Origin of the sequence: [Mycoplasma] gypis, assembly GCF_016924775.1 — a bacterium.
GTDB lineage: Bacteria > Bacillota_I > Bacilli_A > Mycoplasmatales > Metamycoplasmataceae > Metamycoplasma > Metamycoplasma gypis.
In genome coordinates, this window is record NZ_JAFFTD010000001.1 from 180,001 (window position 1) to 237,671 (window position 57,671).

General features: G+C 30.4%; 56 protein-coding genes, 2 tRNA genes, 1 rRNA gene and 1 other RNA gene (2 of these 60 only partly in view). 52 read left to right on the forward strand and 8 right to left on the reverse strand.

What is annotated here, in order from left to right; genetic code table 4:
* The 36 genes from JV175_RS00840 to JV175_RS01015 all read left to right on the forward strand — a co-directional run.
* Positions 1-1,940: ribosomal RNA gene (locus JV175_RS00840) — 23S ribosomal RNA — on the forward strand (it extends 955 nt beyond the left edge of the window).
* 615 nt (positions 1,941-2,555) lie between these two features.
* Positions 2,556-2,864, forward strand: coding sequence for a 30S ribosomal protein S10 (gene rpsJ, locus JV175_RS00845; RefSeq protein WP_205498382.1), 309 nt, complete (start codon positions 2,556-2,558; stop codon positions 2,862-2,864).
* A gap of 49 nt (positions 2,865-2,913) precedes the next feature.
* Positions 2,914-3,729: a 50S ribosomal protein L3 gene (gene rplC / locus JV175_RS00850; RefSeq protein ID WP_205498384.1), complete on the forward strand. Its 816-nt coding sequence runs from the start codon at positions 2,914-2,916 to the stop codon at positions 3,727-3,729.
* Positions 3,729-4,400, forward strand: coding sequence for a 50S ribosomal protein L4 (rplD, locus tag JV175_RS00855; protein ID WP_205498386.1), 672 nt, complete (start codon positions 3,729-3,731; stop codon positions 4,398-4,400). Before rplC ends, rplD begins: the two co-directional genes overlap by 1 nt.
* Positions 4,400-4,807, forward strand: a complete 408-nt coding sequence (gene rplW / locus JV175_RS00860; RefSeq protein ID WP_240337559.1) for a 50S ribosomal protein L23 — start codon at positions 4,400-4,402, stop codon at positions 4,805-4,807. Before rplD ends, rplW begins: the two co-directional genes overlap by 1 nt.
* A 105-nt stretch (positions 4,808-4,912) precedes the next feature.
* Complete coding sequence (gene rplB, locus JV175_RS00865) at positions 4,913-5,758, forward strand: 50S ribosomal protein L2 (RefSeq protein ID WP_205498388.1); 846 nt, start codon at positions 4,913-4,915, stop codon at positions 5,756-5,758.
* Positions 5,758-6,036 (forward strand): 30S ribosomal protein S19, encoded by a 279-nt coding sequence (gene rpsS, locus JV175_RS00870; protein WP_205498390.1) that lies wholly within the window; start codon positions 5,758-5,760, stop codon positions 6,034-6,036. The genes rplB and rpsS overlap by 1 nt, the downstream gene beginning before the upstream one ends.
* Positions 6,036-6,374, forward strand: coding sequence for a 50S ribosomal protein L22 (rplV, locus tag JV175_RS00875; RefSeq protein ID WP_205498392.1), 339 nt, complete (start codon positions 6,036-6,038; stop codon positions 6,372-6,374). Before rpsS ends, rplV begins: the two co-directional genes overlap by 1 nt.
* An 11-nt stretch (positions 6,375-6,385) precedes the next feature.
* Positions 6,386-7,060: a 30S ribosomal protein S3 gene (gene rpsC / locus JV175_RS00880; protein ID WP_205498394.1), complete on the forward strand. Its 675-nt coding sequence runs from the start codon at positions 6,386-6,388 to the stop codon at positions 7,058-7,060.
* A complete protein-coding gene (rplP, locus tag JV175_RS00885) occupies positions 7,038-7,460 on the forward strand; it encodes a 50S ribosomal protein L16 (RefSeq protein WP_205498396.1) in 423 nt (140 codons plus the stop codon). The genes rpsC and rplP overlap by 23 nt, the downstream gene beginning before the upstream one ends.
* Positions 7,460-7,660: a 50S ribosomal protein L29 gene (gene rpmC, locus JV175_RS00890; protein WP_205498398.1), complete on the forward strand. Its 201-nt coding sequence runs from the start codon at positions 7,460-7,462 to the stop codon at positions 7,658-7,660. Before rplP ends, rpmC begins: the two co-directional genes overlap by 1 nt.
* A complete protein-coding gene (gene rpsQ / locus JV175_RS00895) occupies positions 7,660-7,929 on the forward strand; it encodes a 30S ribosomal protein S17 (protein WP_205498400.1) in 270 nt (89 codons plus the stop codon). The genes rpmC and rpsQ overlap by 1 nt, the downstream gene beginning before the upstream one ends.
* Before the next feature lies 1 nt (position 7,930).
* Positions 7,931-8,299, forward strand: a complete 369-nt coding sequence (gene rplN, locus JV175_RS00900; RefSeq protein ID WP_205498402.1) for a 50S ribosomal protein L14 — start codon at positions 7,931-7,933, stop codon at positions 8,297-8,299.
* Positions 8,299-8,631 (forward strand): 50S ribosomal protein L24, encoded by a 333-nt coding sequence (gene rplX, locus JV175_RS00905; protein WP_205498404.1) that lies wholly within the window; start codon positions 8,299-8,301, stop codon positions 8,629-8,631. The genes rplN and rplX overlap by 1 nt, the downstream gene beginning before the upstream one ends.
* Before the next feature lie 14 nt (positions 8,632-8,645).
* A complete protein-coding gene (rplE, locus tag JV175_RS00910) occupies positions 8,646-9,191 on the forward strand; it encodes a 50S ribosomal protein L5 (RefSeq protein ID WP_205498406.1) in 546 nt (181 codons plus the stop codon).
* A gap of 11 nt (positions 9,192-9,202) precedes the next feature.
* Positions 9,203-9,388, forward strand: coding sequence for a type Z 30S ribosomal protein S14 (locus JV175_RS00915; protein ID WP_205498408.1), 186 nt, complete (start codon positions 9,203-9,205; stop codon positions 9,386-9,388).
* A gap of 2 nt (positions 9,389-9,390) precedes the next feature.
* Positions 9,391-9,798 carry a 30S ribosomal protein S8 gene (gene rpsH / locus JV175_RS00920; protein WP_205498410.1) on the forward strand — a complete coding sequence of 136 codons (408 nt, stop codon included), beginning with the start codon at positions 9,391-9,393 and terminating at the stop codon, positions 9,796-9,798.
* A gap of 8 nt (positions 9,799-9,806) precedes the next feature.
* Positions 9,807-10,346, forward strand: a complete 540-nt coding sequence (gene rplF / locus JV175_RS00925; protein ID WP_205498412.1) for a 50S ribosomal protein L6 — start codon at positions 9,807-9,809, stop codon at positions 10,344-10,346.
* A 20-nt stretch (positions 10,347-10,366) separates the two neighbouring features.
* Positions 10,367-10,714, forward strand: a complete 348-nt coding sequence (gene rplR / locus JV175_RS00930; protein WP_205498413.1) for a 50S ribosomal protein L18 — start codon at positions 10,367-10,369, stop codon at positions 10,712-10,714.
* Positions 10,714-11,361 (forward strand): 30S ribosomal protein S5, encoded by a 648-nt coding sequence (gene rpsE / locus JV175_RS00935; protein WP_205498415.1) that lies wholly within the window; start codon positions 10,714-10,716, stop codon positions 11,359-11,361. The genes rplR and rpsE overlap by 1 nt, the downstream gene beginning before the upstream one ends.
* A gap of 15 nt (positions 11,362-11,376) precedes the next feature.
* A complete protein-coding gene (gene rplO, locus JV175_RS00940) occupies positions 11,377-11,823 on the forward strand; it encodes a 50S ribosomal protein L15 (RefSeq protein ID WP_205498418.1) in 447 nt (148 codons plus the stop codon).
* On the forward strand, positions 11,823-13,259 hold the full coding sequence (gene secY, locus JV175_RS00945) for a preprotein translocase subunit SecY (protein WP_308699413.1): 1,437 nt from the start codon (positions 11,823-11,825) through the stop codon (positions 13,257-13,259). The genes rplO and secY overlap by 1 nt, the downstream gene beginning before the upstream one ends.
* The gene (locus JV175_RS00950) at positions 13,253-13,918 is read left to right on the forward strand and encodes an adenylate kinase family protein (protein WP_205498420.1); all 666 of its coding nucleotides are present in this window, start codon (positions 13,253-13,255) and stop codon (positions 13,916-13,918) included. The genes secY and JV175_RS00950 overlap by 7 nt, the downstream gene beginning before the upstream one ends.
* Positions 13,918-14,673: a type I methionyl aminopeptidase gene (gene map / locus JV175_RS00955; RefSeq protein WP_205498422.1), complete on the forward strand. Its 756-nt coding sequence runs from the start codon at positions 13,918-13,920 to the stop codon at positions 14,671-14,673. Before JV175_RS00950 ends, map begins: the two co-directional genes overlap by 1 nt.
* Positions 14,674-14,889, forward strand: a complete 216-nt coding sequence (infA, locus tag JV175_RS00960) for a translation initiation factor IF-1 (protein WP_205498424.1) — start codon at positions 14,674-14,676, stop codon at positions 14,887-14,889.
* 14 nt (positions 14,890-14,903) lie between these two features.
* Positions 14,904-15,017, forward strand: coding sequence for a 50S ribosomal protein L36 (gene rpmJ, locus JV175_RS00965; protein WP_169605176.1), 114 nt, complete (start codon positions 14,904-14,906; stop codon positions 15,015-15,017).
* A gap of 6 nt (positions 15,018-15,023) precedes the next feature.
* Positions 15,024-15,392 carry a 30S ribosomal protein S13 gene (rpsM, locus tag JV175_RS00970; RefSeq protein ID WP_205498426.1) on the forward strand — a complete coding sequence of 123 codons (369 nt, stop codon included), beginning with the start codon at positions 15,024-15,026 and terminating at the stop codon, positions 15,390-15,392.
* A gap of 2 nt (positions 15,393-15,394) precedes the next feature.
* Entirely contained in the window at positions 15,395-15,769 is a 375-nt protein-coding gene (gene rpsK / locus JV175_RS00975; RefSeq protein ID WP_205498428.1) for a 30S ribosomal protein S11, read from the forward strand.
* 14 nt (positions 15,770-15,783) lie between these two features.
* Positions 15,784-16,782 (forward strand): DNA-directed RNA polymerase subunit alpha, encoded by a 999-nt coding sequence (locus tag JV175_RS00980; protein WP_205498430.1) that lies wholly within the window; start codon positions 15,784-15,786, stop codon positions 16,780-16,782.
* Positions 16,782-17,144, forward strand: a complete 363-nt coding sequence (gene rplQ / locus JV175_RS00985; protein ID WP_205498432.1) for a 50S ribosomal protein L17 — start codon at positions 16,782-16,784, stop codon at positions 17,142-17,144. Before JV175_RS00980 ends, rplQ begins: the two co-directional genes overlap by 1 nt.
* Before the next feature lie 52 nt (positions 17,145-17,196).
* Entirely contained in the window at positions 17,197-17,391 is a 195-nt protein-coding gene (rpmF, locus tag JV175_RS00990; protein WP_205498434.1) for a 50S ribosomal protein L32, read from the forward strand.
* Positions 17,392-17,555: 164 nt separating this feature from the next.
* A complete protein-coding gene (locus JV175_RS00995) occupies positions 17,556-17,996 on the forward strand; it encodes a division/cell wall cluster transcriptional repressor MraZ (RefSeq protein ID WP_205498436.1) in 441 nt (146 codons plus the stop codon).
* The gene (rsmH, locus tag JV175_RS01000) at positions 17,993-18,889 is read left to right on the forward strand and encodes a 16S rRNA (cytosine(1402)-N(4))-methyltransferase RsmH (RefSeq protein WP_205498683.1); all 897 of its coding nucleotides are present in this window, start codon (positions 17,993-17,995) and stop codon (positions 18,887-18,889) included. Before JV175_RS00995 ends, rsmH begins: the two co-directional genes overlap by 4 nt.
* A gap of 1 nt (position 18,890) precedes the next feature.
* The gene (locus tag JV175_RS01005) at positions 18,891-20,063 is read left to right on the forward strand and encodes a hypothetical protein (protein WP_205498438.1); all 1,173 of its coding nucleotides are present in this window, start codon (positions 18,891-18,893) and stop codon (positions 20,061-20,063) included.
* A gap of 13 nt (positions 20,064-20,076) precedes the next feature.
* Positions 20,077-21,228: a cell division protein FtsZ gene (gene ftsZ, locus JV175_RS01010; RefSeq protein ID WP_205498440.1), complete on the forward strand. Its 1,152-nt coding sequence runs from the start codon at positions 20,077-20,079 to the stop codon at positions 21,226-21,228.
* A 268-nt stretch (positions 21,229-21,496) separates the two neighbouring features.
* Positions 21,497-21,571 (forward strand) — tRNA-Trp (locus tag JV175_RS01015).
* A 103-nt stretch (positions 21,572-21,674) separates the two neighbouring features.
* Here the strand turns inward: JV175_RS01015 and JV175_RS01020 are convergent.
* A tRNA-Thr gene (locus tag JV175_RS01020) sits at positions 21,675-21,749 on the reverse strand.
* 139 nt (positions 21,750-21,888) lie between these two features.
* On the opposite strand from JV175_RS01020, the gene JV175_RS01025 reads away from it, so the two are divergent.
* A complete protein-coding gene (locus JV175_RS01025) occupies positions 21,889-22,620 on the forward strand; it encodes a pseudouridine synthase (RefSeq protein ID WP_205498442.1) in 732 nt (243 codons plus the stop codon).
* 46 nt (positions 22,621-22,666) lie between these two features.
* Here the strand turns inward: JV175_RS01025 and msrA are convergent, their stop codons facing one another.
* Together msrA and JV175_RS01035 are read right to left on the reverse strand one after the other, a co-directional pair.
* Complete coding sequence (gene msrA, locus JV175_RS01030; RefSeq protein WP_205498444.1) at positions 22,667-23,137, reverse strand: peptide-methionine (S)-S-oxide reductase MsrA; 471 nt, start codon at positions 23,135-23,137, stop codon at positions 22,667-22,669.
* A gap of 81 nt (positions 23,138-23,218) precedes the next feature.
* Entirely contained in the window at positions 23,219-24,592 is a 1,374-nt protein-coding gene (locus tag JV175_RS01035) for an FAD-dependent oxidoreductase (RefSeq protein WP_205498446.1), read from the reverse strand.
* Between the two features lie 315 nt (positions 24,593-24,907).
* Here JV175_RS01035 and JV175_RS01040 point away from each other — a divergent pair, with 315 nt between their 5' ends.
* Positions 24,908-33,931 carry a hypothetical protein gene (locus tag JV175_RS01040; protein ID WP_205498448.1) on the forward strand — a complete coding sequence of 3,008 codons (9,024 nt, stop codon included), beginning with the start codon at positions 24,908-24,910 and terminating at the stop codon, positions 33,929-33,931.
* Positions 33,932-34,022: 91 nt separating this feature from the next.
* Here JV175_RS01040 and JV175_RS01045 read toward each other — a convergent pair whose 3' ends face one another.
* Positions 34,023-34,160 (reverse strand): hypothetical protein, encoded by a 138-nt coding sequence (locus JV175_RS01045; RefSeq protein WP_205498450.1) that lies wholly within the window; start codon positions 34,158-34,160, stop codon positions 34,023-34,025.
* A gap of 126 nt (positions 34,161-34,286) precedes the next feature.
* Here JV175_RS01045 and prfA point away from each other — a divergent pair, with 126 nt between their 5' ends.
* Together prfA and JV175_RS01055 are read left to right on the forward strand one after the other, a co-directional pair.
* On the forward strand, positions 34,287-35,360 hold the full coding sequence (gene prfA / locus JV175_RS01050) for a peptide chain release factor 1 (protein ID WP_205498452.1): 1,074 nt from the start codon (positions 34,287-34,289) through the stop codon (positions 35,358-35,360).
* A gap of 10 nt (positions 35,361-35,370) precedes the next feature.
* On the forward strand, positions 35,371-36,093 hold the full coding sequence (locus JV175_RS01055; protein WP_205498454.1) for a peptide chain release factor N(5)-glutamine methyltransferase: 723 nt from the start codon (positions 35,371-35,373) through the stop codon (positions 36,091-36,093).
* 6 nt (positions 36,094-36,099) lie between these two features.
* Here the strand turns inward: JV175_RS01055 and pgsA are convergent, their stop codons facing one another.
* The 4 genes from pgsA to JV175_RS01075 are packed head-to-tail and all read right to left on the reverse strand — an operon-like array spanning position 36,100 to position 39,058.
* Positions 36,100-36,669, reverse strand: coding sequence for a CDP-diacylglycerol--glycerol-3-phosphate 3-phosphatidyltransferase (gene pgsA, locus JV175_RS01060; protein WP_205498456.1), 570 nt, complete (start codon positions 36,667-36,669; stop codon positions 36,100-36,102).
* Positions 36,659-37,225, reverse strand: a complete 567-nt coding sequence (locus JV175_RS01065) for an MHJ_0274 family protein (protein WP_205498458.1) — start codon at positions 37,223-37,225, stop codon at positions 36,659-36,661. The genes pgsA and JV175_RS01065 overlap by 11 nt, the downstream gene beginning before the upstream one ends.
* A 52-nt stretch (positions 37,226-37,277) precedes the next feature.
* Positions 37,278-38,642: an MAG0480 family ComEC-like protein gene (locus JV175_RS04480; RefSeq protein ID WP_373422484.1), complete on the reverse strand. Its 1,365-nt coding sequence runs from the start codon at positions 38,640-38,642 to the stop codon at positions 37,278-37,280.
* Complete coding sequence (locus tag JV175_RS01075) at positions 38,552-39,058, reverse strand: MAG0490 family ComEA-like DNA-binding protein (protein WP_205498462.1); 507 nt, start codon at positions 39,056-39,058, stop codon at positions 38,552-38,554. Before JV175_RS01075 ends, JV175_RS04480 begins: the two co-directional genes overlap by 91 nt.
* Before the next feature lie 54 nt (positions 39,059-39,112).
* On the opposite strand from JV175_RS01075, the gene rnpB reads away from it, so the two are divergent.
* The 12 genes from rnpB to JV175_RS04300 all read left to right on the forward strand — a co-directional run.
* Positions 39,113-39,424: RNase P RNA component class B (rnpB, locus tag JV175_RS01080), an RNA gene on the forward strand.
* A 79-nt stretch (positions 39,425-39,503) separates the two neighbouring features.
* Entirely contained in the window at positions 39,504-40,451 is a 948-nt protein-coding gene (gene holA, locus JV175_RS01085) for a DNA polymerase III subunit delta (RefSeq protein ID WP_205498464.1), read from the forward strand.
* A 9-nt stretch (positions 40,452-40,460) separates the two neighbouring features.
* Complete coding sequence (locus tag JV175_RS01090; protein ID WP_205498466.1) at positions 40,461-42,017, forward strand: alpha-amylase family glycosyl hydrolase; 1,557 nt, start codon at positions 40,461-40,463, stop codon at positions 42,015-42,017.
* Between the two features lie 291 nt (positions 42,018-42,308).
* Complete coding sequence (locus JV175_RS01095; protein ID WP_205498468.1) at positions 42,309-43,625, forward strand: substrate-binding domain-containing protein; 1,317 nt, start codon at positions 42,309-42,311, stop codon at positions 43,623-43,625.
* A 5-nt stretch (positions 43,626-43,630) separates the two neighbouring features.
* On the forward strand, positions 43,631-44,515 hold the full coding sequence (gene phnC / locus JV175_RS01100) for a phosphonate ABC transporter ATP-binding protein (protein ID WP_308699414.1): 885 nt from the start codon (positions 43,631-43,633) through the stop codon (positions 44,513-44,515).
* Positions 44,502-46,640 (forward strand): PhnE/PtxC family ABC transporter permease, encoded by a 2,139-nt coding sequence (locus JV175_RS04285; protein ID WP_205498470.1) that lies wholly within the window; start codon positions 44,502-44,504, stop codon positions 46,638-46,640. Before phnC ends, JV175_RS04285 begins: the two co-directional genes overlap by 14 nt.
* Entirely contained in the window at positions 46,633-47,550 is a 918-nt protein-coding gene (locus JV175_RS04290) for a DHH family phosphoesterase (protein WP_205498472.1), read from the forward strand. The genes JV175_RS04285 and JV175_RS04290 overlap by 8 nt, the downstream gene beginning before the upstream one ends.
* Positions 47,551-47,741: 191 nt before the next feature.
* The gene (gene rplJ, locus JV175_RS01115) at positions 47,742-48,239 is read left to right on the forward strand and encodes a 50S ribosomal protein L10 (RefSeq protein ID WP_205498474.1); all 498 of its coding nucleotides are present in this window, start codon (positions 47,742-47,744) and stop codon (positions 48,237-48,239) included.
* A gap of 9 nt (positions 48,240-48,248) precedes the next feature.
* Positions 48,249-48,620: a 50S ribosomal protein L7/L12 gene (gene rplL, locus JV175_RS01120; RefSeq protein WP_205498476.1), complete on the forward strand. Its 372-nt coding sequence runs from the start codon at positions 48,249-48,251 to the stop codon at positions 48,618-48,620.
* A 204-nt stretch (positions 48,621-48,824) separates the two neighbouring features.
* Positions 48,825-52,424 (forward strand): DNA-directed RNA polymerase subunit beta, encoded by a 3,600-nt coding sequence (rpoB, locus tag JV175_RS01125; RefSeq protein WP_205498478.1) that lies wholly within the window; start codon positions 48,825-48,827, stop codon positions 52,422-52,424.
* Complete coding sequence (locus JV175_RS04295; protein WP_205498479.1) at positions 52,424-56,785, forward strand: DNA-directed RNA polymerase subunit beta'; 4,362 nt, start codon at positions 52,424-52,426, stop codon at positions 56,783-56,785. The genes rpoB and JV175_RS04295 overlap by 1 nt, the downstream gene beginning before the upstream one ends.
* Positions 56,786-56,976: 191 nt before the next feature.
* Positions 56,977-57,671, forward strand: the beginning of a protein-coding gene (locus tag JV175_RS04300; protein WP_205498481.1) for a type I restriction-modification system subunit M. Its footprint extends 1,903 nt past the window's final position; the window shows 695 of its 2,598 coding nt (coding positions 1-695); it begins with the start codon at positions 56,977-56,979; its stop codon lies off the right edge, out of view.

The window sequence follows — 57,671 nt, forward strand, 5'->3', positions numbered from 1 at the left end:
CCGAATACCAATGTGAATTACCATGCAGTCGGAACATCGGTGATAACGTCGATGCTCGCGAGGGAAACAACCCAGATCGTCAGCTAAGGTCCCAAAATTGTGTTAAGTGAGAAAGGTTGTGGGGTTTCTTAAACAGCTAGGATGTTGGCTTAGAAGCAGCCATCGTTTAAAGAGTGCGTAATAGCTCACTAGTCGAGAGACCCTGTGCCAATAATTTAACGGGACTAAAACACAATACCGAAGCTACGGGCAAATATTTTGCGTTAGGAGAGCGTTCTAAGGGCATTGAAGCTAGACTGTGAAGACTAGTGGAGCGCTTAGAAGTGAGAATGCCGGTATGAGTAACGATTCAGTGTGAGAATCACTGACGCCTATTGGGGAAGGTTTCCTGGGCAAGGTTCGTCCACCCAGGGTTAGTCGGGACCTAAGACGAGGCCGAAAGGCGTAGCCGATGGACAACAGGTTAATATTCCTGTACTTCCTTAAAATGTGATGGAGTGACGGAGGAGGATAGCATTACCACTTATCGGATTGTGGGGTAAGCATTAAGAAGGTTGCTGGAGGCAAATCCCTAGCGACTTAACTTCGAGATGTGATGCATAGCGAAATGGCAACAAAGTAGCGAATTATGTGATTTCATACTTCTTAAAAAAGCTTCTAACTTAAGTTTTAAGGGACCCGTACCGAGAACGGACACACGTCCCCAAGATGAGTATTCTAAGGCGAGCGAGAAAACCAATGTTAAGGAACTCTGCAAAATTATCCCGTAAGTTCGCAAGAAGGGATGCCTATAGAAATATAGGCCGCAGTAAAATGCGAGGGGGAACTGTTTATCAAAAACACAGCTCTATGCTAAGTCGCAAGACGATGTATATGGGGTGACGCCTGCCCAGTGCCCGAAGGTTAAGATGATACGTTAGCATTAGCGAAGCGTTGATTTGAAGCCCGGGTGAACGGCGGCCGTAACTATAACGGTCCTAAGGTAGCGAAATTCCTTGTCGGCTAAATACTGACCTGCACGAAAGGCGCAATCATCTCTTGACTGTCTCAACATTGGACTCGGTGAAATTATGGTCCCAGTGAAAACGCTGGGTTCCCGCATCAAGACGAAAAGACCCCGTGGAGCTTTACTATAACTTCGTATTGAATTTTGGCTTAACATGTGTAGGATAGGTGGGAGACTTTGAAGTGCAGACGCTAGTTTGCATGGAGTCATCCTTGAAATACCACCCTTGTTAATTTGAAATTCTAACCTGTCACCGTGATCCGGTGAGGGGACAGTGCGTGGTGGGTAGTTTGACTGGGGCGGTCGCCTCCCAAAGGGTAACGGAGGCGTTCAAAGTTACACTCAATACAGTCAGAAACTGTATGTAGAGCATAAAGGTAAAAGTGTGATTGACTGTGAGACCTACAAGTCGAGCAGGTGCGAAAGCAGGACTTAGTGATCCGGCGGTACATCGTGGAATGGCCGTCGCTCAACGGATAAAAGCTACCCCGGGGATAACAGGCTTATCTTCCCCAAGAGATCACATCGACGGGAAGGTTTGGCACCTCGATGTCGGCTCATCGCATCCTGGAGCTGGAGTCGGTTCCAAGGGTTTGGCTGTTCGCCAATTAAAGCGGTACGCGAGCTGGGTTCAGAACGTCGTGAGACAGTTCGGTTCCTATCTGATGTGGGCGTTGGAATATTGATGAGAGCTGCTCTTAGTACGAGAGGACCGGAGTGGACGTACCGATGGTGCTCCAGTTGTTTCGCCAGAAGCATAGCTGGGTAGCCAAGTACGGAAAGAATAACCGCTGAAAGCATCTAAGCGGGAAGTCTCCTCAAAGATGAATATTCCCTTGAAATTCCTTGTAGACTACGAGGTTGATAGGCTGGAGGTGTAAGTGTAGTAATACATTCAGCTGACCAGTACTAATAAATTGAATGGTTTAATAGTTAATTCTATATGTTGATCAGTCTTTTATATTCAGTTTTCAAAGAATTAATTGTAGCCAAAAGGCTACTTTTTTTTATATTTTTTTATTAAGCTTTTGAACAAAAACTATAAAATAATTATTATGAAACAAATTGTTAAAAAAGAAATAAAAACAAATTTTAAAAAAAATGCATTACGTTATTTAACTATTTTTTTAAAATATTTTTTAATTTGTTTTTGCTTTTCAATCATTTTAGTAGCTGCAAAAATATTCCAATCTGATAAAAAGATATTTTATTTACAAAATACATTTTTTTGACTATATTGAATTAATTCGATATCGTTGGTATCTATAATATGCTTTGCCATTGACATAATTCACTATAAAAAAGGAAGAATTTTTTATAAATTTTTGATTATTTTTATCATTACTTTATTCATTATTTCTGCAATTTTATTTGTTTTTTTATTCTAAGATTTTAATGATTAAAAAATTGAAAAAAAAACGTTTTTTGTTATAATTTAAAAGCAACTACGACATTGAAACATAAGGTTGTGAAACACCGAGCTTAGTTGTTCGTCTCGGTTTTCAGTTTTTTATGTGGAGTCGGTTCAAAAAAAGAACAAGGAGAACAAATGCAAAAATTACAAATTAAAATAAAATCTTTTGATCACACATTAGTTGACCAAGCTTCTGTTAAAGTTGTTAACTTAGCAAAAGAAGAAAAAGCTAATGTAAGTGGGCCAATTCCACTACCAACAAAAAAAGAAATTATTACAATTTTACGTTCTGTTCACGTTAACAAAAAATCTCGTGAACAATTCGAATCAAGAACTCACAAACGTTTAATCATTGTTGAAAACGTTAATGACAAACTAGTTGATAAATTCAAACATTTAGAATTGCCAGCTGGTGTAGAATTAAGCATTAAGACTGTTAAATAAAAACAGCTTTAATTTTTTTATTTTTTAAGAAAAATTTTTAAGGAGAATTATGAAAGGAATCTTAGGAAAAAAAGTTGGAATGACTCAACTTTTTACAGCAGATGGTATGACAATACCTGTAACTGTCGTTGAAGTTAAACCAAATGTTGTTACTAAAGTTCTTTCAGCAGATAAAGATGGCTATGTGGCTACTCAATTAGCTGTTGGAGATAAAAAACAATCAAGAATTAAAAAACCTGAAATCAACAGATTCGCTCAAGCAAACACAACACCTAAGCGCTTCGTTAAAGAAATTCGTAACATGTCAGGTTATGAATTAGGACAAGTTGTTGAAGCAAATATTTTCGAAGCTGGAGATATCGTTGATGTTCAAGGTACTTCAAAAGGAAAAGGTTTTGCCGGAACAATTAAACGTCATAACCAAAAAATCGGTCCTAAATCACACGGTGGTGGTGGAGGATCAAAACCTGTTCGTCAAACAGGATCAATCGGGGACATTTCTGGAAATAGAGTTGTTAAAGGTATGACAATGCCTGGACATCTAGGAAATGTTAAAACAACTGTTCAAAACTTAGAAGTTGTTGCAACAGATGTTGAAAACAATTACATTCTAATTAGAGGATCAATTCCTGGAGCAAACCAAAGTTTTGTGGTTATTAAAGAAAATGCAAAACATATTGCTAAAAAACCAGCAATTGAATTAGTTGACTTAAAAGTTGCTATGGCTAAAAACGAACTATTTGAATACGCTAAAAAATTCGGTGTTGAATTAGATTCAAAAATGTCAGTAGAAGAAATGAAACAAATAATTTCAGAAGCTGAAAGTAAAGCAAATGAAACAAAAACAGAAGGAGAGGAAATCTAATGGCTGAAACAAAAACTAAAAAAACAGTTACTAAAGATTCAAAACCAAATGTTGATGTTGTTAAATCAGAATCAAAAAGTTTAACATTTTCTGCAAAAGCTTTACCAGAAAGATTATTCGGATTAGAAGAAGTTCATACACAAGCAATTTTTGACACAATACTAAGTGACAGAGCATCAAAAAGATTCTCAACACACAAAGTAAAAAATCGTGGTGAAGTATCAGGAACTGGTAAAAAACCATGAAGACAAAAAAGAACAGGACGTGCTAGAGCAGGTTCAATGCGTTCACCAATTTTCGTGGGTGGGGGAAGAGCTTTTGGTCCTACAACAGCTAAAAACTACTCACTAAAAGTTAATAAAAAAGTAAGAGCATTAGCAGTTAAAAGTGCATTAAGCCAATTAGCTAAAGCTCAACAAGTTTTCCTTCATGAATTTAAATTAAATGAAGTATCAACTAAAGAATTAGCAAGACAATTAAATGAAGCTAATTTAAGCGATTCAAAAGTATTAATCGTTTCAAGCGATTTAAATGTATTCTTATCAGCAAGAAACTTACAAAATGTAGAAACAGTTAAAGTAACATCATTATCAGTAGAAAAATTATTAGCAACAGATGTTTTAGTAATTAGTAATGATGATGTTCAAAGATTAGAAGGGTTGGTTAAATAATGAATGTTAATGATGTAATTAAATTTCCAGTTTTAACCGAAAAATCATACCTAGACATGTCAAATAATGTTTATACATTTGCCGTTGATAAAAGAACAAACAAAGTTGAAGTTAAAAAAGCTGTTGAATTTATTTTTGATGTTAAAGTTGAAAGAGTTAACATTCTAACAGTTGAAGCTAAAACAAGAAGAGTTGGACGTTTCGTAGGAAAAACCAACAAATATAAAAAAGCTTTAGTACTTCTAAAAGATGGTTATTCAATTAACTTCTTCCCAGAAGAACAAGAAAGCAAAAAAGAAGAAACTTCAAATACTGAATCAGAAGCAAATTTAAGTGAAAAAGATTCAAAATCAGTTGAAGAAAAAGTTGCTAAAAAATTAGCATCTAAAGCAAACAAAACAGAATAATATAATGTGTTTACAATTTACTTTGCTTCAATATAAAGTAAATTATTTATATAAAGATATAACAAACACTTAAAAGAATTAAATATTTTTAAGTAAGGAGAAAAAATGGCTATTAAACACTATAAGCCAACCTCCAATGGTCGTAGACACATGACAACATTAGATTACAAAAAAAATCTAACAGGTCATGCACCAGAAAAATCTCTACTAGTTACATTAAAAAAACATGCTGGTAGAAATAATCGGGGAGTTATTACTACTCGTCACCATGGTGGAGGAGTTAAACGTAAATATCGTATTATCGATTTTAAACGTAATAAAGATGGTATCGAAGCAGTTGTTAAAACAATTGAATACGATCCAAACCGTAGTGCAAACATATCATTAGTTGTTTACCGTGATGGAGAAAAACGTTACATTCTTCATCCAAAAGGATTATCAGTAGGAAGCAAAATTGTTTCAGGTGATAATGTTGATATTAAAGTTGGAAACACTCTAGCTTTAAAAAACATTCCAGAAGGTACTTTTATTCACAACATTGAATTACAACCAAAACAAGGTGGAATAATTGCAAGAAGTGCTGGAACAAGTGCACAAATCTTAGGTAAAGACGAAGACGGAAAATACGTAATTTTAAGACTAAAATCTGGAGAAGTTAGAAAAGTTCTTGCAGAATGTCGTGCAACAATTGGTGTTGTAGGAAATGAAGAACATTTATTAGTTAATATCGGGAAAGCTGGAAGAAACCGTCACTTAGGAATTAGACCAACAGTGCGTGGATCAGCTATGAACCCTAATGATCACCCACATGGGGGAGGGGAAGGACGTCAACCTATTGGACGTAAAGCTCCACTTACACCATGAGGTAAAAAAGCTCTTGGGGTTAAAACTCGTTCAACTAAGAAATCTTCAAACAAGTTGATTATAAGAAGAAGAAAGGTAAGTAAATAATGGCAAGATCACTTAAAAAAGGTCCATTTGTTGATGATCATTTAATGAAAAAAGTTGTTGCTATTTTAGAAAACAATGCTCCAAAACGTCCAATTAAAACTTGAAGTCGTCGTTCAACAATATTCCCAGAATTTGTTGGACTAACATTCCAAGTTCACAACGGAAAAGTTTTTAACGATGTTTTTGTTACAGCTGACATGGTAGGGCACAAATTAGGAGAATTTTCACCAACCAGAACATACACTGGACACGGTGCAGATAAAGGGAAGAAAAAATAATGCATAAAACAGCTCAAGCAAGTGTTAAAACACAAAGAATCTCAGCACGTAAAGCTCGTTTAGTAGCTGACTTAATTCGTTATAAATCAACTCAAGAAGCAATTTCAATTCTTAAAACAACTAATAAAAAAGCGACATACATTATCTTAAAATTACTAAAAAGTGCAATTGCAAATGCAACAAATAATCACGGTCTTGATGGAAACAAATTATATGTTTCAAAAATTGTTGTAAATGAAGGTCCAACATTAAAACGTTACCAACCTCATTCACAAGGTAGAGCATATCCAATTCTAAAAAGAACAAGTCACTTCTTAATTGAAGTTTCAGAAATGTAAGGGAGAAAATTATGGGACAAAAAGTTAATCCAAATGGTTTTAGATACGGGATTTCAAAAGAACATAATTCTAACTGATTTGCTGATAAAGATAAATATGCTTTAAACTTACTTCAAGATCAACAAATTTATAAATTTTTCGATAAATTAGTTCGTCAATATCAAATTGGACACGTTCAAATTAAACGTGATCAAAAAGGACATGTTTCAGTATTACTTCACACTGCAAAACCAGGAGTTGTATTAGGTACAAATGGTGACAACATTAAACAATTAACAACTGATTTAAAGAAAGCATTACGTAATAAAAACTTAAATGTAAATATTGAAGTTTTAGAACTTAAAAAACCAGATTTAAATGCAAGATTATTAGCGGAACAAATTGCAGTTAAATTAGAAAATCGTGGTAGCTTCAGACTAGCTCAAAAACAAGCTATTAGAGCAGCAATGAAAGCTGGAGCAAAAGGAATCAAAACTGCTGTTTCAGGACGTTTAAATGGTGTTGATATGGCGCGTAAAGAAGGATACAACGAAGGAGAAATGAAATTACATACTCTTCGTCAAGATGTTGATTACGCAACAGCAACAGCAAGAACAACATATGGAGCATTAGGAATTAAAGTTTGAGTATCATTGGGAGAAATTTTAGACAAAGGAGCAAACAATGTTACAACCAAAAAGAACTAAACACCGTAAAATGTTTAGAATTCGTCACGACAAAATCAAAGCACACCGTGGAAACACAGTAGCTTTCGGAGAATTTGGACTACAAGCTAAAACAAGTGCTTGAATTAGTGCAAGACAAATCGAAGCTGCCCGTATTGCTATTACTCGTAAGATGGGTCGTGAAGGACAAGTTTGAATTAGAATTTTCCCACATATGTCAAAAACATCTAAACCTATTGGGGTTCGTATGGGATCAGGAAAAGGTTCACCTGATCAATGACTAGCAGTTGTTAAAGAAGATACAATGATGTTTGAAGTTAAAGGTGTTAAAAGAGAAATTGCTCTTGAGGCACTACGTCTAGGTGGACACAAGTTACCTGTTAAAGTAAAAATCGTTGAACGTCAAGAAGGAGAAAATTAATGAAATACACTGAATTTTCAGCAAAAAGTATTGAAGAATTAGAAAAATTAGTTGCTGATTACAAAGCTAATTTATTCACTTTACGTTTCAAATCAAGAACAGGTCAATTAGATCAAAGTCACAAAATTCAAGAAGTTAAAAAAGATATCGCAAGAGCATTAACAGCATTAAACGAAAAAAAATCAAAGGAAGTTAAATAATGGAAAGAACAAACAACCGTAAAGTTTTAACTGGTAAAGTTGTTTCTAACAAAAACGATAAAACTGTTATTGTTTTAGTTGAAACATACGTAAAACACCCAATTTATCAAAAACGTTACAAAAAATCAAAACGTTTTGCAGTTCACGATGAATTAAACCAAGCAAATTTAAATGATATTGTTATCATTCAAGAAACACGTCCATTATCAAAAACTAAACATTTCCGTTTAGTATCTATTAAAGAAAAAGCTTTAGTAGGAGAAAACTAGTATGTTACAAGAATTATCAAGAGCAGTTGTAGCTGATAACTCAGGTGCAAAAGAAGTCGGAATTATTCGTAACTTAGGTGGAAGTGTTAAGAAATTTGCAAACATCGGAGACGTTGTTGTGTGTTCAGTTAAAAAAGCAATCCCTGGTGGAATTGTTAAAGAAGGACAAATTGTTAAAGCTGTCGTTGTTAGATCAAGATACGGATTAGAACGTGAAAACGGTTCATACATTCGTTTCGATGATAATGCTGTTGTTATTATTAAAGAAGACAAAAACCCACGTGGAACTCGTGTGTTTGGTCCAGTAGCTCGTGAATTACGTGAAAAAGGGTATGCTAAAATCGTTTCTTTAGCACCAGAGGTATTATAATGGCAAGTCAAAAAATTAGAAAAAATGATACAGTTGTTGTTATTGCTGGAAAACAAAAAGGTAAAGTTTCTTCAGTATTAAGTATCGACCCTGTTAAACAAACTGTTTTACTAAAAGACGTTAACAAAAAAACCAAACATAATAAACCTAGTCAAACCAACCAAGATGGTGGAATTGAAATCAAAGAATTCCCAATCCATATTTCAAACGTTGCTATTTTAGTTAAAAAAGGAACAGCAACAACACCTGCAACTTATTCAAGAGTAAGATTCCAAGCTGATAAAAACGGTTCAAAACAAAGAGTTGTAGTTAAAACTCAAAAAACACTTTAATTTAAGGAGAAGCAATGAATAAATTACAAGAACAATACAATAACGTAACAAAAGCTGAACTTAAAAAACAATTTAACTACAAATCAGCAATGGAAATTCCAAGAATTGAAAAAATCGTTTTAAACATGACAGCAGGTAACAAAGTTTCAGATTCAAAAGCTATCGAAGACGTTATGAATGAACTAGCTTTAATTGCTGGTCAAAAACCATATCAAACAACCGCTAAAAAATCATTGGCTTCATGAAAACTTCGTGAAGGTATGCCAATGGGTGGAAAAGTAACTTTAAGACGTGAAAAAATGTGATCATTTTTAACAAAATTAATTGAAGTTGCTTTACCACGTGTACGTGATTTCCGTGGAGTTAATCCAAAAAGTTTCGATGGACGTGGAAATTACGCAATCGGTATTAAAGAAGAATTTATTTTCCCAGAAATTAGTTTCGATAAAATTCGTCAATTAAAAGGGCTAGACGTTATTATTATTACTTCAGCTAAAACTGACGAAGAAGCACGTGCTTTATTAAAAAGTTTAGGAATGCCTTTCGGTAAGGCTGAATAAGAGGTAGTTAAATGGCAAAAAAATCATTAAAAGTTAAAGCTAAAAAGACCCCTAAATTCTCAACACGTTTCTATACACGTTGTGAATTATGTGGACGTCCTCATGCAGTTTTAAGAAAATACAAAATTTGTAGAATTTGTTTCCGTAATTTAGCACACGAAGGTAAATTACCAGGAATTAAGAAAGCGAGCTGATAATTATGGCAATTATTATTGATCCAATTGCAGATATGTTTGTAAGAATTAAAAACGCTAATGCACGTAAACACCGTGAAGTGTTAATTCCTTACTCAAACAAAAAAGTGAAAATTTTAGAAATTTTCAAAAGAGAAGGATACATTAGTGATTTTAAAGAAGCAACATTAGATAATCACAAAGCAATCAATGTTACTTTAAAATACAAAGGATTTACTGGTTCACAAAGTGTTATTAACGGACTTAAAAAAGTTTCAAAACCAGGACTAAAAGTTTATGCATCATCAAAAAACTTACCAAAAGTTTTAAGCGGATACGGAACAGCTATCATTTCAACCTCACAAGGGTTAATGACAGATAAAGAAGCAAGAAAGGCAAATGTTGGTGGTGAAGTTATCGCCTTCATTTGATAGGATTTAAAATGTCTCGTGTTGGAAAAAGAGTTTTAAATATTCCTGCTGGAGTTGAAGTAAAAATTGATGGTTCAAATGTTGAAGTTAAAGGTCCTAAAGGAACACTAAGTTACGCATTCTCAAATTTAATTGTTATTAAAAACGAAAATAACCAAATTACTACAGATCGTTTAAACGAAGAAAAAAGCACAAAACAATTACACGGAACAACTAACTCATTAATCGCTTCAATGATTAAAGGAGTAAGTGAAGGTTTCGTTAAAGAAATCGAAATTAAAGGGGTTGGGTATAAAGCAACTCAAAAAGGAAATCAATTAGAAGTTATTGCCGGTTATTCACACCCAGTTTATGTTGATATTCCTTCAAATTTAGAAGTATCATTACCAAAACCAACAAATATTGTTATCAAAGGAATTGATAAACAAGCTGTTGGACAATTCGCTGCTGTTGTAAGAGACATTCGTCGTCCAAGTGTATACTCAGGAAAAGGAATTATGTATAAAGATGAAGTTATCCGTCGTAAAGAAGGAAAAACAGCTTCTAAATAGAAGTTAGAAAGGATTTAAAGATGCAAAAATCAAGAAATCAAAAACGTCAAGTTAAACACTTAAAAATTAGACAACATTTAAGTGGAAGCGCAAGCGTTCCTCGTGTATCAATTTACAAATCACTTCACAATTTTTATGCACAATTAATTAATGATGAAACTCACACAACAATCGCAGCAGCCTCAACAAAAGATTTAGCACAACACGCTAACAACGTTGAAGCAGTTAAAGAAGTAGCAAAAATCTTTGCTGCAAAATTAAAAGAAAAAAACGTTTCTAAAGTTGTTTACGATCGTTCTGGATATTTATATCATGGTAAAGTAGCAGCTTTCGCTGATTCATTAAGAGAAGAAGGGATTAAATTCTAATGTCTAATAACGAAAATTTACAAAATAAAGAAGAACTTCAAGTACAAGAATCAGCAACAAAAGTTGTAAACAAATCAAGCAATCCAGAAGAAAAACGTCAAAGAGCACCAAGAAACAATCAAAAAGACGAAAAACGTCGTCCAAATCGTTCATCTCGTCGTGAATTCCAAGCTCAAGAATTCGAAGAAAAAGTTATTGACATCGCCAGAGTTACTGTCGTTGTTAAAGGGGGAAGAAGATTTAGCTTCTCAGCCCATGTCGTAGTTGGAAATCGTAAAGGTAAAGTTGGATTTGGACACGGGAAAGCTAACGAAGTTCAAGATGCAATTAAAAAAGCAGTTAAAGATGCTCACAAAAACATCTTTGAAGTTCCTATCGTTAACGGAACCGTTCCACATGAAGTAGAAACAAAATTCTTAGCTTCAAAAGTTCAACTTCGTCCTGCTCCTAAAGGAGTTGGATTCAAAGCTTCAAATACAGTACGTAGTGTTATGGAATTAGCAGGATACACCGATGTGTCAACAAAATCACTAGGTTCAAGAACAAAACAAAACGTTGCTCACGCAGTAGTTAAAGCTTTAAAACAATTAAGAACAGCACAACAAATTGCTGATCTAAGAGATATTAAAGTAGAAGATTTACAATAATATTAAGGAGAAATAATGAAACAAACATTAGCAAACTTATCATATACTCCTGGAAGTCGTAAAGACAAACACCGTGTGGGACGTGGACATGCAGCTGGTAAAGGTAAACAAGCTGGACGTGGACAAAGTGGTCAAACAAAACGTAACACTGTAAGACTAGGATTCGAAGGGGGACAAAACCCATTATTCAGAAGACTACCAAAAAGAGGATTCAAAAATGTAAATCATGTTGAATTCCAAGTAGTAAACCTAGATCAATTAGATTCATACTTCAAAAAAGATGAAACTGTAAGTTTTGAAACTTTATTTACAAAAGGATTAATTAAAAAATACGACCAACCTGTTAAAATTCTAGGTCGTGGAACATTAACAAAAGCACTAGTTATTAGTGATGTTGATGCTCTAAGTGCAAGTGCACAAGAAGCAATTATTGCAGCAGGGGGAAAAATCGAGGTTAAATAATGAGGTTATTTAAACAAAGAAATCAAACTCAAAAACAAGCAAAATCACGACTTGTTTTTGATTCTAAGTGAGTTAAATTCAAAAACAATTACTCAGAATTTTGAAAAAACCATGATTTAGTTAAAAAAATTCTGTACACTGTTTTACTTTTAACTATCTTTGTTGCTGCTGGAACTATTACTATTCCAGGAGTTAATCTTGTTAACCAAGATCAATTAAATGGGGGAGACTTCTTAGGAATTCTTAATTTAGTTGGTGGAGGTGGATTAAGAAACTTTAGTATTGTTGCTTTAGGTATTAGTCCATTTATAACCGCTAGCTTAATTATGATGATTCTGCAAACGAAACTATTTCCACCCATTTATCGTTTAAGTCAAGCAGGACCAGCGGGAAGAATTAAGATTAACATCATAACTCGGTTCCTAACGCTGGGTTTTGCTATTATTCAAGCAATTGTATTAACAAGAGCTTTAAAAAATCCACAAACTGGGTTTGGAATTAAAATTATTGAACAACTTGATACCAACGCTTATGCATTCTTTTTATTACCATTGATGCTAATAGCTGGTAGTTTATTTGCTTTATTTTTGGGTGAACAAATTACTAACAAAGGAGTTGGAAACGGAACTAGCTTAATTATTTTTGCTGGTATTGCATCAAATTTAATTCCAACATTTCGAAATGCATTTGAGTTTTTAGTACCTTCGATTAAACATTCATCAATAGTGTTTAAAGAACTACTAAATTTTAGTGTTTATTTAATTGGTTACTTAGCTGTAATTATGGTTGTTGGAGTATTTTATTTAGCGGAAAGACATATTCCGATTCAACAAGTGGGAGCAGGTCTTTCGAAAAATGAAAAAGAACTTTCTTATTTGCCACTTAAAGCTAACCCAGCTGGAATTATGTCAGTAATTTTTTCACTGATGTTTCTTAGCTTGCCAACAATGATTGCTGGTTTATTCAATCCGGCAACAAGCAGTTACTATAACTGAATTTATACAAACTTTCAAATGACTCAACCAATTGGATTTTTCTTATTTGTTGTAATCACCTTTGCGTTTACATTATTGCTTGGATTACAACAATCAAAAATCGACAAGATTAGTGAAGATTTTGCAAAAAATTCAACATTTATTCCGGGGGTAAGACCTGGTGAACAAACTGAAGATTATTTAATTGCAAGAATTTTAAATTTAAGTTATTTTTCAAGTATTTATTTAATCTTAATTGGTTCAATGCGTTACATTGAAGAAATGTTGCACATGCCACCAGCAATTGCTTTCGGGGGAACAAGTTTAATGATTTTAGTATCGGTAACAATTGAAACTATTCAACAATTACAAGCTCGTTATAAAACTCAAGAACTTGCAAGAAAACGTAAAAAGATTTTATATTCACAACAAAATGGTGAAGAAGGTGACTTATTATGATAGAAAAATATGAAAAATACAATCTTATTTTTTTAGGGGCACCGGGAGCTGGTAAGGGAACAGTAGCTAATGAACTTGCTACCAAAAATCATTTTTTCCAATTTTCAACCGGAGCAATGTTTCGTGAAGAGATTGCAGCTAAAACTCCATTAGGATTACAAGTTGCAGATATCACTTCAAAGGGACTATATGTTAGTGATGATATTACCAACGCTTTAGTTGAAAAAAAATTAAGATTTTTAAAAGAACAAAACCAACACTTTATTTTGGATGGTTACCCTCGTACCATCGAACAAGTTAAATTTTTAGAAAATTTAGACTTTACAAAAATCGATTATGTAGTTTTACTAGAAATCGATAATGAAATAATTATTCGTCGTCTAAGTCAAAGAAGAGTTTGCCCAAAATGTTCGCAAACTTATCACTTGCAACATTTACCCTCAAAAGATAATATCCATTGTGATAATGATGGTGAAGTCTTGATTCAAAGAAAAGACGACCAAAGCGATGTGATTTTAAAAAGATTAGCTGTTTATGAACAACAAACCAAACCTTTAATTGATTTTTATAAAAATAAAGGTAACTTATTGGTAGTTAATGCCAATCAAGAAATTCAAAGTGTTTATAACGAAGTTATCGACGCTTTAAGAAACGCAAAATAATGATTTCAATCAAAAATAAACAACAAATCGCTGATATTAAAAAATCATGCGCTATCCTGGCAGAAGTAAAAAAAATAGTTTATGACTTTATAAGACCAGGCGTTTCTTTAAAAGAAATCGATAGCATCGCTTTTAAAGAAATAGTAAAAAGGGAAGCAAAACCAGCCTTTTTAGGGCAATATGGTTTTAAACACACCTGTTGTATTAGTGTTAATGAAGAACTAATTCACGGAATTCCAAGCGACAGAATCGTAAAAGAAGGAGATTTAATTAAAGTTGATATGGGTGCCATTTACAATGGAATGTATTCAGATTCAGCTTTTACTAAATATGTTGGGCAAAATCCTTCTGCTGAAGATTTAAAATTGATTAAAGTCGCAAAAGATGCTTTTTATGCCGGATTTAACCAAGTTAAAGTCGGTAATAGAATTGGAGATGTTTCTTACGCTATCGGGCAAGTTATTAAAAAGAATAATCTATATACACCCGAAGAATACTGTGGACACGGAATAGGAACTTCACTTCACGAAGATCCGTATGTGCCAAACACTGGCTTAAGAAATACCGGACCAATAATTCGTAATGGGATGGTTATTTGTATTGAACCAATGATAATGCAAGGTTCAGCAAATATTAAGGTATTAGATGATGACTGAACAGTTGTTAGTCGAAACCACAAAAAGACATCTCACTATGAACAAACAATTCTTATTGAAAATGATCAAGCAATCATTTTAACAGGAGAAGAAATTTAAATGGCAAAAGATGCAATCAAAATGACCGGTAAAGTCACAAAAGTCCACTCATCGAAAAATTTCATTGTTATGCTTGAAAACGGAGTCGAAATTCAAGCAACAATTTCTGGAAAAATGTCAATGTATAACATTAGAATTATTCCAGGAGATGGTGTTGATGTAGAAATGAGTCCTTACGATCTAACTAAGGGACGCATTGTTTATCGTCATAAATAACGAAAGGATTTACAATGAAAGTTCGTGCTTCAATTAAACGAATTTGCAAAGATTGCAAAGTTATTAAACGTAATGGTACTAACCGTATCATTTGTATTAACCCAAAACATAAACAAAGACAAGGATAATAAATTATGGCTAGAGTTTTAAACGTTGAAATTCCAAACAATAAACGTGTAGTTATTTCTTTAACATACATTTATGGTATTGGAAAAAGTTTGGCTAAAGAAATCTTAGTTAAAGCTGATATTGATGAAAATATCAGAGTTAAAGATCTTTCAGAAGACCAACTAACAAAAATTCGTGACATTGCAAAAGATTACATGACAGAAGGGGATTTACGTCGTGAAACTTCCTTAAACATCAAACGTTTAATGGAAATTAAATCATACCGTGGTTTAAGACACCGTAAAGGTCTACCTGTTCGTGGACAATGTACACAAAAAAATGCTCGTACAAGAAAGGGACCTCGCAAAACCGTAGCAGGTAAAAAAGGTAAATAATAATGGCTAAAAAACAAAAAAAAGTTGTTACAAGCGGTATTGCTCACATCCATTCAACTTACCAAAATACTATCGTTTCATTTAGTGACGATAAAGGTGATGTTTTTGCATGATCATCATCAGGAGCAATCGGTTACAAAGGTACAAAGAAAAAAACTCCTTATGCAGCAGGATTAGCAGCACAAGCAGCTTTAGATAAAGCTAAAGAATTCGGACTAAAAGAAGTAAAAATTTTAGTTAAAGGAGTTGGTTCAGGAAAAGCAACAGCTCGTAAAGCAATCGAAACTTCAGGATTAATCATCAAAGAAGTTAAAGATGTAACACCAGTTCCACACAACGGAACACGTCCACCTAAAAAAATATTAAAAAGAAAGTAGAGCATAAGTAATTTATGGAAAAAATGGCAAAAATTAATTACTGTGAACTAACAAGTGAAAGAATTAATGACTTTGTTACTACATTTACTGCAGAACCATTATCAAGAGGTTTTGCAATAACATTAGGAACAGCATTACGCCGTACTTTATTATCATCAATTACTTCATGCGCTCCATTCGCAGTAAAAATTAATAAAGTAGAACACGAGTTTCAAGTTATTGAAGGTGTTGAAGAAGACGTTGTAACAATTTTACAAAATCTTACAAACATTAGATTCACATACAATGAAGAACTTTTTAAAGATGACAGTATTGTTAAAATAAGTTTTTCAACCAAAAAACAAGGGGCAATTTATGCTGGAGATATTACATATCCTAGTGGTTTAAAAATTGTTAACCCTGACCAAGAAATTGCACACTTATCAAATGGATTTGATTTTGAATTCGAAATGTACTTACGTGGCGGAAGAGGATTTGTTGATTTTGAAGAAAACAAAACCGTTATCCAAAATTATGGACCTCGTTTAGAATCAAAAATTAAAGACGGACAATTTTTAGCAGTTGATAGTGATTTTAGTCCCGTTAAAAAAGTTCAAATCAAAACTGAAGAATTAAACTCAGAAAGTTTATTAGTTCAAGAAAAACTATTTTTAAGAATTGAAACAGACGGAACAAAAGAAGCAAAACAAGCTTTATATGAAGCGAGTCAAATTTTAATTGGTCATCTACAAATTATTGGAAATATCGATAAACTTCAAGAAATTAATATTTTCAAAGAAGAAAAAATCGAAAAAGTTGTTGATGAAAAAACATTAGTACCAATCGAAAAATTAGATTTAACAATTCGTTCACTAAATGCTTTACACCGTGCCGGATACAAAACAGTAGAAGATTTACTAAAACTAACAGAAGAAGAATTAAGTAATATCAAAAATCTTGGTAAAAAATCAGTTGAAGACATCTTGAAAAAAATCGGTTCTTGAAAAGAAATATATGAAAAAGGAGATGAATAATGGCAAATCCAGTTCAATTATTTAGACGTAACTCTAAATGAACTAAAGGTTGACAACGTTCATTGGTTACAGATTGTCTTGTTAATGGAAAAGTTGAAACAACTTTAGCTAGAGCAAAACAATTACGCCGTAAAGTTGAAAAAACTATTACTTTAGCTAAGAAAAATACATTAGCAAGCCGTCGTGCTGCTGCTTCATACTTACGTGATGTTAAGATGAAAGATGGACGTGACGCAGTGCAATATTTATTTGAAGTTATCGGACCACGTTACTCAGACCGTAATGGTGGTTACACTCGTATCATTAAACTAGGACCTCGTCGTGGTGATGGTGCTGAGATGGCAGTTATTTCATTAGTTTAATTTTTAAAACCCTCATCAACATTAAACTAATTTACAATTAATAGGAGATAAAATGGCTATAGTTCCAAAAAGAAAAACTTCAAAACAAAGAAAACATTTACGTCGTGCTCACCACGCTTTAAAACCAAACACAATCAATGTTTGTCAAAATTGCTTAAACCCAGTATTACCACACCGTGCATGTTCAGAATGTGGATATTACAAAGGTGCAAAAGCTGCAAGCGTTAAAGCAAACCAAGACAAATAATTTTTAAAAAATCATTAAATTGCTAACAAAAGTTAGCAATTTTTTTATTATTTTTCTTATTTTTTAAAAAAATTATTAAAAAAAAGAATAAAAACGCGAAAAATAAAGTTTGTTTTTTTAGGACATTTGTATTATAATTTGAGTGATAGTGGGAGGAAGTGGAAATGTATGGTAAATATGACCGGACAATAGATGAAAAAAATCGTCTAGTTATACCGTCTAAGTTTCGTAATGAATTAGGAAACACTTTTTTCATTACTTATGGACTTGATAGTTCAATAACTGTCCGTAATCAAGAACAATTTGATTTGCTAACTAAAAAAATTAGTGAAAATAATTTACTTGATAAAAACGTTAGACAATTTTCGCGCTACATATTCGCTAATACCGAAGAAGTTAGTGTCGATAAGTCAGGGCGTATCACTTTGCCACAACGTTTCATTGACAAAGCTGCTATCAAAAAAGATGTTGTCTTCATTGGTTTGGGAAATATTTCCGAAATATTCGCAAAAGAAGTATATGAACAAACCGAAGCAATGATTAATGAAGAAGAAAATTTTGATCAACTAGCCCAAAGCCTTTTTGAAAGTGGAATTAAGCTATAAAACATATTCCTGTACTTTTGAAAGAAAGTATTGAAGCGTTAAACATAAAACCTGACGGTATTTATGTTGACTTAACACTTGGGCGTGCTGGTCACAGCAAAGAAATTTTAAAAAAGCTAACCAAAGGTCATTTATACTGTTTTGATAAAGATCAACAAGCTATTGACGAAAGCTATGAAATTCTTCAAAAAATTTCACCAAATTTTACCCTGATTAAGAGCGATTTTGGCCAAATGGCAAGTGAACTCGAAAAAAGAGGGGTTACCAGAGTAGATGGGATTTTAGCTGATTTGGGGATTTCTAGTCCACAAATCGATGATGCAGAACGAGGATTTAGTTATTCGAAAGATGCTAAACTTGATATGCGAATGGATAAAAGCCAAGAAATTAGCGCATTTGATATTGTTAACAAAACATCTGAAGCGCAATTATTAAGAATCTTACAAAAAAACGCTGATGTAAAGCTTGCTAACAAAGTTGCGAAAGCAATTTGTAATAACCGCTTAATAAACACAACTTTAGAATTATGTGAAGTAATAAAAAATGCATATCCTGCAGCAATATTAAGACAAAAAAATCCTTATCGAGCAATTTTTCAAGCAATTCGAATCGAAGTAAACAACGAATTTGAATCAATCAAACAAATGCTTCCCCAAGCTACCAAAATACTTAGTCAAAATGGAAGGTTGGCAATAATTAGTTTTCATTCACTTGAAGATCGAATTATAAAAAAATTTTTCACTTCTTTAAAAATAAATTCAGATACATATAAACTACCAGTACAAATTGATGAAAAATATCGATTTAAAAAGGTAGTTGTAACCGAAGCTGAAGCTGAGCAAAACTATCGTTCTCGCTCAGCAACACTACGGATTTTAGAAAAATTAGGATAAAATGGAAAGAAAAATATTGGTACTTTTAAAACTAAAAAAAGAAGGAATAAACGTCAGTGCTTTAGAAGGTATTGGTAGTGATTTTCAGCTTATTTTTCAAAGTAACAATATTCCATTTAAATATGCTATTAGCGATACAAAACAAGCTATTAATGATATTGAAACTATTGTTAAGGGCAAAATTAACTCAGTAATTTGCTGCTTTGACAACACAAGTGATTTTTACACCAAGGTTATTGAAGTTCAAAAAAATTTTCATAACCAAATATTTACAAAATTACATATCAAAGCTATTCACAACGAAATTGCCGCCAACGCTAACAATGATTTCTTAATAACCCTTAAGGAATTAAATATTCAAGCTGATGATGGCATGCAAATCATTGAAGCTAAAAACTTAAAAAATCTACTTGATAAACCCGTTGCACACATATTGTTAAAACTTCGTGCATCATTTATCAAAAACGAAGCATTTAGCTTAGTAACCAGTCTATGTAATAGTCTTAATTTAAAGGTTGAAAAATATTTAAGTCAAGCTGAAATGAACCACATTTTCGTTACAAATACTTTTTATAGTCAAAAACCAAGAATATCATTGTCAATTAAAAGTAATAATATTGAACTTGCTTTACTAGAAAAAGATAATCTTATTAACTTAAAAAACTTAGATTTCGGACTAAAAAACTTAATATCTTCGATTGCAAACCAATTTGATATTAGTTTTGAATACGCAACCTATCTGGTTAATAATTATGAAAATTTTCAAAATCAAACATCAGTTCTATTCCGAAGAAATTTAGAACTAAAAGATTTAAGCAAAAAAATTACAAACTTTTTTGCAACAATCAACGCCGAAATCATCAATTTTTGTTATCAAAACAATTTATTTACAAACATTGATGTAATTTTAAGTAAAACCAATTTAGTTAATGATCAAACACTAATTTATTTCTTAAATGATGTAAATGGAGTGACAATTAACTTTATTAAAAATCATTGAAACTTAACAAATAAATCTATTGGCTTAGACAATAATGCACTAATGAATTATCTTGCTATTAATCAAGATGAAAAAGACATCACAGATACATTTATTATTTACACAAATGTAATCGAAAATGTTAAAATTAAGAAAAGCATTTTTGCAAAAGCAAAAATGTTACTAACATCTTAATTAAAGGAGTATTATGGATAATAAAGAATTATCAACAATTGCAAATATCAAAGTTATTGGAGTTGGTGGAGCTGGAAACAACTCAATCAAAAGTTTAATTAACATCGTTAAAGTAGACGGAGTTGATTACATTGCGATTAATACCGACAAACAAGCTTTAAAAGATATTTCCGACCAAACTATCTGTTTACAGATCGGGGATGAAAGAGGTAGGGGAGCAGGTGCCAACCCCGAAGTTGGGCGCCAAGCTGCCATTGAAAGTCGTGATGCAATTAGAGATAAAATTAAAGGTGCAGAATTAGTTATTATCGCCGCCGGAATGGGTGGTGGTACAGGTACAGGAGCGGCTCCTGAAGTTGCAAAAATTGCTTCTGAAGAAGGTGCTTTAACAATTGCAGTAGTGACCATGCCTTTTATTTTTGAGGGTAATAAAAGAATGCAATCTGCTTTAAGCGGTATCGAAGAACTAAAAAAATATGTTGATGGGTACATAATTGTTTCAAATGAAAAATTATTAAATGCCTATGGTGATTTACCTGTTGATGATTCATGAAAATATTCAAATATTGCTTTAAAACAATTAATTCGTTCAATTATTGATATTACTGCTTTACCATCATACATCAACCTAGACTTTGCTGATTTAAATAATTTAATAAAATCAAATCCTGGGGAATTGGTTGTTGGAATAGGAGTAGCAAGTGGTAGTGACAAATCAAGAGTCGCTGTTACAAATGCTTTAAAGAGCCCAATTCTTGAATCAAGTATTTTGGGAGCAACAGAATGTATTGTCCACATAACAATTGGTAAAAATGGAACTTTAAATGATGTAAATAAAGTTTCTGAAACAATGCGTGAAATTATTGGTAATGATGTAAACATGATTTTTGGTTATAATTCAAGCCAAGATCAAAACAACAAAGAAGCAAACGATACAATTACAGTTACAATTATTGCTGCTGGTATTAAACCTAACACAACAAAAGACACTGAACAAATTCACGAAGAAGTAAATGAAAAAATTAAAGGTTCAAACCTTCAATATGAATCAAGCAAAACTCAAGAAATTATGCTAAACTCTTCTCCTTCAGAATATATGAAAGAATTTGTTTCTGAAGACGACCACGATTACAAAAGCGAATTATCAGACGTTTTTGGCGAATAACGATGTTTCCGAAGTTTGTGTTATAAAACAACTGATTTAAAAAATCCACCGATTGGTGGATTTTTCTTTTATAATAACAAATACAAATTTTCAAATAAAATAATTATTTTTATAATTAATACAAAAAAACATTAAAATTTCTCTTTATTAATATAAAAATAATCCTAAATTTACAAGATTACCCTTAAAAAAGTAATTAATAACTCATGGGTTTATTGCTTTTATCTTGACAAAGCTTGGCTTTTTGCTATAATTATATAGCTTATTTAGGGGTATAGTTCAATGGTAGAACAACAGGCTTCAACCCTGTGTGTTGTGAGTTCGAGTCTTGCTACCCCTGCCATTATTGATAAATTTAACACACTCAGCGTTGCTGAGTTTTTTATTTTTAAATTGTAAAAAAGATACTAAAAAAATCACTTAAAAGTGATTGGTCAATTAAGATATGGTGCCGTCAACTGGATTTGAACCAGCGACCCCTTCCTTACCATGGAAGTGCTCTGCCCCTGAGCTATGACGGCAGATATAATTATTATACAATAATTCTTAATAAAATACATTATAATTTTTAGTACTATTGTTATTTAAAAACTGTGTTATTAATCAAAATTTAAGCACATATTAATACTAATACCAATAGCATAAACTAAGGAGTAATATATGGATAACACAAATAATAAATCTAATAGTAACACAGAAAAATTACAAAAATATGTCTCGGCTTCAGGTCTTATGTCACGTCGTAAAGCTGAAGAAGAAATTCAAAAAGGAATGTTTAAAATTAATGGTAAAGTTGCAACACTAGGTGACCGTGTTGGAAAATTTGATTCAGTATTTTATAAAAATAAAAAACTACAAATTAATAAAAAGAAAATTTATATTTTATTAAATAAACCACGTCGTGTCATTTCAACATTAAGCGACCCAGAAGGAAGAAAAACAATCAAAGATATCTTACCAATTAAAGAATATATTTATCCTGTTGGTAGACTAGATTATGATACAACAGGATTGCTTTTAGTCACAAATGATGGTGAAATTACAAATAAACTTTTACATCCAAGTAATGAAATTGAACGTGTATACATTGCTAAATTACAAAAAGAACTAACTAGTGAACAATTACAACTACTTAATTCTAATGAATTCTTTTTAGATGGTCAACGATCTAAACAAAATGTTGAAAAAATTGATGATTTAACATACAAAGTAACTTTACGTGAAGGAAGATACCACCACGTTAAAAATTTATTTATCGCGGTTGAAAACAAGGTTTTAAGTTTACATCGTAAACAATTTGCATGCTTTAACGATGATAATTTAAGAGTAGGAAAATGAAAATTTTTAAGTGATGATGAAGTTAAAAAACTTAAAGCAATTACACAAAAATAATTTATATAAAAAGTACCTTTAATGGGGTACTTTTTATATCGCTTATTTAAAATTTAATATGACAAGCAACATTTGGATTTTTATCTGTATAGTCTTGGTGGTATTCTTCAGCAAGATAATAGTTTTGTAATTTTAAAACTTCAGTAACAACTGGTTTTGTATAGTTACTTTTTAATGATTCAATTACATTCTTAATTTTTTGATGATCTTCTTCAATTTCTCAATAAACTCCGTTACGGTATTGAGTTCCGTAATCAACATCTTGATAATTTAAAGCAGTCGGATCAATAACGCTAAATAAAGTTTTAACAATTTCTTCAAGACTAATAATGCTTTCATCGAAATATATTTCTGTTGTTTCAACAGCGTTAGTTTTACCTGTTTTTACAAGTTGATAAGAAGGATTTTCAATATCCGAATTCGCATAACCAACTGTTGTAAACTTAACTCCTTTTATGGTTTTAAAAAAACCTTGAACACCTCAAAAACATCCTCCGGCAAGGTAAATTCTTTTCATGTTTTTTCCTTTCTTAATAAAAATTATATATGATAAACCAAACAAAAAAGCAACTTTTCAGTTGCTTTTTTCAGTTAAATATTATTTTTTGTATTTTAAACCAAGAGCATGAAGCATTGGCATTAAGAAGAAATTAAATGGTTTATTGAAGTGTGGTAAGAAATAAACGTCTGTTAAAGCAATTTCAGGTAATGTTAAACCTTTTTGTAACGCCATAGCAAACATATAAATTACTTCAGTGTGAATTGCCTTTCCCCATGATCCAATTTGAACTCCTAATAATTTTAGAGTTTTTGGATTATAAACAATTCTACATGAAACTTTTTCATAAGTTGACATGAATTCTGGACGATCATTGTCTGTTCATGATTGTTCAGCTACTTCGTCTTCTTTAAATCCTAATCTTATTGCCATTTGTTTTGTTAAACCAGTTGATGAGTAGTGACAATCAAAAACATTTATTGCATTTGTTCCTGCTACACCTGGGAAAGGAACATCCATCCCTGCTAAATGTAAAGCTGCTACTAATCCCGATTTAACAGCATTTGTTGCTAAAGCAGTGTGTGCATAGTCATGTGTAACAACGTTTTGCATTGCGCATGAATCACCAATAGCGTAAATGTCTTTATCTGAAATTGATCTTTGGAATTCATCTACCTTAATTGCTCCATTAGGTAGTTTTTCAACGCCTTCTAAAGCATTTGTACGTGGTTTAAATCCAATACATAGAATAACTAAATCAGCGTCGTATTCACCTTTATCAGTAACAACTGATGATACATTAACTCCATCTTTTGATTTAAATTCTTTTACTGATTCACCAAGGTGTAATTTTACCCCAGCTTCTTTCATATTATTTTCCATAATATCAGTAAATTCTTTGTCAAAGTAATTTGGTGTTACACGTTCTTGTAAATCAATTAATGTAACTTGTTTCCCTTTTATGTTAAATGCTTCAACAAGTTCAACTCCGATGTAACCTGCACCAACAACAACAACATTTTTAATTTTGTCATCGTTTGCTTTTTCAACAATTTCTTCAGCATGTTGGAAAAGTTTTGATAAAAGAATGTTTTTGTATTCTCTACCTGGGAATGGAGGTTCAATTGGTCAAGTTCCTCCTGCGAATACTAATTTGTCATAATGATCGCTAAATTCTTCACCTGTTAAAACATTTTTAACTAAAACTTCTTTTTTCTCTTTATTAATTTTGATAACTTCGTGGTTGATTTTTAAATCAACTCCGTATTCATTTTTTAAAATGTCTGGAGATGAATAAAATAATCCTGCTGGATCATTAAATTCTCCACCAACTCAAACAGCAATACCACATCCTAAAAATGATGTGTTATTATTACGGTCATAAGCTACAACTTCAGCATTAGGATTTACTGTTTTTAAAGTTCTTAGAAAAGATGTACCAGCGTGGTTTGCTCCTATTACTAAAATTCTCATTTTTTTCCTTTCAAATAATTTAATAATTCTTTACACTTAATTTTTTATTAAGTAAAAATATTTTACTACTAATTTAATTGTTTTTTAGCTGTGTTTTTAAAAAAAACAAGCTGTAGAAATGTTAAATAAAATTATTTTTTATAATTTTTACTTTACTTTTGTGTCTATCTTAACATTTTTTTAAAAGATTATTTCATAGAAATAATAAAAAATCATAAATTATTCTGTTTTTACAATGCGTTTTAGAATTGTTATATATAATTTTTATATGCTTTAAACAAGGCAATTTTTTAGCAAATTCAAAAAGAGGTAACAATGAAAAATAAGAAAAAAATTTTATTAGGAGTTTCAACACTTGCAACAGCAGCATTACCAGGTGCTTTAATCCTTGCATCTGCTGATACAAATGTGCAAGATGAAAATTCTAAATACAATGTTGTTATTGTCCAAGATGGATACAATGAAGTAAGCGACATAAAATATAAAAATGCTTCAAGTGATTATGCATTTAGTACCGATGGAGTAAACCAAGAAAATGGTGTTAAATTTAATTACAATCAAGGTAATGATAATTTAGTTAATGCTAGTGCATCGATTGATCAAAGTTCTGAATTAGTGGATGTTACAAATAATATTCAAACTTGAAAATTAACCTTAAACGCTGAAGGTGTTAAATATTTAAAAGATGGTAACCAATCATCATTTCTACCAGTTGACAAATTTAAATTCGGTTTTGCAATTTCAAATAACTTACAAATTATTGATGGTACTATGTCAATGTACATTTCATATCGTAATGCACAAGGACAAAAAGTTGATGTTGATGGACACGGTGGGCAATCACTACAATTTAATACCACTGAAGGAGTATTTAATTCTCCAGAAGTGGGTCAATTACCTTCACAATCATATTCACCAATGATGCAAACAGGAAAAGTTAACGCAACATTCTTGAATAACTGAACAATCTCATCACTTTACGGTAATGAAACTAATGTTATTCCATTGACAAGCCAAAATGAAATTAATTCACAAACACAAAACTGAAATTATGTAACAACATCAGCTGGACACCAAAATAGCGAAAAAATTCAAGAAATTCTTTCAAATTGAGACTCAAATGATGTTAAAGGATTTGGATTAAACGCTGACAATGCACCACAAAAACTAAACTTCGAAAAAGTGGGTTCAGTATTTTATGGAGAAATATCAACTGGTTCAAATGATTTACAATCGCAAAGCAATATTTCACCAATTATTACAATTATTTTCCAAACAAAAAATACAGCACTTGCTAATCACCAATCAGATACTAATTCATTTGTAGCAGGAATTCTTTCTTCATCATCAACAGAACAACAAGCAAACAACAATAAATTTATTAGAGTTAATTACGCAACAACAACATACAATACAAACCAAAAATACACAGCTGAAATTACAGAATCAATCGAAAATTCAGCAAGCGAAGCTTCACCACTAAAAAATCTTCCTGAAATCCACTACGGAGTATTTATTGGAAATAGTGAACAACCTGTTCAAGAAATTGATTTTGAACAAATTAAGAAAGCTTATTCAAACCCAAGAAAAAATTCTTACAAAATTAAATATGACTTTTACTTAAATAATTACGATGTAAACGGTCAAAAAGTATCAATCAAACCTTTCTTTGAAAATAAAGCCTTAAACGACTTTTATAAAATAGAATCAACAGAAGAATATTCTGCTGAAAATTTTGCTTTTAAAATTTTAGAAAAAGTTTCATTAAAAGATGCTGGTATTGTTAAACAAGAACTTTTAAAAGCTTTACCTAATTCAAGTCTAACTGACGATCAAAAAGAACAATTTAAAAAAGCAATTGAAAAAGATTTAGCACCAGAACACTTTGATAACAATGGAAAATATTGAACAGATTTAATTGATGAATTTGTTAACGCTCAAAAAGAATTAAATGATCGTGAAAATAAATACACTCAAACAATTACTCCAAACTTTATTAATAATGTTGAAGAATATAATGAAAGTCTTCAAAATCCACAAAATAATCCAAAATATGACAATTTAAAATATCGTTTTGCAGATTCAGGTCTTCAAAACCAATTTAAAATAGCTGAAAACGGAGTAAAATACTCTAAGAATTTAACTGATGGTACAATTTTTGAATATAAAACACCAGATGATGGAACTTTTGAAGTTAATAAAGAAACACTAAAAATTAAACAAAAATCAGCTGAAAACTTTGATTTAGCATACAAAAATCTAAATGGATATGAATTCATTAATGATTTATTTAATAAAATTGATGCCTTATCATTGCCTGAAAATGCTAAAACAGATTTTAAAAACCTTGCATTAAAAACTCAAAATCAACAACAAGCTAATGCTGTTTTAGAAAACGCTAAAACATTAGATATTTCATACAAAAAACTGCAAAATGTTGTGAACGATTATACACCTGTTAAAACTGAAGCTAAATATCAAAACTTACGTGAACAATCTTCAGAAAATCGATATACAGATTTTGCTAATAAATTAGATGAAGGAAATACAAAATTACAACTTAAAGATTTAACAATTCAAAGTTTAGATACAGATCAAAAAGTTGAACAAGAAGCAGCTGCACTTTCTACTTTAGCTGACAATATTGTTAATAAGTTTAATTTATTAAATGGAAATTACAATGAAGCTAAAGCTACAATTAGTAATTTAGATCTTTCTAAGGAAACAAGCGATTCATTAGTTGAACAAATCAATAAAATGCCAAAAAATACTCTTCCTTATTTAGATTCTATTAATGAAGTGCTTGATTCTCTTTTAAAAGCAGCTAGAAAAGAAAGCCAAGAAAGAAAAGCAATCAAAGATAAATTAAGTAAAACTATTGCAAAAGCTAAAGAAGTTGCACAGCCAAGCCAAACATTACAAAAAGAAATTGCCGCTTCAGAAGAAGCAATGAATTCCAAAGAAAAAACAAATAAAGATTTAGAAGTTCAAAATGACAAGCTAAATGCAGTTATGAATCGTGAAGTTTTAGCTTCATTAATCGAAAAAGCAAATAATTTAAATCCAAAATCTTCACAATTACAATATTCATTAAATAATGCTCAAGATGTATTAAACAATTCAAAATCTACTGTTGAAGAAATTCAAGCTAGTGTAAATGATTTACAACAAGCACTAAATAAAGAAAAATTAAATTTAGCAATTGAAAATGCACAAGCATTCAAAAATAAAACCGATGAATTAACAGCTGAAATTCAAAAAGCACAACAATTATCAAATTTAAATGATCAAGAACAATCGACATATGATCAAGAAGCTGATAAATTGAACTTAATGGTTGCTAAAATTAAGCTTCAAGAAGTAATTGATAAAGCAAATAAAGTAAGTGATAAATCACAAGAATTAGCTGCTGAAATTACAAATGCTGCAAACTTAAAATCATCATCAACAAATGCTGATGAATTAAATCAAGAAACTAACAAATTAAATAATTTAGTTGAAAAAAATAACTTATTAAACGCAATTAAAGAAGCTAAAGAAATCAATAATCCTTCTTCAAGATTAGCGAAAGCTATTGCTGAAGCTGAAAAAACAGCACAAAAGGATTACACAAAACAAATTTATGACAATGCCGCTAATACATTAAGAAATATAGTTGCTCAAAATGCTCAATCTCAACAAAAAGCAAGAGAAAGACTATCGGCATTAATTGCTACAGCAAAAAATCAAAACAAAGCTTCACAACAATTACAAGATCAAATCAATTCTTCACAATCAGTTCTTGATAATCAAGATTCAAATGTTGAAAATTTAGAAGAATCTTATGACTTATTACAAAAATCACTTTCAAGAGAAGAATTAATAAAAGCAATTGAAAAAGCTAAACTTGTAAAAGAACAAGAATTATTAAGCAGTGCAATTACTGAAGCTCAAAATGTTGAAAGTAATGAAAAATCTTCTTCAGAAGACTACCAAACACAAATTAGTAAATTACAACTTGCAATTAATAAAATACCTTTACAACTTGCATTAAATGCTGCTAAATCAGTTGAAAACCCTTCAGAAGAACTACTAAGACAAATTAAAGGTGCAACATTAACACTAAATGATGATTCTTTAAGTGTAAAACAATATAAAGATGTTGCTGACGCATTAAACTTAGCACTAAATAAAGAAAAATTAAACAAAGCAATCAAAGAAGTTGAAGCTATTTCACAACGTTCACCAGAACTTCAAAGACAACTTTCACTTGCAAAAAATACTTATGCAAATGATGGACTAAATTCAGAAACTTACAATAATCAAGCTGAAAGCTTATTAGCAAGTCTAAAAGTTGAAAAATTACAACAATTATTAGACAAAGTTCAAAACTCAGTACTTTTACCTTCTAAAAACCTACAAGATGAAGTTAAAAACGCAAAAGAACTTATTAAAAATAAATTACAAGCAACACCAGAATCAATTCAAAATCAAATTGATACCTTACAAAAAGCTCTTGACTCAGAAAAATTAGCAAAAGCCATTGAAAAAGCTAATGAAGTTGTTAATCCTTCTGAAGAATTAAATGATGTTTTAAGTGAATCAAAACAAAAAATGTCAGAAAAATTAACAGTTGATGAATACAACAAACAAGCTGAAAAATTACTTGTAGCAATTCAAGCTAATGCTGATGCTATTGAAAAAGCAAGAGAAGAACTAAAAGCAAAAATTAATGAAGCTCAACAAGTTGTTAAACCTTCAGAACTATTAAAGGAAAAATTAGCTAACGCAATTACTGTTGACCAAAACAGTAACTCAAGCTCAAAAGAATTAACTGATGAAAAAGACTCATTAAACAGAAGCATTCTTTTTGACAAATTCCAAAAACTTGTTGATCAAGGTAAAACAATTGAACAAAAATCTTCAGTATTACAAAATCTTTTAGATGAAAGTAATACATTTAATGAAAATTCAAGTGCTGAACAATTAAATGATTCAATTAACAAACTTTTTGACGCTATTAATAAAAATAAATTAGCAAGCGCTTTAGAAAAAGCAAATAAAGTTTCAAATCCAAATCCTTTATTATTAACAGAAATTGCTAATGCACAAAATGTTTACAATGCACAAAATTCAACAGCAAAATATAACGATGAAGCTGAAGAATTATTAAAAGCAGTTGCAAATGATGAATTAATCAAATTAATTAGAAAAGCAAGACAAATTTCAAAACCATCTGACGCTTTAGTTAATGCTATTAAACAAGCTAAAAAAGTTGTTTTAAATCCAGAAGCATCAATGCCTGTTTTAGAATTAAATTCTGAAAATTTAAAAACTTTAATTAGCAAAGAAAAACTTTCAAAAGCTTTACAAAAAGCAAAAGCTGTTATTGCTCCAAATCAAGAACTTCAAAACGAAATTAAAACCGCTGAAATTATTTATGCAAGAAATTATTCACCAAAACAAGATTATGACAATGAAGCAAGAAAATTAAACATTTTAACGAGTTTAAGTCCATTAGTAAATGTATTAAAACAAGCTTCAAACGTTACAAAACCATCAACACAATTAAGTGGTGAAATTAAAAAAGCTCAAGATTTACTTGATTCAGAAGATAAATCAGTTTCTGAAATAAATCAAGAAGTAAATAAAATAAATACATTAATTAAACAAAACAATTTACAAAACGCTTTAAATCGTGCACTAAAAATTACAAAACCAAATCAACGTCTTGTTAATGAAATTGCTTCGAGTCAAAAACTATTAACAATTGATACTACAAGACAAGCTTACGATTCACAAGCTAGAGCCTTAATCAACGCAATTAATCAAAATTCACAAGCTAATAATCAAGCTAAAAAATTATTAGATAAATTAATTGAAATTTCAAAACTAGTTCAAAATCCAATTGATGATGTAAGAGATCAAATTGATAATGCAATTAATGTCTTAAATTCAAATTCTGATGATGTTAATGATTATCAAGAAGCTTACAATCAATTAGCAAAAGCGGATGCTAAAGATCAACTAACAAAATCAATTAAAAATGCTTCAGAAATTCAAAATACAAGTGAAGCTTTAAGAACTGCATTACAACACGCAAAACAAAATCTTGCTTCAGAATCTTCACAAACAGTTCAATACGAAGAAGCGACAAAATTATTAGAAAATGAAATGGCTAAATTGCCATTAGAAGCAGCTTTAAAATCAGTATTAGAAGTAAGCAACAAATCTTCTTCATTAATACGTGCAATCGATGAAGCTAAATTATTATTAGAAGATCAAAGTGTTGAAAATGCATCAGTATACACTCAAAAAGTAATTGAACTTCAAGTTGCTGAAGCTAAAAATGATTTAGAAAATACTGTAGTTTTAGCAAACACAATTTCAAATCCAAATGAATACTTAACAAATACTTTAAAAGATTCAAAAGATTTACTAAAAGCAGATGTTGCTAATAATTTAAAACAATATAATGCTCAAAACTTGGTTCTTTTAGGAGCTATTGCTAAAGATGAATTAGAAAAATCATTCACAAAAGCTCAAGAAATTAATCCAAAATCAGAACAATTAACAGAAGAACTTGAAAATACCCAAAAACTACTTGAAAAAGAATTTGCTCAAAAACCACTTGATGACCAAAAAGCAATTCTTAAAGAACAAGTAGCTAAAAACTTATTAAATATTGCCGTAGCAAAAGCTTCACAAGTAAAAACACCTTCAGAAGCATTAGCAAATGTAATTTCAAAAGCAAAAGAAGACTTGAAACAATCACTAGATCAAAAAGCTTACGATGTCGAAGCTAGTGAATTAGAAAAAGTTTATGAACAAAATCAAAAAGATGTTTTAGATTCGAGATTAAAATTAAGTAATTTAATTGCAAAAGCAAATAAATTAAGTGTTCAAGATGAAACCTTGAAACAAAGTTTACAAAATGCAACCGCAATGTTCCAAAACCTTGATGCAAGCAAAGTTCAATTAGATCAAGCATACCAAGCATTAGAAAACGATTATATTAACAATAAACTAAATAATTTAATTTTACAGGCTAATAAACAAGCGACAAAATCAGAAGCCTTAAAATCAAGTTTAGAAAACGCTAACCAAGCACAAACACAAGATAAAAAAGCTAAAGAAAACGCAATTATTAGCTTAGAAAAAGCCTTAAACGAAAATAATTTAGTAAATGCTATTAACAGTGCTTTAAAATACAATGAAGTTAAAGCAAGTGAACAATTAAGCCAAGAAATCGAAACATCACAAAATGTTTTAGCAACACCTAAAGCAAATTATGATGCTCAAGCACAAAACTTATTAAAATTAGTTGCTTTATTAAAATTAGATGACACATTACAAGCAGCTAAAGCAGTTCAAAACCCAACTCAAAAATTAACAGATGCTATTAACCATGCTCAAACTGTTAAGGATGAAAATTCTTCAACAAAACAACAATTGGATGATGAAAATAAAGCACTTTCAAAATTAATGGAAAAAGAAACACTAGGAAAAGCTATTGCAAATGCTAGTGCAAGACTACAAACATTAAAAGCAAGTGAACCTCAAAATGCTTATGTTAATGCACTAGAACAAGCGATTGCAGATTCACAACACATTTTCGATAATAATGATTTAAATCAAGAAAACTATGATATTACTGCTGAAGATTTAAATGACTTAGTGCAAGAATCTTCAATGAATGCTGCAGAAGCTAAAGCTAAACTTCAAGAAACATTAAAACAAGCGGATGCAATCGAAAATCCTTCAAACAAACTTCAAGATCAAAAAGCGCAAGCTCAAGCCAAAGTTAATGACGAAAATGCAAATGCTTATGATTTAAATCAAAGAAATAAAGCACTAAAAAATGCAATTGCAGAACAAAAATTAGCTGATTTAATTGCAAAAGCTTTAGAATACAATAACAGAAGCCAACAATTAGATGATGCTATTGCATCAGCACAACAAACTTTAGCTCAAGAATCTTCGACAAATAGCTACAATTCAGAAGCTCAAAGTTTACAACAACAAATTAATATGTTACCTTTATACCAAGCTTTAAAAGAAGCTCAAAATGTTGCAACTCCAAGTCAAGAACTTCTAAAAGCAATTGATGATGCAAACGCAACAACAAAAGATTCAACTAAAGATTCTGAATTCTACTTACAAAAATCTAAGGATTTATTAGAAGCTGTTGCTAAAGATTCATATCTAAAAACATGATCACAAGCAAATGAATTAAAAGATAAAACAACAGTCTTAACTAATTTATTAAATAAAAAACCAACATTTGAACAACAAAAACATTCAGAACAAGAATGAAACCAAGAAAGCAATAACCTTGCTGTTGCAATGGAAAATACTTACATTGCTAAAGCAATTGAAAAACTAAATCCACTATTAGACTACTTAAGTGGTGATTCAAAAGAAAATGCAGCATTGTTAGCAGAATACAAAAAATTCGTTGCTAGTCAAACTGAAAATATTCTAAATAATCAAGCACCTTCTTCAGACTATAACCAAATTGTTAGTGATATTCTTGCAAAAGCAAACCACATTTCAGACATGGTTCAAAAATCAAAAGATAATCTAAAACAAAGTATTGCAAAAGCAAATGCTGTTGAAACTAAATCACCAAATCTACAAAGAGTTCTTCAAGAAGCAAATGCTAAATTGGCTTCAAAAGATGCAACTATTGCAAGTGTTGATAATGTTAATAAAGGCATTGCTAAAGCTTTAATTACTAACGATTTAGAAAATGCTATTGTTTCAGCTACAACAGTTGAAAATAAAATAGCTAAACTAGAAGAAGCTTTAACAAACGCAAGAGAATTACTAAACCAAAAATCAATTTCAAAACAACAAGTTTCAGAAGCTGTTGATGCTATTAATAAAGCATTAAAACAAACTTCTGCAACTGCACAAATTAACAAATTACCAAACTTAAATAACAACCAAAAAGCAAGCTTAGCAAATGAAATTGCTAATAGTGATGAATCAGCACAAGCTAATATTGAAAATAAAGCAAATGCAATTAATGCAAAAATGCAAGAATTAAAAGCTTTAGTTCAAAAAGCTGATGCTTTAGAAAAATCACCTTCATACAAAGCAAAAGTGTCAAAAGATACTAAAGAAAAATTAAACAAAGCTGTTGCTGACGCAAATTCAGCTCTAAGTGAAAACTCAGATGTAAATGCATTAGATAATCAAATTTCTGTTTTAACACAAAACGAAAATGATGTTCAAAAAGAACTAAATGCTAAATCAAAATCACTATACTACTTAATTGCTTTACCATTTATTTTTGTAGGTGCAATTGTAGCTGCTGCTGGTTTAAGTTTAAGAAAAAAAGCTAATAAAAAATAATTTATTATTCACAACCTAAATGGGTTGTGTTTTTATTTTTCTTTTAAAAAAATAAAAAAAGCAGTGTTTATTCACTGCTTTTTGATTCTTTTTATAAAATCGCTAATACAACAACCAAAACAATAATGATTGCAATTAAAATGGCTAAACCTAATCCGATTAGAAGAGAGCTTTTAGCAATAAGTTTTTTATTGCCTGTATTATTTGATAAATTATTTTTTTCTTCCATGTCACCAACTCCTTTGTAAAATCTAATTATTCTATTTCGATTACAAAAAATAATTATACAAAAATAAATGCTAAATTTTATAAATTTAGCTGATTAAGGTGCAAATTATTTTATAATTGAATAGTTATGGAAAAAACAATGATTACAAGCTTACAAGCGATAAAAAATAAATATTTAGATATTAATGAATCTCTTCAACAACCTGAAGTTTATTCTGATTCAAAAAAATATGCTAAATTACAAAAAGAACAAAATTCTATTCGTGAAATTTATGAAAACTTTTTACAGTGAGAAGAAAATGAAACTGCTTTAACACAAGCAAAAGAAGTTCTAAAAACTGAAAAAGATCATGAGTTACTTGAATTAGCTAAAATGGAAATTGACGACTTAGAACAAAAACAACAATCTATCGAAGATGAATTAAAAATATTACTTTTGCCAAAAGATGAAAATGATGACAAAGATGTTATCATTGAAATCCGTGGAGCCGCAGGAGGAGATGAAGCTAATATTTTTGCCGGTGATTTATTCAAAACATACACTAAATATGCTGACGAAAACAAAATGAAGATAAAACTAATCGATTCCACTGTTGGATCTGCCGGTGGGTTTTCTCAAGTTGTTTTTAGTGTAAGTGGTGACAAGGTTTTTTCTAAGTTAAAATTTGAACGTGGTGTTCACCGTGTGCAAAGAATTCCAGCAACAGAAACAAAAGGACGTGTTCATACTTCAACAGTTACCGTTACTGTTTTACCTGCTGTTGATGATGACGTTACAGTTGAATTAAAACCTCAAGATTTAAAAATCGATACTTTCCGTTCTTCGGGAGCAGGTGGACAAAGTGTTAATACCACTGATAGTGCCGTGCGTATTACACACATACCGACTGGAATTGTTGTAACTTCACAAGATGAACGTTCACAAATTGCCAATAGACAACAAGCTCTAAATCTTTTAAAAGCTAAATTATATGAACAAGAAGTTCAAAAACGTGAAGAAGAAGAAGGAGTTATTCGTAAATTATCAGGTTCTGGGGACAGAAGTGAAAAAATTAGAACTTATAATTATCCACAAGACCGTGTTACTGATCATAGAATCGGTTTTTCAACTTCACTTAAAAATGTTATGGACGGAAATTTATCTTCATTAATTGATGCTTTATTAGCTGAAGAAAGAGCCGAAAAAATTAAAAAAAAATAGGGGAAAATTAATGATTCCTAAAGAAGAACTGTTGCGTGAAAAATTTCGCAATGGTTTGCCTATGAATATTAACAAAAAAGAACAAAAACTTTTAAATAAAGATTATCCTGTACAAAGGATTATTGGTTTTTGTGTCATGCAAGATGTTAAGGTTTTTTTAAATAAATTTACTTTAATTCCTAGATATGAAACTGAAGAAGTTGTTTTAAAAAGTTATGAGTTTTTAAATAAAGATTCAGAAGTTTTAGATCTTGGGACAGGCAGTGGTTTTATAGGCTTAGCAATTAAAAAAAATATAAATTGTTTTGTAGATTGCAGTGATAAAAGCTTTTTTGCTTTGCATCAAGCCAAAAAAAATGCCAAATATAATCATTTAAAAATCAATTTTATTCGCTCAAATTGACTAAAAAAAATATCTAAGCAATATGACTTAATTATTTCTAATCCACCATACCTTGATAAAAATACTATTGCTAAAGAAAATCGTCCTAAATATGATCCTTATTTTAGTTTGTATGCTAAAAATAAAGGTTTAAGTGACTATCAAAAAATTTTAAAAAATATTACTAAAAACTTAAAACCTGAAGGTAAAGTAATTTTTGAAATTGACCCATTTATCAGCAAATGATTTAAACAAAATTATCCTGACAGTTTAATTTTTCAAGATATTAATGGGAAAGAGCGAATTTGTGTTTTAACAAAAAACCAAATTGAACAAAAAAATAGCATTTAGATAATGCTATTTTTTTAAATATCCTTTTAAATAAATGTAACCCGAGAAAAGTGAAATTGTTAAACCAAGATACATAGGAATGTTAAGCAATACTATATTTAAGATATTATGGTTAATAAAAGGAAATATAAAACCAATAATAACAATCGCAAAAGAAATAATAATAGTTTTCAGTTTTCCCCAAATGTTTGCCATAATTTCTTTTTGTTTTGATACCGCGTATAGTCTTGTTCCATCAACAACAAGATCTCTTAAAATAAGCAGTACAATGATAAAGCTAAAACTTGATTCAACTTCTACTAAGAATATTAATGCTGCAGTTGTGATGACTTTATCAGCTATTGGATCAAAAATCTTTCCGAAAGTTGATACGCAGTTTCATTTTCTTGCTAAATGTCCATCCAAGAAGTCTGTAATCATTGCAAATGCAAAAATTGCAATATTAATTAAAAATAAAGTTCTGTTATAACCCGAAAATTCTGTAATAATCATTATTATAAAAAAAGGAATAAAGAATAACATTCTTGAGATTAATAATAAATTAGGAATTTTGGTTTTAAAATTACTAATCTTCATAATATTTTTCTTCGATACTTTCTTTTACTCTTTTTTCATACATTTCGTATAATTCATCTTTTACAAGAGCATTTTTTAATTCATTAAAATAATCTATTTCGTAAGCACATGCTCTTCTTCATGTATTTGGTGATGTTTCAATTAATTTTTGAATATTTTCAACAAATGGTTTGTATTTTTCTGATTCTTTAAAATCATTAAAATCTTCACGGTTATAAAGAATTGTTAATAACTTTATTGCACCATGTTTTACTTCGCTCATTTTTCTTGAACCGATACTTACTTGGAAATTGTCCATTTCCTTATTTGTGTAATCGATAATTTCACAAATACTTATCACATATTCACGATAAATTTCTTTATTAACTTCATTTCTTTTGATACGTTTTTTAATTTCTTTACGTTTTTTGTAATAGTGTTTTGCAATTTTAAAAATGATGTAACCAATCATTACAAGAAGAATAAATCCTAAAACAACATAAGTTATGATAACTTGTGTATTAGATGCTTCTTGAACTTGTGTATTATTTTCGAAATTCATTATTAATTCATTCATTGTTTGTTCCTTTAAATTATTGTAAAAAATTGCTAATCTAAAAAATTATATCTTATATGCGCTTTTTAAGGCGTATATTTTTATATATTAAAAATATGTTTGAAAATTTTAAATAATTTTTATTAATTATCCAAAAAAGCACAAATAAATAACAATAAATAAAATAATTTAAACCAAGGCTTAAGGTGGGTAAATAAATCGAATAATTCTTTAAGAAAAATAAAATCTTAAAGAAAAAGTTAAAGAATGAATCATTTAAAAAGTAAGCTCAAAAGAAAAACAGCGAGTAAAAATACATAAAACCAATAAAAGGTGTAAAAACAATTTGAAAAACAAAACCAAAAATATTAAACTCTTTTAAAATTGCACTAAAAATTATTTGTCCCAAAAGGTAACAAAGTAAATTAATACTCATGAATTTATGTTTTATTTTTGATTCATAAATTAATAAAGCTAAAAAAGCCATAGAAAAACTTAAAATATTAGAAATTTGTTCAAAAAGTTTGTAATTAATAATGAAAAAAAGTAGTGTGCACAAACAGTAAATATGAATCTTTGATCAATTTTTTCGAAAGACAAATTTAAAAACAAAATTTAGACAAAAATAAACAAAAGCTCTTAAAGCTGGCAGTGAAAAATTTAAAAATAACAAATAAATAAACAAAATTTGTAAAGCAAGTATTCATCCAAATTTATCATTGATTTTCATCTTTTTAAAAATTTTAATTAAAGAAAAAGTTATTACACCAAAATGGAAACCACTTACCACGAAAAAGTGTGCGATATTAAGATAAATTAAACTTTGATAAACATCGTTTTGTGTTTTTGCGGAACCATAAATAAAAAACGATAAAAATGTTTGTGCTACATCAGAATTTTTTGAAAATAAACGATATATAAAAGAATAAAAAATATTACCTTTCTGATTTGTTATTTCGTAGTTTCGTAAAATATAATCAACGTGAATATGTTTATAAAAACTCTCAATTTTAAAATTATTTTGCTTCAAACTAAATGTAATTTTATAATACTGATTTGAGTTAATTTCATCTTTATAATCAACAAAAAAATATTTATTTAAGTAATTAAAAGTAAATCCGGTTCGATAAATTTTTTTAGGTCTAATGGTTAAGACAAAATCATTTTGATTTTTTCAATATAAAAATCAAATTAATATTGATATAAGCAAACAAAAAGATACAATAATATTAATTTTTCAAAAACTTTTATTTTTAATATTTAATAAAGTTAAAAAAACAACAATTGGAATTAAAAAATAATTATTAAAAGCATAAAAACCAATAATTAAAAATAAGCATGAAAATATTAAGCTGTGTTCAAAAGAATATTTTTTTTCAATAATTCAAGCGATCCTTTTCCAACCCCATGAATATTTTCAATTTCACTTCACTGTCATTTCCTGTTTTTTGAAAAATAATCAAATATTTTTTGCGCTTGATTTTTCTTTATACCCATTTGCATAATTTGATTAATATTTTTAATATCAGATGCCCTGATTTTTGCTGTTTTTTTAAAAGGTATTGTAATTATTTCTCCAGGCCTTGGTATTTTGTCAAAATTAACTTTGGAAAAATCAGCAATTGGCAAAATTTGAACTTTATGCAATATTTCTCTTAATTTTCGATTCTTTTGAACAACAATTTTTCCTTCTGATCTGACAGCTCCATTAATTGTGATTTCAATATAATCACTACTATTATCTTCTTTTTGAACTTTTGTAGTAAAAATTCTTAGTGTTGATAAACCTCCGATTACAACTCCAATAAACAATATATAATAAAAATATTTTTTTAAAATAATTAATTTCTTCATACTATTTTAAGTATTTTTATTCGACAAAAATTCAAAAAAATAATATAATTAAAAAGACTTTGTCGATTGCTGCAATATTTTATATTGTTGAGGAAAATCCACACTAGCACTTTCTGAGACGAAAGTAGTGTTCGTGCTGAGTCTAATAAATTCAGGCAGCTTTTTTAAAGTTGACAAATAGTGGCACAGAAACCAGGTCTGCTTTTTATAAGTAAGAGTGAAAAGGCTAAACTTCGCGAGCTAGAAATCTAAATTATGGTAAGAGAGCCTGACAAAGGGAAATGAACTGGAGTTGGGAAGGCAACCCTGCATGCCTTAGATAAATAATCGACGCCCTGCAAAGGGAACAAAAAGTGGTTTATAAAGTCAAAAGGACAGCATTGTTGTCCTTTTTATTTTACTTTTTAGAGCTTAAACACAACGAAGAACAGTTATAATATTTAATATGATTTTTATATATGGTGACGAAAACTTTTTTGTTGATTTTTACTTAAATGAGTATTTGAAAAAAAATACTCATATTTTAAATCGCATTATTTTTGATGAAGAAGAGGATATTGACAACATTTTAGAGTCAATTAATTCAATTAGTATTTTTGACGAACTTAAAATTGTTATTATCAAAAATTCAAATTTATTGATAAAGAGTAAAAATAACGAAAAGCAACAAAAACAACTTTTAGATTCTTTAAGCAATTTAGAAGATAATATTAAAGTAATTTTTACATTTTATGATTCAAAAATTTCTAAAGTAAAAAAATCAAAAGTATTTGAGTTTCTTGAAAAAAATGCAAAAGTTAAATTAGCAAATAAAATTCTTCCCAAAGATTTAGCACCCTTTATTCATAGACTTGTACAACTGAATGGTGCTGTAATTGATAATGATGCTGTTTTTGAATTGATTACTCGTTTCCCTAATAATCTTTTTATTTTGAATAAAGAAATTGAAAAGTATTTAATTCAAAATCCTCAACACATTTCATTACAAATGGTAAAAAATGATAACAATTTCATGTCTGAAAACCCTGAGTTTGCTTTGAGTGATGCTATTATAAAAAATAATTCACCAAAAATTATTTATCGTAAATTTTTGGAACAAATTCAAAAGGGTATTGCCATTCCACTAATAATTGGACAAATTTCAAGTTTATATGAAACTTGTATCGAAATTTATCAATTGAGAAAATTTGGTTTTCGTGATCAAGAAATAAGCAATGAGTTAAAAATACATCCTTACCGCTTAAAACTAATTTCGGAATTTTATGCTCAAAAAGGAATTGAAGAAATTAAAGGAGATATTTTATTGCTGTCACAATTGGATCGAGATATAAAAGATGGGTATTTGGATGAACAAATGGCCATCGATCGATTCGTTTTAGAAATAATTAAATAAGGAATAACAATGAAATCATTTTTAAATAAGAAAAATAAAAAAATCGTTATTTATCAAATTAACACATCAACTTTTAAAGATTCAAATAAATCAGGTTATGGTGATTATAATGGGGTCATTTCTAAAATTGACGATTATATTGCCCACCTTGGAATTGATATTCTTTTAATTAATAATATTCTTGATTATTATCAATCACTTAATTCATTAAATGAAATTCACGTAAAATACGGTTCGCTTTATGAACTAAAGTCAATGATTTCAAAACTGGGATTACAAAACATACAAACAGGTGTAACAATTGAAATCGACAAAATCAAGACTTCATTTGCTAATTATCAAAGAGCACATCGTTTTTATGATTCAAACAAACAAATTGATAATGACAATGAAGAAATAAAACTTTCATCACTTGATAAATATACACTTCACGACAGCAAAAGACAAAGTAAGCTAGATTTAAATTCAAACATTGTTAGTTACTACGAAAAAATCTTACGCTTTTATGCACAGCTTGGATGCAAAGCAATAGTTTTAGAAAATGTAGAGTCTTTAAAAATGGACAATGGCAAAAATTATTCATCTGAATTAATGCAAAAATTAAAAGAGTTATATTTAATTACAAAAAGATTTGATGGTGATATTAAATTCATTATTAAAACTAATTTTATTGACAAAAAATTTGCTCTTAAAACTTTAAATTTATCAGAACCAATTTGTGACTACATTTTAATTGATCGTTTTGCATTTGTTGGAAGAGACAAAAATCACGAAAATTATTTAATTAAAAAATTTAAACCCGCTAAATTATTTAAAGATGTTACTAAATATTTCCACTATCACCAATTTATTACTTCACTAGCTTCAAATAAAGTGGGAAGAATTAATTCTCGTTGAGGTGATGAATTTTGTTTTTCGAAAGAATCTGCAAAATCGATAGCACTTTTAAACTTCGCTGCTTCAAATTCTAAATTAATTTATTATGGTGATGAATTAGGAATGCTTAAAGTTAAAATAAATACTACAAGCGATTTTAAAATTTCCGAATATAATGAAATTAAACGCAGACTTGAATCAAAAAAAATTAATCCTCAGAAATTTTTTGAATCAATGAAATATCAAAATGAAATTTCAACTAATTCAATTATGACTTGGTCTAATGAACTTAATGCCGGCTTTTCACAAAAACAAAATATTGACTTTCTAAAACCAGAAAACTTTAAACAAATTAATGTAAGAGATGAAATCAGTGATAGTGATTCCGTTTTAAATTCTTATCGCTTTTTTACTAAACAACTTCCAAATATTGCTGAATATAAAGCACTTTTAAGTGAGGGATCAGTTAGAACAAAATGCAATTTTTTAAATCCAAATATTTTAAGAATTATAAGAACATTTGGTAATCAAAAAATGATTTTTGTTATCAATCTTAGCCCTAAACCTGTAAATATTTTACTGAATTCAAAACTAGAAATTGTTTATTCAACTTATGCAAATAAAAAATATGCTCAAGTACCTAAACAGCTTGATCCATTTGAAAGTCTAATTCTTTACAAAAACGTATAAAACAAAAAAACCTCTTCGAAAAGAAGAGATTTTTTAATATTTATTTTTTAGGGTGTGTATCTATAATTATACTCTAAAATTTTTTTGTAACAACATTTAAATAATCAAAAAAAATAACTGTTTTTTATGCAGTTTTTTTTATGAACCAAATGGTTATTTTTTCTTGTAAATAATCAAAAAAAATCATTTTTTATTTTGAATTTTTTGTTTTTTTTATAGAATTACTGGCATGTATATTTGCGGATATACAAAAAATTATATTATTAAATATTTATTTTTATTAGGGGCAAAATGACTAAAAAATCAAAACTAGCACTATTTAGTGTTTTAGGTATATCAAGTGCAATCGTTGCGTTACCATTTGTAGCAGCGCAATGTGGACAAACAAATTCAAATAAGGAAGTTATTGTTAAAACAGCAGGTTACTCTGACACAATGACTAAACTTTTAGCAAAAGACGTTACTTTAGCAGGTGCATGAGGAGATGCAAGAAACTTAATTCAAGGTGACACAAAAAAAGATATCGCAATTATTGGAGCAACTGACTTCATTTCAAACGATGGGGTTCAAGCTCGTTCAACTCTTAAACAAGGTGACATCGAAGCAATTCAAACTCTTCTAATCGATGCAATTAAAAAGGCTAAATCAGGCGACGAAGCATTAAAAATTGAAATCCAAAAAGATGGAAAATCTAAAAAAGTTCAATTATTTAGTGTTTACAATCACGACTCATATTCAAAAGTTGGTTTAGATGCAAACATTTCTTACAACGTAAATGGTGACAAGAAAAAAGCATACCAAGTTACACCAGAACAAGGTAATGAATACTTTGTTATTGAAAATGGTGTTGTTAAAACAAAACCTGGAGCAAAAGAATTTAATATTGTATTTATTCCTTCTTCAGATCCAACCAACGTTACAAAAGCAACAGTTAAATTATCACAATATTTCAAAACCCAAGGAATTACAAATATTAAAATTCAAACATCAACAAGCTATGATGCAGCAGCAACACAACTAAGTTCAAATACAGTAGAACTAGCATTTCTACCAGTTGATACATGAGCAACAAAATCAGGAAAATCATCATTTATTCTACAAGCTGGACGTAATGTTCAAATAGTTGATCCTTACAAATCAGTAACAAACGTTTCTGAACCAGCTCTTGATGCGACAACACATGAAACTGTTTTAGTTGATGCAATGAATCACTATGCAGAATTCAACTCAAAAGTTGAACCTGCAAAAGCTTTATATATTTCTGATACACAAGACAAACGTCCAACAACTACTGAACACAATTTACCACAAGTATTACTAGATGCAATCAATGCAATTACTCCAGTAGCACAAGGAAGTTCAGAAACTTTACCAACAGTTGGTTACTACCGTTCATATATTTACGCACGTAAAGATTCAGAAATTTATAAACTAATTACTGAAGCAATGAAAAGAGACGGTTCAAATTGAACATTAAAATGAGACGATGTTAAAAAATACGTTAAATATGGTTACACTTCAACAACTTCTTCAGCTTCATATACATATCCTGAAAAATGATTCCAAAAACACTTTACTGGTTTTAAATCATTCAAATCACTTAAATAGAAGTTTTGAAACAAAAATTAAATATTAGCAATAACTCAAATTGAGATATTGTCTGAAATGATGTTCAAAAAACTTATCCTAACGGTAAGAAAGCTTTAACAGACATCAATTTAGCAATTAAAGAAGGCGAGTTTGTTGCTATCATTGGTCTTTCCGGAGCCGGAAAGACCACTCTTTTAAAAACAGTAAATAAGATCAATGATATATCAAATGGAAGTCTAAAAGTTGGAGATTTTGAAGTAAACGACTTAAAGGGAGTAAACTTAAGAAAATTTCGAACCAAAATTGGAATTGTTTTCCAAGGTTATAACCTAATTGAAAACATTTCAGTATTACAAAACGTTTTGGCAGCACGTCTGCCACAAATGTCAAAATTAAGATCATTTTTTGGTTTATACAAAAAAGAAGATATTAATTTAGCATATCAATCACTAGCGAAAGTAAACATTCTTGAAAATGCCTATGACCTTGCCAAAGATTTAAGTGGTGGACAGATGCAACGTGTTGCTTTAGCACGAACATTGTGTCAAAAACCTCACATTATTCTTGCTGATGAGCCTGTTGGGGCTTTAGATCCTATCATGGCAAAAAGTGTTATGGATGGTTTTTTATTTGTTAATAAATCTGAAAAAATCACTGTCTTAGCAAACTTGCACCATGTTGACTTAGCCTTACAATATGCCGATAGAATTATTGGTGTTAAAGAAGGTAAAATCGTCTTTGATGGCAGCAGTAATGATGTTGATTTAAGTGTCCTAAAAAACATTTATGGCGAAAAACTTGAACAATTTGACGTTGAACAATTTAAAGAAACAAAACGAAAACGTGAAATTATTCAAGCTGAAGTAATGCAAAAAATTAAGGAATTTAAAGAAAATGCAAACATCTAGTGAACTGTGACGTCATCGCTTTGATAAGTTCAAAGGTTACTTTCAACCTAAATTTATTGATATTGATAATCAACGCGTTACAAAAAAATTCCCATGAAGATTAATTTTTGGTTGGATTCTTGGGACAATAGCTTTTATTGTAATGCTAGTCATTTTAAAACCTAATTTTGACTCATGATCTAACTTTTGAAGTTATATCGGTAACTTCTTTAAAGTTGGAGTTAATGCGCAAATTGGTGATCAAGAAATCACTCCAATGGACACTTTTTTAACTTCATTGGATTTATTGTGAAGAACAATTATTTATTCATTAAGTGGAACTTTTTTAGGGGTTGTTATCTCAGTTCCGCTTGCGCTTTTGAGTTCAAAAAATGTTATTCGTAAAGCATATATTTATTATCCATTTCGTGCTTTAATGTCAATCGTAAGAGCAATCCCACCGATTGTTATTGCTTACATTTTTTACTTTGTTGTTTCACCTTCGCTTGCAGCAACACTAGCTGTCGCAGTCTTTGTTAGTTCACTGATGACCAAGTGACTTTACGAAGATCTAGATACTTATGATGTTTCGAATTATTACTCAATGCAAGCAATTGGTAATAACAAATATTTAGCTTTTAAAAAAGCGATTTTTCCGTACTTATTAAAAAGAATTATTTCTTATGGATTTTATTCATTCGAAATGGTTGTACGTTTTGCAGCAATTTTAAGTATTGTTGGAATTTCTACAATTGGTACTCTTTTAATCGATGATTATGGAACCCCCGATAACTTTTCACACCTTTCAATCGTGTTATGAGTTTTAATTATCTTCATGATATTCATGGAGTTTATGAATTATTTCATTAAAAAATATATTTTAGAATTTACACCGCGTAGTGCAAAACTTGATAAAACTCAGTCTCTTGATGCGCAAATTACTGAGTTAAAGACTCAAAAACCTAAAAATTATTACTGAAAAATCATTCTTGGTATTGTTACTTTTGTTTTAATACTTTATTCACTAATTCAAATTGAGTGAGCTTCAGTTAATGAAGTTAAACTTGCTTTATTTAAACAAGGAGTTAAATTATTATTTACTCCTGACTGAAGTTTATTCAGTTTAGCAACTGAAAACAACGTTATATCTCAAGGTTTAATTGCTTTTGTTATTGCAATTGTCTCTTCGGTTATTGGATTGGTTTTAGCATTATGCCTTGGTTTATTAGCTTCGAAAAATATCGTTGGTAAATTCTTATGTTTACCATTTAAATTAATAATTATTATTATTCGGGCAATTCCACCTTTTACAATGGCGCTTTTATGTCTTTTACTTGTTAAAGGTTCTGAATCATTTGCAGGTGCTTTAGCATTGGGAATTCACTCAGTAGGAATGCTCGGAAAACTAATTAATGATTCAATTGAAAAAATTGATCCAAAGATTTTACAATCACTTGATTCTGTTGGGGTTTCAAGATTTCACAAAATTAAATACGGTGTATTTAAACAGATCATGCCACAAACAATTTCTAACTTTTTATATAGAGTTGAAATTAACTTTAAAACAACAGTTGTTATTGGTGCTGTTGGAGCTTCGCCATTCGGATTTAATATTGCTATTTACTCAGCTGATATCCGTAACTGAGATAAGCTTTCAAGTTATTTAATTTTTATTATTGTTGTGTTATTAATTCTTGAACAAATTTCAAATATTATCCGTAAGAAATTAATGACTGGTTATTTCTTTTCACAAAACTTTTTCTTTGTACGTAAATGAAGAGAATATGTCAAATTAAAAGCTGTTGCAAACAGCTATGTTTATCCGCAATTAAACTATATAAATAGTTTTAAAAACTGTCAATATGTTAATGCTTTAGCGCTTCATAAGAAACTATATTTAAATTCTTCCAAATCATTAAAAGAACACAAACAAACTAATAAACAAAATGCTAAAATTTATTACACTCAATTGAAGAGTCATTATCAACAATTGCGAAAATTACAAAGTCAAGCATTTTGAGCCGAATTTAAAAAATTAATTAAAATCTATAAAGTTAATGTTTTCAAAATCTTGAAAAAATCAAAAAAAGCAATGTTAAAAACAACAAGAAAATATTTTGAAAAATTGGATGGACTAAATGCTTAATGAAAAATTTCAAAAATTTTGAGATTATATCCAAAAAGCTCAAAAAATCACTCTTTGTACTCATGTTGAACCTGATGGAGACACAATAGGTAGTGCTTTTGCACTCAAGGAATTGATTTTATTAAATACAAATAATAAGCAAGTACTGGTTTCAGGAATGGATTATCCACGAAATTTATTGTTTTTACTTGATCAAGATCAACAATTAGTTGGTGATGATTTTTTCAATAATTCACTAAAAGTTGTTGTTGATACTTCAACAAAATTACGAATCTATGACCAACGTGTTATTACAAAAGACTCATTAAAAATTGATCATCACCCGGAAGAAAATGAATGACTTTTTGAAATTGGTGGTGATCACTGGCCTGCAACTGGGCAACTTATTACTTTAATGGTTCAAGCACTAGGGTTAAAAACCAACCAAAAAATTTTACAAGCTCTTGCCAGTGCGATAATTACTGATACCGAATTCTTTCAAGAACGCAATATTTCTGCACAAACATTTGATTGCTTTAGCTTTTTGTTAAGTCAAGGACTTGACTATTCACTTTTATTAAAAAATATTGCTTTAACTAATGAAGAAAATACATTTATTTTCAATGCGTGCAAAAAACGAAAAACAAAAGGTATTGTCACATATATTATTTCTAAAAATATTGTTACTAATGATATTGCAAGACCCTTGGTTGCGGCTTTTACTCGTTTAGTTAATACAGAGGTTTCGTTAGCTATTTTAAAACGTAGTCAAGGTGATTACCGCTGTGAAATTCGTTCTAAAAACAGTTTTGATGTTTCTAGGGTTGCGTTTCACTTTGGGGGCGGTGGTCACAAAAACTCAAGTGGATTTATCATTAAAAAATTAAATGAACTGCCAAAAATCCTTGATTTTATCAATAAAAAATATTAATTTTTAACAAAAATACCACATTTTGTGGTTTTTGTTTTTTTTAAGCAAATAATCTAACAATAAAATTGACAAAAAAAACTTTTATGGTAGAATAAATATGCAATATATGAAGACAATAACTGCGTATGCTTAATTTGTTATCGAGTATAAGTTCTAAATGTATTGTATCCAAATCTAAAAAAGGAGACAAAATGAGCGATTTAAGAGATGCTAAAGTTTTAGTAGTTAATGAAATTACTGAAGCTCTTAAAAATTCTCAAGCTCTTGTTGTTGCTAAATATCAAGGTTTAAACGTTGATCAACTACAAGAACTAAGAAAAGAAGCTAAAGCTAACGGAGTAAGCGTTAAAGTTTACAAAAACAGATTATTCAAACACGCTGCCACAGCTTTAGGATACGAAGAATTGAACGATCACTTAGTTGGCGCAAACATCTACTTATTTTCAAATGCAGATGATATGCAAGCTGCTAAAGTTGCTTCAAATTTCGCTAAAAAATTCCAACAACTTGAAGTTGTAGCTGGAATTTATGAAAATCGTGTAATCGATGCTCAAGAAGTAGCAGTAGTTGCTTCACTTCCTACATATGAAGAAGCATTGATGACACTTGGAAGTTCACTACTTGCACCATTGAGACAATTATCAATTGGTCTAGATATGCTAGTTAAAGAAAACAAAATACAAGGATAGGTAAAAATAATGGCAAAATTAACAAAAGAAGAATTTATTTCATCATTAAAAGAAATGAACATTAAAGAAGTTATGGAACTTGTTGAAGGTCTAAAAGAAGAATTCGGAATTGACCCAAGTGCCGTAGCAGTTGCAGCAGCAGCAGCTCCAGCAGCAGCAGCTGAAGAAAAAACAGAATTCAATGTAACACTAAAATCAGCAGGAGATAACAAAGTTAACGTTATTAAAGCTGTTAAAGAAGCAACAGGATTAGGGCTAATGGACGCTAAAAAAATGGTTGAATCAGCTCCAGTTGTTGTTAAAGAAGGTGTTAAAAAAGAAGAAGCTGAAGACATCAAAGCAAAACTTTCAGCAGCCGGTGCAGAAGTTACAATCGACTAATTTCATAACAACATAAATACAACTAAATGGCTCTAAGCCATTTTTGTTGTTTATATAGAGCCTTTTTTAAATGTAATTTTTACATTAAAAAAGGCTTTTAAAAACTGAATACAAACAATACAATACAAACAAAATACAAAAGATAAATTTCATAATTTATTTATCAAATTATCAAAATATTTTTAAAAACACGGAGTGAATTTTATGGAAAACACAAGAAAAAAATATATTGAAAGAAAATTTGGACCAATAACAACAAGACGTGATTATTCTAAATCACCCAAAATGTTCTCAACTCCCGATTTTTTAGAATTACAAAGAAAATCAATAGCGCAATTTTTAGATGAAGGGATTGAAGAAGAATTAAACTCAGTTTATCCAATTGAAGTTCCAAACAAAATTAAAATTGAATATAAACCAAATTCAAAAGTTTTTGAACTTCCTGACATGACTGAATTTGACTCAATCAAAATTGCTAAACAAAAAGGTTCATCATATGTTGGAAAACTAAAAGCAACCTTACGTCAAACAAATACATCAACTGGTGAAACAGCTGATTATGAAGTTGTTTTTGGGGAAATTCCAATCATGACACATGGTGGAACATTCGTTATTAATGGTTCAGAAAAAGTTATTGTTAGTCAATTAATTCGTTCAACTGGTGCTTACTACGGGGTAGGAGTTAGAAATAAACAAGCTAACGACTTATTTAACAAAGTAGAAATCATTCCACAAATTGGATCATGATTAGAAATCAGTCATAAAGTAACCGGACAAAGCGTTGACTCTGTAAAAATTAAAATTGACAAAAACAAAGGACTTTACTTAACTCAATTCTTGAAAGCATTAGGATTGAATGAATCGGGAATAACTCAATTATTCGGTAATCACCCCGTGTTGCAAGAAACACTAAGAAAAGACAAAATTAAAGAAGATGATAGAGAAATGGCAATGAAAATTGCTCAAGAATCTCTATATAGAATCATTCGTCGTGGAGACAGAATGACTGACGAAAGTGTTAAGAACTTAATTCCTAACATTTTATTCAACGAAAAACGTTATGACTTAACAAGAACAGGACGTTTTACTTTAAACCGTAAACTAAATGTTATTGACCGGATTTCAAATACATTTTTAGCTCGTGATTTATACTCGGTTGAAAATGAAGATGGTGAAGTTGAAATTTTATATGAAAAAGGTTTATTCATTACACCTGAATTAGCTTTACAAATCAATGAAGACTTCAAAAACAAAAAGATTTCATTAACAAGAATTCCTGAAATTACTGAAGATGTTTATGCAAACCAATTAAAAGTTCCTGCAAATAAAGATTTATACACACGTCTATATGTTTCAGAAGTTTATATTTGACCAAACGAAAAAGCTAAAGAAAATGATGAAAACCCAATTCTTGTCATCGGAAACGATCAAAGTGCTACTGAAAAACACTTAATCATTCCTGACATTATTGCTGCAATTTCTTACTACTTTAACTTATTAGAAGGAATCGGTACTGATGATGATCCCGATTCATTAACAAACAAAAGAATTGTTACAATCGGAGAATTATTACAAAATCAATTCAGAATTGGTTTATTAAAATTAGAAAAAGTAACAAGAGAAAAAATTTCAGGAAAAGAAACTGAAAAAATTACTGCTAAAAACGTTACAAACAATAAACCAATTTATAACCAAATGAAATCATTCTTCAACTCATCTAAATTATCACAATTTATGGATCAAGTTAACCCACTTGGAGAAATTTCAAATAAACGTCGTGTAACAAGTTTAGGGCCTAGAGGACTAAACCGTGATACAGCGCAATTCGAAGTTCGTGACGTTCACTCAACTCACTACGGAAGAATTTGTCCTATCGAAACACCTGAAGGACCAAACATCGGATTGATTTTAAATATGGCTTCATATGCAAAAATCGATGAATATGGTTTCATCCAAACTCCATACTTTAAAGTAAATAATGGTGTTGTTGATTTTAATAATGTTAAATATTTAACAGCCATTGAAGAAATTAACTACACATTCGCACAATCATCAATCAATATTTCTGATGATGGGCAAATCTTGGATGATCGTGTTGTTGTTCGTAAAAACAATGACTATATCGAAGTAAACAAAGAAGAAGTGGACTACCTAGGGGTAAGTTCACGCCAAATGACTTCGATTGCCGCTAGTGCAATCCCATTCCTTGAAAACGATGATGCTAACCGGGCACTGATGGGATCAAACATGCAACGTCAAGCTGTTCCTTTAATAAAACCAGAAGCTCCTTTTGTTGCGACTGGAGTTGAAGCGGATATAGCGCGTTATTCAGCTGCAAACATCACTTCAGATAAAGCTGGAGAAGTTGTTTATGTTGATGCTTCAAAAATCTTAATTAAAGGTGAAAAAGACAAAAAACCACACGAATTTAAACTAAAAACATTCGAAAAATCAAACCAAGGTACTGTAATTCACCAAAGACCAATTGTTAAAGTTGGACAAAAAATCGAAGTTGGTGACTTATTAACTGACGGTCCAAGTATGAATAACGGAGAATTAGCTTTAGGTAAAAACGTTTTAGTCGGATTTACAACTTGAAACGGATACAACTATGAAGATGCCGTTATCTTAAATGAAAGATTAGTTAAAGATGATATTTATACATCAATCCATATTGAAGAACAAACAATTTTATTCCGCCGTTCTAAAGCTGGTGATGACATTTTAACAAGTGACATTCCAAACGTATCAAATCGTTCAAAACGTTTCTTAACTGAACAAGGAATTGTAAGAGTTGGTTCTGAAGTTAGTGCTGGGGATATTTTAGTTGGACGTATTTCACCAAAAGCTGAAGAAAACCCAAGCCCAGAAGAAAAATTAATGGCTGCAATTTTCGGTCAAAAAGCTTCTACACACAAAGATACTTCTCTAAAAGTAAAACACGGACATGCTGGAACTGTTGTTGCTGTTGATGTTTTAAGTCGTGAAAATGGTGACACATTAGAAGATGGAATTGAAAGAATCGTTAAAGTTTCAATAGCCCAAAAAAGAAAAATTAAAGTTGGGGATAAAATGGCCGGACGTCATGGAAACAAAGGGGTTGTTTCAATCGTTTTACCTGAAGAAGAAATGCCATATTTAGAAGATGGTACACCACTTGACATTTTATTAAATCCACAAGGGGTTCCATCACGGATGAATATCGGTCAAGTTCTTGAGCTTCACCTAGGTTTAGCTGCTAAAAAATTAAATACTAAATTTGTTTCACCAGTATTTGATGGAATTAGTTATAAACAAATTCAAGAAATCCAAGAAGAAGCAGGATTGGATAAATCAGGGAAAATGACAGTTTATAGTGCTCAAACAGGAGAACCATTCGATAATCCAATTTCAGTCGGAATCATGTACTATCTAAAACTTTACCACATGGTTGATGATAAGATGCATGCTCGTAGTGTTGGTCCATACTCATTAATTACTCAACAACCATTAGGGGGAAAATCTCAAAATGGGGGACAAAGATTTGGAGAAATGGAAACATGAGCTATTGAATCTTATGGAGCAACAAATGTGCTACAAGAATTACTAACATACAAATCAGATAATATTATAGGTCGTAACCACTTGTACAACGCTTTAGCAACCGGAACAAAATTACCACAACCAGGAACACCAGAATCATTTAGCGTTCTTTCATACGAACTAAGAGGATTAGGAATCAAAATGACAGTCGATGAAAAAGATCGTCATGAAGATCACGTTGGAGAATTTGAAAATATTCAAGAGCAAGGAGAAAATTGATAATGCTTAAACCTCAAAACCATAAAGAAGACAAAATCACAAATATTTCACTAGCTCTTGCTACTAGTGAAGATGTTTTAAAATGAAGTCACGGTGAAGTAACAAAACCTGAAACAATTAACTATAAAAGTTATAAACCAGAAAGATATGGTCTTTTTGATGAATTAATTTTTGGACCAATGATTGATTATCGTTGTCCAATTTGTGGAACTAAATACAAAAAAATTAATGAAAATCAAAACTGTACTAAAACTGATCTTTGTTTAGAAGAAAAATCAGTTATTTTACCAAAAATCGCACGTCGTAACCACATGGGGCACATTAAATTAAACGCTCCCGTTGTACACTTCTGATACTATAAAGTCGACCACTCAATTTTAGCTAAACTTTTAGGTCTAAAAATTGAAGGAAGAAGTAATGAATACGTAAAAAGACTTGATTTTGAAAACATCATTTACTACAAATCACACATAGTTTTAGAATCAGGTGGAATTAAAGCGCTACCTAAAAACTTAGTTATTGATGTTAACAATGCAGGACCAATCTATCGTGAAGCTTTATTAGAAATTTCTACTAAATACCAAGAAGGAACTTTCGAAAGAGAAGATATTGATGAAGCAATTAACAATTTAACTGAAAAAGCTGAATCAAAGATTGGTCAAGACTACGGAATCGATTTCTACGAATTTAATGAGATTATTGAAGAATATTCAGATGCAAAAATAGGAACTGGTTCAAAAGCAATTCAATATTTACTTGAAAATGTTGATCTTGTTGGAGAACAAAAATATGTAGAAAACGAAATTAAAGCAATTAACGAAGAAGAATATTCAACTGGTGTTGTTTCTTCTACACAAAAAACAAACCGTGAAAAACTTTATAAACGTCTACAAGTAATTAATGCATTTTTAGAAAGTGGTCAAGATCCAACAGCAATGCTAATTCAAAACTTACCTGTTATTCCTGTTGATCTTCGTCCTTTAATTCAATTAGATGGAGGACGTCACTCAACTAGTGATATTAACGAACTATATCGTCGTATCATTATTAGAAATAACCGTCTAAAACAATGAATTGAAAAAAATGCTCCAAACTTAATTATTCAAAACGAATTACGTATGATTCAAGAAGCGGTCGATGCTTTAATTGATAATGCTCGTCGTTCACCAAGTCCAGTACTTTCAAAAGACTCACGTCCATTTAAATCAATTAGTGATGCCTTAACTGGTAAAAAAGGTCGTTTTAGACAAAACTTACTTGGAAAACGTGTTGACTACTCAGGTCGTAGTGTTATCGTTGTTGGTCCAAGCTTAAAAATGCACCAATGTGGAATTCCACGTGAAATGGCTGCAAAATTATTTGAACCATGAATTATCAATGTTTTAATTGAAAAAGAAATCGCTTCAACCATTAAACAAGCTAAAAAAATGATTGAAGATCAAAACCCAGTAATTTGACCTCATATTGCTGAAGTTATTCAAGGAAGATTGGTGCTACTTAACCGTGCTCCAACCCTTCACCGTCTAAGTATCCAAGCTTTTGAACCTGTGTTAGTGCGGGGGAAAGCTATTAGATTACACCCATTAGTATGTACCGCGTTTAACGCTGACTTCGATGGGGACCAAATGGCCGTTCACGTTCCAGTTTCTGATGAGGCTTTATTGGAAGCTCGTGAATTAATGCTTGCAAATAAAAATATTCTTGGTCCAAAAGACGGAGAACCAATCATTAACCCTTCACAAGATATGATTCTTGGTCTTTACTACCTAACTCTTGAAAAAATAGGTGCTAAAGGTGAAGGTAGAGTGTTTAAAGACTTTAATCACATGATGCGTGCATATGAAGAAAAAAGAGTTGATTTACATGCTCGTGTAGCAATGCCAATCAATGCAATTAAAGATAAAGATTCAAACTTCTACAATGGAGATGACAAATATATTATTTCTTCAGTAGGTAAATTTATCTTTAACTCAGTATTCCCACGCTCATTCCCATTCATTCACAAAGCAGATATGGGTAGAACAGATGAAGAAATTCACAAAGAAACACGTGAATTTGTGCTGACAAAAGGTAGAGATATTACAAATTACATTCAATATCAATTACCAATTCAAAAAGCATTTACTAAGAAAAACATTGCTAAAATTGTTCGTAATGTATTTGACAGATATGTTTCTGTTGTATCAATTAAAGATATTGCAAGTGTAATCGACCAAGTTTCAAGTGAAAACTACAAAAACACACTTGAAAAATACATTCAATTACGTGACTATAAAAAAGATAAAATCAGTAATTTACATGCTGAACAATTAGCAGAATTTACTCAAGAGGAATATGAAAAAACAGTTGATTTAGTAAAAATCAACGAAGATTTCCGTAATGAAATTTTCTTAACACATGCTGAAAAGGCTAAAATTCTTGACAATGTTTGATTCAGATACACAAACATCGTTGCTTCAATTCTAGATAAAATTAAAGAACTTGGATTTAAATATTCAACCCAAAGTGGAATTAGTATTGCTATTAGTGATATTATTGGAACCGATAAGAAAAATGAATACATTTCTGAAGGTGATAAATATATCAATGATTTAAAACAATTCTACTCTGATGGAGAATTAACTGATGATGATCGTTATAATCTAACTATTAAAAAATGAACTGATGTTAAAGAAAAAATCCAAGATGAACTTAGAAAAGTTATTGCTAATAACACTTCAAACCCAGTTATCATGATGATTGATTCAGGGGCTCGGGGAACAATTAATAACTACGTTCAATTAGCAGGGATGAGGGGATTGATGGCAAACAACACCAAAACCCTTAAAGCCGATGCTAAAAATGACCGTGTTGTTCGTTCAACTGTTGAAGTTCCCGTTAAATCTTCATTCCTTGAAGGTCTAACCGCTTATGAATTCTATTCATCAACCCACGGGGCTCGTAAAGGTCTAACCGATACTGCGCTTAACACTGCAAAATCAGGATATCTAACACGTCGTTTAGTTGATGTTGCACAAAATATTGTTGTTAAAGAAGATAACTGTGGTTCAGATTATGGATTCGTAATTAAAGATATTCAAGATACAAAGACTGGTGCTGTTATTGTTTCAATGCTTGATCGTGTTGAAGGGCGTTTCTCAAACCAAGATATTTTAGATAAAAATGGAAACTACATTCTTCATAAAAATGAATTAATTACTCCTGATAAAGTTAAAAAATTACAATTTGCAGGAATTAAAGAAGTTGAAATTAGATCAATTTTTGGATGTAATACACGTAATGGGGTATGTAAGTACTGTTTCGGTAAAGACTTAGCAACAAATAGACTAGTTAATATTGGGGAAGCAGTAGGAATTATTGCTGCTCAATCAATCGGGGAACCAGGAACACAGCTAACCATGCGTACCTTCCACTCTGGAGGGGTTGCCGGGGTTGAAGATATTACCGGTGGGTTTACCCGTCTAATCGAGCTAATCGATGCCTATGAACAACCATGAGGAACACCAGCAGCTATTTCCGAAGTTAAAGGAGAGGTTGTTGATATCGTGGAACAAGCTGATGAAGAAGGAAAATACTTAATCAAGATTTCTACTTTAGATTCAGACAAAAAAGAATACATCCATACAAAATATGTTGAAACTAAGAAAAAACTTCGTGTTAAAATCGGAGATCAAGTTCGTATTGGTCAAAAGCTTTCAGAAGGTCCTATTATTCTAAAAGAACTTCTAAATGTTGCTGATGCACACGCGGTTCAAAACTACTTGCTAAAAGAAATCCAAAGAATTTACCGTTCACAAGGGATTGCAATTAGTGATAAATATATCGAAATCATTGTGCGTCAAATGATGTCAAAAGTTATTATTTATGAACCAGGAGACTCAAAATTCTTTGCCGGAGCACTTGTTGATATTTTTGAATACCAAGATGAGTGCGGTAAACTTTTAAGTCAAGGTAAACGTCCAGCATTTGGAAAAGTAATCATCAAAGGGGCAAAACAAACACCTCTTCTAAGTGATTCATTCCTAGCTGCTGCTTCATATCAAGAAACAACCAAAATTTTAGTTCATGCTGCAATTTCTAACCAAGTTGATCCACTAGAAGGATTAAAAGAAAATATTATTGTTGGTAAAAAAATTCCAGCAGGAACAAACTTCTTCCCAATTGAAGAAAGTTCAAAATATGATATTAAATCATTTGGTAGCTATTTTGCAAAAGACTTTAATGATGAAGAAAGTCTTGAATTAGATTCAGAAATTAACGAAGACATCGAAACAGAACTAAGTGAAATAAATAATCATTCATTTACAGAAGAAGTTGAATTCGAAGACTTTGATGATTCAGATAATTATTCAGACGAAGAATAATAATTTAAAATCCACTAATCAGTGGATTTTTATTTTAACTTTTGATTCAATTATTTTTTTAATGTAAATACTTGACTAAATATTTACATTAGCTGAATCCTTATCATAATTATTTGCTTTGTTTTGGTAAAATTTATATATAAATTATTAATAAATTAATAATTATCTTAAAAACAGTAAGGAAAAAAAGCATGGAAAAAACAAAATTAGCAGCAACAATATGAGAATCAGCAAATAAAATGCGTTCAAATGGTTTGGAAGCAAGTGAATACAAAGATTATATTTTAGGTTTAATTTTCTATAAATTTTTATCAGATAAAATGATAAAAACTTTAGAAGATAGTTTTTACACAGATGATGAAATTAAAAACTTTGTTGTTAAAGATTTAGATGAAGATACCAAGAAACAACTTTTAAATGAATTGGGATATTTAATTGATTATGATTATTTATTTTCAACCTGAGTGGAAAGAATTGATGAATTTAAACTAAGTTGACTAACTGAAGGGGTTAGCGCTTTTAATGATTCATTCCGTGGAAATGAAAAATATGAATCAAACTTTAAAGGAATCTTTGAAGTTTTTGAAACTGGAATCTCAAAATTAGGTAATGATCAAGCCTCAAAAAGTAATGCAATTAAAGAATTAATCTATTTAATCAAAGATATTCCTACAGATGGAAAAACCAGTTATGATGTTTTAGGGTATATTTACGAAGATTTAATTTCTAAATTTGCAGCTAATGCTGGAAAAAAAGCCGGAGAATTCTATACACCACACGAAGTTAGTGAAGTAATGAGTGAAATAATTGCAAATCACTTAAAAGATCGTGAAGAAATTGAAATCTATGACCCTACCAGTGGTAGTGGTTCATTATTAATTACTAT